Source organism: Actinomadura violacea (assembly GCF_017573465.1).
Classification (GTDB): domain Bacteria; phylum Actinomycetota; class Actinomycetes; order Streptosporangiales; family Streptosporangiaceae; genus Spirillospora; species Spirillospora violacea.
Map to the genome: position 1 here is coordinate 56,839 of NZ_JAGEPF010000038.1, position 51,841 is coordinate 108,679.

Genomic DNA, 51,841 nt, shown 5'->3' on the forward strand with positions numbered 1-51,841 from the left:
CTCGGCAGCGTGCTGACCGGACGCGACGGGAACGGGCTGCTGGACGTCCGGCCCGTCGTGGCGGCGCTGGACGCCGGCCTCTGCGCCGACCCGGACCTCGCCGGGCTCCCCGGGCGGTTCCTGTTCGCGGTCGACGACGGGCGCGGCGACGTCATCGCGCTGCGCGCCGACGTCGGCCTGTACGCGGTGGCGCCGGACGCGTTCGCCCTGGTCCTTGCCGGGAGGGACAGCGGGCTGCGGGCCCGTCCGGAGGACGCCGCCGCGCTCGCGCTGGATGCGGCGCGCGCGTTCCTGCGCGTCCGGACGAGCGAATGGCGGCTCGCCGAACTCGGCCGCGACCTTCCGCTGCCCGGCGGCAGGAGCGAACCCGTCCCGGTTCCGGCGACTCCGCGGCGGCCGCCGCTCGGGGAGATCCCGCAGCGTGACGGGCGGACGGCGTTCTCCGGGCTCGTCCCGCTCGGCCGCCTCGACCCGGCCGGGCTCGGCGCCGCGGGGGAGATCATTGTCACTCCGTGGCGGGGCCTCGTCATTCCCGGCATCACGGACATGCCACACTTCCCTGGCCTGGTCACCGGACCGGACTGGGCGGGGCTGACGTCCTGCGCGGGACGTCCCGGCTGCGCGAAGTCGCTCACCGACGTGCGCGCGGACGCGGCGCTGGCCCGCCGCGCCGGCGGCGGCCTGCCGGTGCACTGGTCGGGCTGCGAGCGGCAGTGCGGGCGCCCCGCCGACCGGCACGTCGCGGTCGTCGCGACGGCCGGCGGCTACGAGGTGCGGCTCGGCGGCGAGGTCCGCGCCCGGTCCCACGACCTGACGGCGACGGCGGCGGCCGCCGCCACGACACGGAGGAGCGAGTGATCGACTACGTCCGCGACGGCGCGGAGATCTACCGGCGGTCGTTCGCGACCATCAGGGCGGAGGCGGACCTCGCGGGGCTGCCCGACGACGTCGCCCGGGTCGCCGTCCGCATGATCCACGCGTGCGGGATGACCGACCTGGTCCGCGACCTGGACCACGCGCCCGGCGTCGTCGCGGCGGCCCGCGCGGCGCTGCTGGCGGGCCGCCCGATCCTGTGCGACGCGCGGATGGTCGCGGCGGGCGTCACCCGGCGCCGGCTGCCTGCGGACAACGACGTGGTCTGCACGCTCGGCGACCCGCGCGTGCCCGCGCTCGCCGCGGAGCTCGGCACCACCCGCAGCGCCGCCGCGCTGGAGCTGTGGCGGGACCGGCTCGAAGGCTCCGTTGTCGCGATCGGCAACGCGCCGACCGCGCTGTTCCGGCTGCTGGAGATGGTCGCGGACGGCGCGCCCCGGCCCGCCGCCGTGCTCGGCGTCCCGGTCGGGTTCATCGGCGCGGCCGAGTCCAAGGACGCGCTCGCCGCGTCCGATCTGCCGCATCTGGTGGTGCGCGGGCGGCGTGGCGGCAGCGCCATGACCGCCGCCGCGATCAACGCCATCGCCAGCGAGGAAGAGTGATGACCGGACACCTGTACGGGGTCGGGCTCGGCCCCGGCGACCCCGAGCTGATCACGGTGAAGGCGGCCCGGCTCGTCGAGAGCGCGGACGTGGTCGTGCACCACGCGGCGCGCCACGGCCGCAGCATCGCCCGCCGCATCGCGGCCCCCCACCTGCGCGAAGGGCAGATCGAGGAAGCGCTGATCTACCCGGTCACGACGGAGAAGACCGACGACTACAGGGCCGTTCTGGAGGAGTTCTACGAGCGGTGCGCGGCGCGGCTCGCCGAGCACCTGGACGCCGGCCGCGACGTCGTGGTGCTGTGCGAGGGCGACCCGTTCTTCTACGGCTCCTACATGCACCTGCACAAGCGGCTGTCCGGCCGCTATCCGACGACGGTCGTGCCGGGTGTGACGTCGGTGAGCGCGGCGTCCGCCGAGCTCGGCCGTCCGCTGGTCGAGCGCGACGAGGTGCTGACCGTTCTGCCGGGCACGCTGCCGCCCGACGACCTGGCCCGGCGCCTCGAAGCGACCGACTCCGCCGCCGTGCTGAAGCTCGGCCGGACGTTCGGCGGCGTCCGCGCGGCCCTGGACGAGGCGGGCCGGCTGGACGACGCCTGGTACGTCGAGCGCGCCACCACCGACCAGCAGCGGGCGCTGCCGCTGGCCGAGGTCGATCCGGAGAGCGTCCCGTACTTCTCGGTCGCGGTCCTGCCGAGCCGGGTGCACGAGCAGACGCGCCGCGACCTGCCGGAACCCGCAGCGGCGGGGGAGGGACGGGGCGAGGTCGTGATCGTCGGGCTCGGGCCGGCGGGCCGCGAATGGCTCACCCCCGAGGCGCAGGACGCCCTCGCCACCGCCGACGACCTCGTCGGATACGCCCCCTACCTGGCGCGGGTGCCCGCGAACCCCCGGCAGCAGCGGCACGCGTCCGACAACCGGGTCGAGTCGGAGCGGGCCGAGTTCGCGCTCGCGCTGGCCGAGCGGGGGCGCCGCGTGGCGGTGGTGTCGTCCGGCGATCCGGGCGTCTTCGCGATGGCCGCGGCCGTGCTGGAGGTCGCCGCCGAGGACCGCTGGAAGGACGTCCCGGTGCGGGTCCTGCCGGGCCTGACCGCCGCGAACGCCGTCGCGTCGCGGATCGGCGCGCCGCTCGGGCACGACTACTGCGTGCTGTCGCTGTCCGACCGGCTCAAGCCGTGGGACGTCATCGCGTCCCGGCTCGCCGCCGCCGCAGCCGCCGACCTGGTCATCGCGATCTACAACCCGGCGTCGAAGACCCGGAAGGAGCAGGTCGCCAGGGCCCGCGACGTGCTGCTGGAGCACCGGTCGCCGGACACGCCGGTCGTCATCGGACGCGATGTCGGCGGCCCGGACGAGAGCGTCCGCGTGGTCCGGCTCGCCGACCTCGACGCGGACGGCGTCGACATGCGCACGCTGCTGCTGGTCGGGTCGTCGCAGACCACGGCCGCCGAGCGCGGCGACGGCCGCACGACCGTGTTCACGCCGCGCCGCTACCCCTCATGAGCGAGCCAGTCCGCGGCGTCCTCGACGGTCGCGGCGATCGGGACGCCGTCCGGCGCGGGCGGCCGGTCGACCATGACGACCGGGATCCGCAGCGTGCGGGCGGCGGTGAGCTTGGCCGCGGTCATCGCGCTGCCGCTGTCCTTGGTGACGAGGGTGTCGACCGCGTGCCCGCGCATCAGCGCCAGCTCCTCGTCGACGGTGAAGGGGCCGCGCGCGAGGACCGTCTCGGTGCGGGGCGGCAGCGGCGGCTCCGGCGGGTCGACGGACCGGACGAGGAACCAGCGGCGCGCGTCGCCCGCGAACGCCGCGAGGTTCTTGCGGCCGGTCGTCAGGAAGACCCGCTCGCCGGGCAGTGCCGCGGCGGCGGCCTCCAGCGTCGGGACGCGCCGCCAGTCGTCGCCCGGGCCCTCCGTCCAGCCGGGGCGGCGCAGCACCAGCAGCGGGACCCCGGTCCGCTCCGCCGCGACGACGGCGGACTCGGTCATCAGCGCGGCGAACGGATGCGTCGCGTCGACGACCGCGCCGATCCGCTCGTCGCGCAGCCAGGCGGCGAGCCCGTCGGGGCCGCCGAACCCGCCGATGCGGGTGCGGCCAGGCGGCAGGCCGGGGTCGGCGGTCCGGCCCGCCAGCGAGCTGATCACGTCGTAGCGGGGGTCGCCGGCGAGGGCTTCGGCGAGCCGCCGCGCCTCACCGGTCCCGCCGAGCAGGAGCACGCGCAGGGTCACGCAGGCATGGTATTGCCGTGAGCGATCTCCGTTACGGCTGGACGACCGGCGCGTGCGCGACCGCCGCGACCAAGGCCGCGCACGCGGCGCTTCTGACGGGCGAGTTCCCCGACCCCGTCGAGATCACGCTGCCGAAGGGGCAGACGCCCGCGTTCGCGCTGGCCGTGGAGGAGCTCGGCGACGGGTACGCGACGGCCGGGATCGTCAAGGACGCCGGCGACGACCCCGACGTCACCCACGGCGCGCTCGTCCGCTCGACCGTCCGGCCGGGTCCGCCCGGAAGCGGCGTGGTGTTCCGCGCGGGCTCGGGCGTCGGCACGGTCACCCGCCCCGGCCTGCCGCTGGAGGTCGGCGAACCGGCGATCAACCCGGTGCCGCGGCGGATGATGCGCGAGGTCCTCGGCGACGCCGACGTCATCGTGGAGATCTCCGTCGACGACGGCGAGGAGCTGGCGCGCCGGACGTGGAACCCGCGCCTGGGCATCCTCGGCGGGCTGTCGATCCTCGGCACGACCGGCGTCGTCGTCCCGTACTCGTGCTCGGCGTGGATCGACAGCATCCGGCGCGGCGTGGACGTCGCGCGCGCGATGGGCCGCGAGCACGTCGCGGGCGCGACCGGCAGCACGTCCGAGAAGGTCGCCGCCGACCTGCACGGGCTTCCCGAGGACGCGCTGCTCGACATGGGCGACTTCGCCGGCGCGGTGCTGAAGTACCTGCGCCGCCACCCGGTGCCGAGGCTGACGATCGCGGGCGGCATCGGCAAGCTCGCCAAGCTCGCCGCCGGGCACCTCGACCTGCACTCCAAGCGCTCGCAGGTCGACTTCGGCGTCCTCGCGTCCATGGTCGGCGACCCGGAGACCGCGGAGCGCGTGCGCAACGCCAACACCGCCCTCGACGCCCTCCAGATCTGCCGGCGGGCGGGCGTTCCGCTGGGCGACCTGGTGGCGGTCCGCGCGCGCGAGACCGCCCTGGCCACCCTGCGCGGTGCCCCCGTCGCGGTGGACGTCGTCGTCATCGACCGCGCCGGCACGATCGTCGGCCGCGCCGGCCCCTGACACCCCCGTTGAGTTGCGGCGTGTCGGCCTTATGGAGCGCTCCATAAGGCCGACACGCCGCAAGTGAACGTGTTCAGGTGCGGCAGCGGGCCGCCGAGTACAGGTGGCTGTCGGTGAAGTTCGCGGCGGTGAGGACGCGGCCGACGATGATCACTGTGGTTCGTTCGATGCCCGCGTCGCGGACCTTCGCGGCGATGTCCGCCAGCGTCCCCCGGACGATCACCTCGTCCTCGCGGGACGCGTAGGCGACCACGGCGACCGGGCAGTCCGCGCCGTAGTTCGGGACGAGCTCGTCCACCACCGGCCCGATTCGCTGGACCGCCAGGTGCAGCACCATCGTCGCGCCGCTCCGGCCGAGCGTCGCGAGGTCCTCGCCCGGCGGCATCGGCGTCGCCCGCGCCGACGTGCGGGTCAGCACGACCGTCTGCGCCACCTCCGGGACGGTCAGCTCCCGGCCCAGCGAGGCCGCCGCCGCCGCGAACGCGGGCACGCCCGGCGTCACGTCGTAGGGGACGCCCGCCGCGTCCAGCCGCCGCATCTGCTCGGCCATCGCGCTGAACACCGACGGGTCGCCCGAGTGCAGCCGCGCCACGTCCTGCCCGCGCTCATGGGCGGCGACGAGCTCGGCGACGATGTCGTCCAGCACCATGCTCGCCGTGTTCACCAGGCGCGCGCCCTCCGGGCACCACCCCAGCACCTCCGGCGGGACGAGGCTCCCCGCGTACAGGCACACCGGCGACGCCGCGACCAGGTCGCGCCCGCGCACGGTCATCAGGTCGGCGGCGCCCGGCCCGGCGCCGATGAAGTGCACGGTCACCGGTCGTCCCCCCGCGTCGCGGCCCACTGCGTCACCGGCATCATCGGCCGCCAGCCGGTGAACCCGCCGACCGCCCCGGCCCGCCCGATCTCGATCCTGGTCAGGTCGCCGCCGAGCCGCTCGCGCGCCTGTGTCACCACCCGCTCCGACTCGATCGTGACGGCGTTGACGACCAGCCGCCCGCCCGGCCGCAGCGCCTCCCAGCACGCGTCCACCATCCCCGGCGCGGTGACGCCGCCGCCGATGAACACCGCGTCCGGCGCGCCGAGGCCCGCCAGCGCGGCGGGCGCCTCCCCGACGACGACCCGGATCCCCGGCACGCCCAGGGCCCGCGCGTTCGCCTCGATCCGTGCCGCGCGCCGCTCCCGCTCCTCGATCGCGATCGCCCGGCACGACCGGTGCGCCCGCATCCACTCGATCCCGATGCTGCCGGCGCCGGCCCCGACGTCCCACAGCAGCTCGCCCGGCACCGGCCCGAGCCGCGCCAGGGTGATCGCCCGGACCTCCCGCTTGGTGATCTGCCCATCGTGCTCGTAGGAATCGTCCGCCAGGCCCGGCACGACCGGCGTCCCGGGCCCCTCGCAGCGGATCGCGACGACGTTCAGCGCGGCCGGATCGTCCGGGACGGGGCCGACCCGCTCGTCCTCGGCGCCGAGCCGCTCCAGCACGGTCACCTCGCTGCCGCCGTAGCCGCGCTCGTCCAGCAGCGCCCTGACCTCGGCGGGCGTGTCCGCGCCCGCGCTCAGCACCAGCACCCGGCGGCCCGGCGCCAGCACCGCGGCCAGCACCGACAGCGGGCGCCCGACCGCGCTCACGACCTCGGTGTCCTCGACCGGCCAGGCGAGCCGCGCGCACGCCAGCGACAACGACGAGGCGTGCGGCACCACCCGGACGCGGCCCGCGCCGAGCAGCCGGACCAGCGTCGTCCCGACCCCGTAGAACATCGGGTCGCCGCTCGCCGCGACCGCGATCCGGCGGCCCCGGTGCGCCTCGAACAGCGACGGCAGCCCCGGCAGCATCGGCGACGGCCACAGCGCCCGCTCCGCGTCCAGCGACGGCAGCAGCCCGAGCTGCCGCGGCCCGCCCATGATCACGTCCGCCTTGCGGAAGGCGTCCCGGGCGGGCTCGGTCAGCCCCTCCCAGCCGTCCGCGCCCATCCCGACGACCCAGACGTCCGGCGCCGCCGGCGCCCCCTCCGGCGCGTCCACCCGCAGGTCGGGCCGGGTGATCCCGTCAGACATTGCCGAGCACCCGCTCGACTGCGATCTCGATGACGACGCGCTGGGGGTTGGCGCGCGGCGGCTTGTACCGCTCGGCGTAGCGGCGCTCGCCGTCGGCGACGGCCGCGGCGTCGGTGCGCAGGACGGCCCGGCCCTCGACCGTCACCCAGTGCCGGCCGTCGACCTGGCTCACCGCGGCGGGCAGCCCGGCCTCGCCCGCCGCCCGCACGTGCCGCGCCTTCGCCGACCCCGCGGAGGTGATCACGCGCACCAGCCCGGCGGCGGCGTCCAGCGTCGCGCCGACCGGCACCGCGTGCGGCGTGCCGTCCGGCCGGACCGTGACCAGCGTGCAGACCCGCCGCTCCCGCCAGAACGCCAGGACCCGCTCGTCGTCCAGGCCAAGCCGGTGTCGTGTCCCCTGCATCTCGTCCTCTCGTCCGGGTGATCAGCAGGATCCCAGAAACCGGTGGCGGTCCGCGCATCCGCCCGGGTTCAGGCGGCCGCCAGCCGCGCGCACAGCGCCGGGACGGCCTCGCCGATCGGGTCGCGGACGACCTCGTCGGCGAGGTCGTCGTAGGGCGTCGGGTCCCGGTTCACGATGATCAGCTTCGCGCCGCACTCGGCGGCGATGGCGCACAGCCGGGCCGCCGGGTCCACGGTCAGCGAGCTGCCGATCGCGACGAACACCTCCGAGACGCGGGCGATGTTCCCGGCCAGGGACAGCACGTCCGAGTCCAGGTACTGGCCGAACAGCACGATCGACGGCTGGAGCACGCCGCCGCAGGACGGGCAGGACGGGTCGTCCTCGCCGCGCGCCAGCACGTCGGCGGTCGGGAACCCGGTGTGGCAGCGCAGGCACGACGTGGTGGCCATGCTGCCGTGCAGTTCCAGCACCTTGCGGGGCGTCGAGCCGGCCTTCTGGTGCAGGCCGTCGACGTTCTGGGTGAGGATCCGCACCGCCGCGGACCTCTCCAGTTCGGCCAGCGCGCGGTGCGCCGCGTTGGGGCGGGCGTCGGCGTGCAGGTCGAGCGTCCGCCAGAAGCGGCGCCTGGCCGCGGCGTCGTTGACGAAATGTTTACGTGTGAAGAGCCGGGCCAGCTCGGGGTCCCTGGTCCACACTCCGGACGGCCCCCGGTAGTCCGGAATGCCCGAGTCTGTGGAGATTCCCGCGCCGGTCAGCACGGCGATTCGTCCCGTCATGGGGGAGAACGTACGGGCGAGGAGGTGACAGGGGCGACCCGTTTTCCGTGCTGGCGGATATGTCCCGTCATATGATTAGTTAGCGCAAGAAACTATCTCTGGGGAGGGGAGAGCGTGCCGACCAAGCACTATCCGTGGATCGCGCTGAGCAACACGACGCTGGGCGTGCTGCTGGCGACGGTCAACTCCTCGATCGTGATCATCTCGCTGCCGGCGATCTTCCGTGGCATCCACCTGAACCCGCTCGAACCGGGCAACGTCAGCTACCTGCTGTGGATCCTGATGGGCTACATGCTCGTCTCCGCGGTCCTGGTGGTGACGCTGGGCCGGCTCGGCGACATGTTCGGGCGCGTCCGGATGTACAACGCCGGCTTCGCGGTCTTCACGGTCGGGACGATCGTGCTCGGGCTGGACCCGCTGCACGGCAGCGCCGGGGCGATCTGGCTGATCGCCTGGCGGGTGTTCCAGGGCATCGGCGGCGCCATGCTGATGGCCAACTCCGCCGCGATCCTCACCGACGCGTTCCCCGCCGACCGGCGCGGCATGGCCATGGGCATCAACCAGGTCGCCGGCATCGCCGGCAGCTTCCTCGGCCTGGTCGCCGGCGGCCTGCTCAGCGAGGTCAACTGGCGGCTGGTGTTCTTCGCCTCCGCCCCGATCGGCGTGATCGGGACGGTCTGGGCGTACCGCAGCCTGGTCGAGACCGCCACCCGGGCGGTCCGCGCGAAGATCGACTGGATCGGCAACGCGACCTTCGCGATCGGGCTGACCGCGCTGCTGGCCGCGATCACCTACGGGATCCAGCCGTACGGCGGGCACGACATGGGCTGGACGAACCCGTGGGTGCTGGCCGGCGTCATCGGCGGCGTCGTGATCCTCGCGGTCTTCTGCTTCATCGAGACCAAGGTGGACGAGCCGATGTTCCACCTGGACCTGTTCAAGATCCGCGCGTTCGCGGCCGGGAACGCGGCCGGGCTGCTCGCCGCGATCTCCCGCGGCGGCATGCAGTTCATGCTGATCATCTGGCTGCAGGGCATCTGGCTGCCGCTGCACGGCTACGACTTCGAGGACACCCCGCTGTGGGCCGGCATCTACCTGCTGCCGCTGACCCTCGGGTTCCTGGTCGCCGGGCCGGTCTCGGGCTACCTGTCCGACCGCTACGGGGCGCGCGCGTTCGCCTCCGGCGGGCTGGTGCTGTCCGCGCTGGCCTTCCTCGGCCTGCTGATGATCCCGACGGACTTCAATTACGGGCTCTTCGCGCTGCTGATCTTCCTCAACGGGGTCGGCTCCGGGCTGTTCGCCGCGCCCAACACCACCGCGATCATGAACTCGGTGCCGGCCGGGCAGCGCGGCGCCGCGTCCGGGATGCGCGCCACGTTCATGAACGCCGGCATGGTGCTGTCGATCGGCGTGTTCTTCTCGCTGATGATCGCCGGGCTGTCGAACTCGCTGCCGAAGACGCTGACCGGCGGGCTGACCTCGCACGGCGTCCCGTCAGGGGTCGCCGCGCAGGTGGGGCAGACGCCGCCGGTCGGGACGCTGTTCGCCGCGTTCCTCGGCTACAACCCGATCCAGAACCTGCTGGCGCCGTTCGGCGTGCTGTCGAAGCTGAACCCGCACGACGTCGCGACGCTCACCGGCCGGTCCTACTTCCCGCACCTGATCGCCGACCCGTTCCACCACGGCCTGGTGATCGTGTTCAGCATGGCGATCGCGATGTCGCTGGTCGCGGCGCTGGCGTCGCTGCTGCGCGGCCGCCGCTACGTGCACGACGACACGGCCGCGGATGCGCCGGAGCCGGTGAAGGCCGGGAAGGACGCCTCCTGAACCGCTGAGGCCCCGTGCCCCGCCCCGGAACCCCCGGCCGCCTGTCACGGCCGGGGGTTCCGCCGTGCGGGCTACGGCTTCGCCGGTTCGGGGCAGGCGCCGGTGGCAGTGGGGCTCGGCGAGGGCGCCGGGTCCCGCTCGGGGACGCCCGGGCCGGTGCGGCGCAGGTTGTGCCGCTTCATCACCGACTGCAGGTCGGGGTTGCCGCCGCTGCCGTCGGCGTCGGCGAGCGCCGGGCACGCCCAGGCGTCCTGCCGCCCCCACGAGTAGCTGATGTCGAACGCGGGCCGCGGGACGAGCCGGTCCCACCGGGTGAGGATCGCCTTCATCTCGGCGGCCGCCGGCAGCCGCCAGTTCTTCTCCCCGTCGCTGCACGACTGCCCGAACGTCTGGAACACCGGCACGATCATCTTCTTGGTGAACCCGGCGCGGGTCGCCTGGCCGACCATCGTGTCGATCGCGTTCAGGTCGCAGCCGCCGTGGCCGGAGCGGCACGGGTACGGGTCGAGCCCGATCAGGTCGAGATGGGTCTCCGACGGCTTGAGCGGCCCCATCGGCCAGTCCGTCAGCGACGCGAACGCCTTCTGGCCCGGCGCGTACTTGTGCACGATGTCGGCGCGCTGCCGCAGCTTGCCGGCGATCCCCGGGCACTGGTCGGGGTTCGGCTCGTCCGACAGGTACCAGCCGTACACGCGGTCGTTCCCGGCGAACCGCTTCACCGTGTCGGCGAACGCCGACGCGCTGTCCTGCTGGAAGCCGCCGCAGGTGGTGTTGCCGACCCACAGCAGCGCACGGCCGCCCTTGGGCAGCGCCGCGACGTCGCCGGCGTCGGGGTCCACGTCGAACAGGTCGTAGCCGAGCGCCGCGGCCTTCGCGCGGTCGCCGGCCGGCATGTTCAGCGCGGCGTGCAGCGTCCCGGTGACGAGGGACCCGGCGGCGGGACGGGCGGCGGCGTCGCCGGGCGAGGGGGCGAGCAGGTAGCCGGTGGCGGCGCCGCCGAGGGCGGCCGCGGCGGCCACCGCGAGCAGTTGCGTCTTCATGGTTTCTCCCGGCATCGCTGATGCGGCATGAGCATGAGAGGCGCGTCCAGCGTCGCACGGGAACGGCGGAGATCACCGGGAAACGTCCGCGGCCCACGGCGGGGCCCCGGAAACGGACGGGACCGGCCGCCATTTCGGTCGGCCGGTCCCGGTACGGGCGGTGCGGAGGGGTCAGACGCGCCAGGACCGCACGAGCTCGTCGAGCGCCGCCTGGTCGTAGACGATGCCCTGCTCGCCCAGCTCCTTGGCGACCAGCTCGCCGTCGCCGTGGTGCTTGGCCAGCAGCCGGTACACCGCGTACGGGAACCAGTGGTTGTCGCTGATCCGCCGGATCTCCGCCTCGTCGCAGGTGTAGCCCTCGGCGCGCACCTCGTTCAGCGTCGCGGCGATGTCGCCGTGCCGGCGCTCCAGGACGTCGATGACGATGGTGCGCAGGTTCTCCGGGTCGGGCGCCGCCGGGGCGGGCTCCTCGACCGGGGCGCCGACCGCGCTGCGGCCGTTGAGGCTCCCGCGCGCGGCGGCACTGACCACGGCCAGCCCCGCGTCGGGCTCGTGGGACGCGGCCGGAGCGGGCGCGGGGGCCGCGGCGGGCGCCGCCGGCGCGGCGGCGGGCCCGGTCGCGGCCGCCTCGCGGGTCCGCCCGGCGGCCCCATTCGCGGAACCGTTCGCCGCGCCGTTCGCGGTGCCCGACTCGATCGCCTTGCCGGAATGGCCGGGCACCTGGATCTGCGGGAACGGCCCGGTGTTGCGCAGCGGCATCAGCGTGATCTGCTGCAGGGTCACCGGGCCGGCGATGGCGCGCGGCGCCGGCTCGGGCGCCTTCTCCTCGGCCTCCTCGCCCTTCTGCGCGACGTATCTGTGCAGTGTTCGCAGCAGGACGAACAGGCCCAGCATCGACACGATCGGCGGGACCGCGGCCGTCGCCTGGTAGGAGAACGACCGGTGCCCGACGTGGCCCACGTTGAAGATGAGGCTGGCCGTCCAGCCCGCGAGGGCGATGGCGAGCGGCAGGAAGAAGTCGAGCCAGCTCATCATGTCCCGGCGGCGCAGCACGAAGGCGTCGACGGCGAGCAGGAAGAGGCCGAGCTCGCCCACGATGATGAACAGGTCGACCAGCAGCGGGAACGAGTCGGCCTTCCATCCGCGCAGGCCGTGCTCCAGCGCCCAGTGGTAGAGCCCGGCGTAGGACTGGGCGAAGCCGCCCGCGGTCGCGGTCATGACCGCGATCGCCATGAAGGCGATGGCCCCCCACCGTGTGATGACCTGTACCCGGTTGGCAGCGCTCATGCGGCAGGTGCTCCAGATTGTCTTACCTAACCAAATGTGATCGGTGGGAGACTATCCATTCCTTCCGCGTTTCGTGGGGGATTCCAGTTACGTCTGCGTACCGTTCGGTCCGTCACCAGACCTGCAGGACGAAGTCGAACCGCGCGGTACGCCCGTCCGGACCGTCCTGGACGTCCATGAGCAGTTCGGGGTCGAACAGCATGTCGGTCTGGTTGCGGGGTTCGCCGGGGAAGTACAGCTGGGTCGTGAGGATGTCCTGGTAGGGCGCCTGCGCCTTGACGTGGACGTGCCGGGTGCGGCCCGGGTAGAGGCCGGGGACGATCGTCGTCAGGGTGAACCGGCCGGACGCGTCGGTGTACTGGTGGCCGCGCAGCGTGTAGCCCGTGTTGTCGTAGTTCCCGTAGTCGTCGGCCTGCCAGAAGTCCAGGAGCGCGTGGGCGACCGGCCGGCACGACATCGAGTAGACCGTCCCGCTCACCGTCAGCGGGGTGCCGGGCATGCCGGGCTCGGTGAGCGTGGTGCGCTCCGGCGACCCCGGCTTGAAGTAGGGGCCCTCGATCTGCGAGTGGGTCGGCTCGTCGTCGCCGTCGTCGCACTTGGGAGTGGGCTTGAGCACGCGCGGGCGGACGCGGGCCTGCGCGGGCGAGGCGGCGGCGGACGCGGCGGCCGGCAGCGCGAGCGCGCTGAGCCCGGCGGCCACGAGGAAGGTCTTGCGGCTCATCCCGGACGGCGTCTCGGGAGAGGGCTCGGGGGAGGGCCGCCCGGCGGGCGGCTGCTCGTTGACGGACATGGCGGGGGTCCTTTCGGGGGAGGCGGGAGCGAGGCCTCCCGGTCGCCCCGGGCGGCTCGGGAGGCATCGAGACCTGTATAGGCGCGGCGGTGCCGCCCGGTCTTGCCGCCCGCTGCCGGGCCGTTGGCGCCGACTGCCAAAGACCGCCGCGGATGTCGTGCTGACTCGCTCATTGACCTTCCTGACCGGCCGTAGAAGCCTTGCGGGTGCGTCCGGGACCCCGCACCCAGCGAGAAGGAGCGTCATGTCCACGCTCGTCAGCACCTCGGACCACCCTGCCCGCGACCAGGCCGACTACTGGCGGCACGCGATCCGCGAGGCGTTCGGCCCGTTCCACGTCCGGCCCGCCCGCGCGGGCGGGTTCGCCGCCCGGTTCCTCGGCCGCACGCTCGGCCCGGTGGAGGCCGGGGAGGTGCGGGCGCCGGCGCACGCCGTCCGGCGCGGCGCCCGGCAGATCGCCCGCGACACCCGCGAGTGCTACAAGCTCGGGCTCGTCCTGCACGGGGCGTGCGTGCTGAGCCAGAACGGGCGCCGGGTCGGCGCCGGCCCCGGCGACCTGGTCTTCTACGACCTGACCCGGCCGGTGGAGATCGCCTTCGGCGCGCACCGGATCTTCACCGTGGTCGTCCCGCATCGGGCCGTCCCGCTGCCGCACGGCCGGATGACGGAGCTCGGCGGCACGCTGCTGGGCGCGGAGGCGGGCGCCGGCCGGCTGGTGACGTCGCTGCTCACCGCGCTGGCCGAGGACGCCGAGGACCCCGAGCCCGCGGACGAGCCCTACGCGCACCACCTCGGCGGCGCGATCGTCGAGCTGCTGGCGGGCGCGGCAGGGGAGCGGCTGGGCGAGGGGGCGGCGCCGCCGCCGTCCCGGGAGCCGGCGGAGGCGGTCCGGACGATCAAGGAGTGGATCGAGGCGCACCTGCAGGACCCGGACCTGACCCCGGCGGCGATCGCCGGCGCGCACCACATCTCCGTCCGGCAGCTGTACCGGGTGTTCGAGCCCGCGGGCACGACGGTGGCCCGGTACGTCCGGCACCGGCGGCTGGAGCGGTGCCGCCGGGAGCTGGCCGACCCGGTCCTGGCGACGCAGCGGATCGGCGCGATCGCGAGCCGCTGGGGGCTGCCGGACGCGGCCGGGTTCAGCCGGGCGTTCCGGGCCGCCTACGGGCTGCCGCCGTCCGCCTACCGGGCGCGCGCGACCGGCCTGCGCCGCCGCGACTGAACCGGCACCGCGATAGGGCGCGCGAATCGGGCGGCGCCGTGCATCGATCCGGGGATCCGGGGAACGGCGGGAAGGTACGACCGATTTAAGAGAAATGTCGATTTCGTCGCAGGAGAACCCCGGGGGGAGGGGGACACGATGAGCGACGCGGACGACGTGCTCGGGGCCGCGCTGCCGCTGGAGTACGCCGAGGACCTGGACCCGCTGCTGGACCGGATCGGGGACGCCTCGTGCGTGCTGCTCGGCGAGGCCAGCCACGGCACCCACGAGTACTACGCGTGGCGGGCGGCGATCACCCGCCGGCTGATCACCGAACGCGGCTTCTCCGTCGTGGCCGTCGAGGGCGACTGGCCGGACTGCCGCCGCGTCGGGCGGTCGGTCACGCTCGCGCCCGGCGGCGCGCAGGACCCGCGCACCGCGCTGGACTCCTTCGAGCGCTGGCCCACCTGGATGTGGGCGAACGAGGAGACCGTCCGGTTCTGCCGGTGGCTGCGCGAGCACAACGCCGGCCTGCCGCCCGACGAACGGGCCGGCTTCTACGGGCTCGACGTCTACAGCCTGTGGGAGTCGCTGCGGGCCGTCGTCGACCACCTGGCCGAGCACCGCCCCGAGTACCTGGGGACGGCGCTGGAGGCGTACCGCTGCTTCGAGCCGCACGGCGAGGACCCGCGGTCCTACGGCTGGAACACCGCGCTCGTCCCGGACGGGTGCGCCGAGGAGGTCATGGCGCTGCTGACCCGGCTGCGCCGCCCGGTCTCGCACGGCGACTCCCGCGACCCCGACGAGGAGCTGGACGTCCGGCAGAACGCCGAGGTGGCGGCGGGCGCCGAGCGCTACTACCGCACCATGATCGGCGGCGGGCCGGAGTCGTGGAACGTCCGGGACGTGCACATGGCCGACACCCTCGACCGGCTGATGGACTTCCACACCCACGGGGCCCAGACCGGCAGGGCGGTCGTGTGGGCGCACAACACCCACGTCGGCGACGCCCGCGCCACCAGCATGGCGGACGCCGGCATGGTGAACCTCGGCCAGCTGGCCCGCGAGCGGCACGGCCGCGACCGGGTCGTCATCGTCGGGTTCGCGGGCGGTCCCGGCGAGGTGGTCGCGGCGCCGAGCTGGGGCGACCCGATGGAGGTCATGACCGTCCCGCCGCCGGCGCACGGGTCGCTGGAGGAGGTCCTCGCGCGGTCGGAGCTGCACCGCGGCATGTTCGTGGTGCCGCCCGAGCGCGACATGCCGGGCTTCTTCACCGACGCGCTCGGGCAGCGCGCGATCGGCGTCGTCTACGATCCCGACCGGGATCCGCGCCAGTACGTCCCGACGCGGCTCGCCGACCGCTACGACGCGCTGTGCTGGTTCCGGATCACCTCGGCGCTCGATCCGCTGCACATGGAGGCGGCGCGGCGCGGCGAGCTGGAGACCATGCCGTCGGGCGTGTGACCAGGGCCGACGCAGGGAGACGAGCATGACGCTGACCAGGGCCCCCGGGCCGCTCGCCGGATCGCCCGGCGACGACGTCAACTTCCGCATCGAGGGGCCGAAGCACCGGCTGCTGATGCACGACTTCCCGCGCCGGGTGCACGCCCGGCTCGGTGGGGAGGTCGTCTTCGACACCGAGCGCGGGAAGCTGCTGCACGAGACGGGGCTCCTGCCCGTCCTGTACGTGCCGGAGGAGGACGTCCATACGGAACTGCTGGAGAGGACCGACCACTCCACGCACTGCCCGTTCAAGGGCGACGCCGCGTACTGGACGATCCGGGCCGGCGACCGCGTCGCGGAGAACGCGGTGTGGGGGTATCCGGAGCCGCGGTCCGAGGCGCCGTGGCTGCGCGGCTACATGGCCTTCTACTGGGAGCCCATGGACGCCTGGTACGACGAGGACGAGGAGGTGCACGGGCATCTGCGCGACCCGTTCCACCGGGTCGACGCACGCGACACGTCCCGGTACGTCCGGGTGCTGCTCAACGGTGAGGTCGTCGTCGAGACGGAGCGTCCGAAGCTGCTGTCGGAGACGGGTCTGCGGAACCGGTTCTACATCCCGGTCGAGGACGTGCGCCGCGAGCTGCTGACCCGCAGCGACAAGCGCACAGTGTGCCCCTACAAGGGCGAGGCGACGTACTGGTCGCTGGACGGTGCCGAGAACGCGGCGTGGTCCTACGAGGAGCCGCTCGCGGACGCGGCGAAGATCGGCGGCTACCTGAGCTTCGACCACGAGGCGCTGACCGTCGAGACCGAGCCGCCGCCCGGCACGTGAACGCGCCGCCGGACGTCGCGGTCGCCGGGCAGGTCGCGCGCGACCTGGTGCTCGTCGTCGGCGAGGTGCCGGGCCCGGCGGCTCGGCGGACGTCCGGCGCCGCCGGGAGATGCTCGGCGGCAAGGGCGCCAACCAGGCGGTCGGGCTCGCGCAGCTCGGGATGCGTCCCGCGCTGGTCGGCGTCGTCGGCGACGACGACGTGGGCTGGGACGTGCTCGGCCAGGCCCGCCGCGACGGCATCGACGTGTCCTGTGTGGTGCGCCGCGAGGGCGCGGAGACCGGGCTGATCGTGGACATCGTCGACGGCGACGGCCGCTGGCGCTACCTGGAGGACACCCCGCCGCCGGTCCTGCTCACCGGGGACGACGTCGCGGCGGCCGGGCCGCTGCTGCGGGACGCGCCCTGGGCGGCCGTGCAGTTGCAGCAGCCGCCGGAGGCGGTGCGGGCGGCCGTCGACCTCGCGAGGGGCAACCGGATCGTGCTGGACGGCGCGCCGTCCGAGGACGACCGCGACGACCTGCTCGCCGCCGCGTTCCTCGTCCGCGCCGACGCCCGCGAGGCCGGGATGCTGGCCGGTGCTCCGCTCGGCTCGGCGGACGAGGCGGTCCGGCTCGGCGCCGACCTCATGCGGCGCGGTCCGTCGCTGGTCGCGCTGGCCGTGGAGGACGCGAACGTCTTCGTCTGGGAGGGCGGCCACACGGTCGTGCCGCTGGACGACACGCCCGTCGCCGACACCACCGGCGCCGGCGACGCGCTCACCGCCGGGCTGATCGCCGCGCTCGCCCGCGGGGAGCCGCCGGAACGCGCCGCCCGGTTCGCGGTCGCCGCGGCCGGCGCCACCGTCGGCCACCCGGGCGGCCGTCCGGCGCTGGACCGCGACCGCGTCGCGGCGCGCGCCGGGCTCTGACGAACTCGCGCCGGGGCGGTTTACCGGGCTGGTGACCGCGGGCATGTCAAGGTACCCGGCGACTGGTAAGGAGGACGACCTTTGCCCCCCTCCTCCCCGTCCGTCCCCCGGCCCGGCTTCTGGGCCGCGCTCGACACCGCGCAGCGGACCGCGCTGCGCGCCGCCGCGCGGCCCCGCCAGTTCCCCGTCAAGGCGCCGCTGGTCTACCAGGGCGACGAGTCCGACCACGTGATCATCATCGAGCGGGGCTGGGCCAAGGTCACCTCGACCACCGAGGACGGCCATGACGTGGTGCTGGCCGTGCGCGGGCCCGGCGACCTGCTCGCCGAGAGCGCGGTGCTCGGCGGCCGCACCCGCTCGGCGACGGTGACGGCGCTGTCGCCGGTGCGCGCGCTGGTCGTCCCGGCCGGCCGGTTCACCGGCTTCCTCGACGAGCACCCGGACGTGTGGATGCTCGTCACCGGCACGTTCGTGCAGCGCATCGACGACTCCGACCGGCGGCTGCGCGCGCACGTCACCAGCCGGGGCACCCAGCGGCTCGCGCGGCTGCTGGCCGACCTCGCCGAGCGCTCGGCGCAGCACGTCCCGCCCGCCGCGGACGGGTCGATCGCGATCGGGCCGCCGCTGTCGCAGGAGGAGCTCGGCAGCTGGATGGACGCCTCCCGCGAGACGGTCGCGCGGGCGATGACCGGGCTGCGCGCCGCCGGGCTGATCCGTACCGGGTGGCGCCGGATCACCGTCGTCGACCTGCCCGGCCTGCGCGCGTTCGCCGCGGACGCCGAGCCGCCCGGCTAGCCGCACCCCGTCAGCCCGCCGCGATGCGGCGCCGCGCCTCCTGCCAGGTGATGGGCAGGTCAGCGGCCTTGACCTGCCAGAACACGAACGTGGAGTCGCGCATCACGGCGCGCTTGGCGCGCATCGACGAGCGGTGCGGCTCGGCGGCGGCGTAGGCGCGGATCGCCTTCTCGTCGCGCCAGGCCGACAGCGTCCAGAACGTCCGCCCGAGCAGCTGGGCCTTCAGGGTGACGCCGTGCGCGCCGTCGGAGCGGCGGGCCTGGCGCAGCAGGGTCATCGAGGCGAGGAGGAAGCCGGGCACGTGGCGCAGCGAGCGCACCTCGAGCCGGGACGCCATGACCGTCACCTCGGCGTCGGGGTCGGCGGGCTGCACGGGGATCCAGGGCAGGGTCGGCATGTCACGGGTCCTTCGCTCGAACGCAATCTTGTCATTGGCAAGATTGCCTCGGCGGCCGCGAACTTGTCAATGACAAGATAGGATCGGCGGCATGAGCGACGACGCCTACCACCACGGCGATCTGCGGCGGGCCGTCATGGCGGCCGCCGTCGCGGCGATCGCCGAGTCGGGCCCCGCCGGCTGGAGCCTGCGCGAGCTGGCCCGCCGCGCGGGCGTCTCGCACGCCGCGCCCGCCCACCACTTCGGCGACAAGACCGGGCTGCTCACCGCCGTCGCCGCCGAGGGGTTCGCGCTGTTCGCCGCCGCGCTGGAGGCCGCCGGCGACGACTTCTACGACGTCGGCCTGGCCTACGTCCGCTTCGCCGTCGACCACCGCGCGCACTTCGAGGTCGTCTTCCGGCCCGAGCTGTACCGCGCCGACGACCCCGAGGTCGCCGCCGGCCGCGAGCGCGCCTACGCCGTCCTGACCGAGGGCGCCCGGAGCGTCGCGCCCGGCGACCCGGCCGCCCCGGTCGCCGCCTGGTCGATCGTGCACGGCTTCGCCGAACTCTGGCTGCGCGGCGCCCTGCCCGCCGAGCTCGGCGACGACCCCGAGGCCGCCGCCGAACCCGTCATCCGCCAGCTGTTCCGCAAGCCCGGCTGAACGGCCAGACGCCCCGGCGCGCGTCCTCGATCAGCGGCACGGCGCCGAGCGCCGCGTCGCCGAGGCCCTCGAACAGCAGGCTCCCGGGGGCCCGGTCCGGCGGCGGTCCGAAGTCCCGGCCCGAGTACGCGGCCTGCCAGGTGTAGACGGGCACGTGCCCGGGGACGTCCGGCGCGCCCGGATCGAAGCCGGCCACGATGACCACGCGGTCGTGCCCGCGGTAGGCGGCCGGGACGGCCTCCACGCCCGCGAAGCCGTCGTGCGGCAGGTCGAGGCACTGCCAGCGCAGGTACCCGTGCAGCGGCGACTCGCCCGCGACGACCCCGAACGGCGTGCCCTCGAAGGTCACGACGTCCGCGGACGCGCACCACTGCGCCAGCGTGAGCCCGAAGACCACGGTGTCCGCCCGCATGTGATCCAGGACGAGGAGCGTGCGCCCGGGGATCACCGGCAGATCGCCGAGCCCGTACGTCGCGGCCCGCTCCAGGACGGGCCGCCAGCGCGGGTGCGGGACGGCGTCGCGTGCGGCGGCCAGGCGCACCGGGAGCAGCCCGGACGCCCGCATCTCGGCGGGGTCGGAGAGCCGCCCCGCGACCCGCATCGCGGTCTCGAACCCGATCCCCGCCTCGTCGAGGCGGCGCAGCCGTCCGACCAGGTCCGGCAGTGCCATCGACGGGACGAGCCGCTCCCAGTCGTCCCGGTCGAGCCTGCGCCGCAGCGTCGCGGCCTCGCGCCGCCACGAGGCGTCGGGCGGCGGGCGCCGTTCCGCCCGGCCGCGGCGGCGCTCGATGACATGCCGGAACAACTCCGCCTGCCGCTCGTCCCGCGGCCGCGGCCGGACCAGCTCGACGACGTCCCCGAACCGCAGGGGACGCGCCTCCCGGACGCCGCCGTCCAAGGTCAGCGCCGACTGCAGGAACCCCGGCACGCGGAGATGCCTGCCACCGGTGTCGTAGACCAGCGACCGGTCGTCGTACAGGCGGGTGACGGCGTCGGCGACGCCGCGCTTGACCGGTTTCGGGACCGGCCGCCCGTACACGGCGAGCCAGTGCCCGAGGAACTGCCCCGGATCGTCCGCCCGCCGCAGCACCGACGCGACCACCTGCCGGGACAGCCCGTGCCGGCCGGCGTCCAGCCGCTCGCGGACGAACGCGGCGGCGCCCGCCAGCGCCGGGTACCGCATCGGCGTCGACGCCCGCAGCCAGGCCAGGAACGCCGCCGTCCATTCCGGGTCGGCGCGGGTCGCCTCGCGCAGCAGCGCGTCGAAGCGGTCGCGCTCCGGCTCCGGCCACAGGAACAGCGCGTCCTCGAACCCGATGTGCGTCAGCGCGGTGACGAACAGCTCCTCGATGCGCCTCTCCCTCCGGTCGCGCGACCGCGGGACGCGCCCGAGAACCGGCCGGCGGCGGGCTGGTGACTGAGCGGACGCGAGCGCCCGCACGCGGACGTGCGGGCGCTCCACGCTTCCTGATCGCGAACCGTCGCCTTCACACCGGGCGCGTGTCCCGCGGTGCGGTCGAAACCCTAGGGCGGGCGTGCGACAGAACGGCGTCGACCCAGGTCGGAGGGCTAATGGGAGGTTGGGGCGTTCTCGGTGGACGCCTCCTCAAGGGCGGGGGCGTCCGGCACGGTGTCCGGGACGGTGGCGAGGTCGGCGCGGAAACGCCGGTTCAGGGCGGCGCGCATCCGGGCCGTCCGGCTCCGGGCGCGCGGGCTCTCGACCCCGCCGGACGGGGGCGGGACGTCCAGCGGGACCGCCGGGGCCGGGCGCGGGTCGGTGATCGCGGCCGTCCGCTCGGCGGGCAGGCGCCGCTCGACCTCGCTGTACGCGCCGTCCGGCGACCGGCGGACGATGCCGGTCTCCAGGCCGTGCTCGATGAGCGCGAGGTCGCGGCGCTGCAGGCCGACGCAGATCCGGTAGGCCACGATGTAGGCGAGCACGGGCCCGAGGACGACCGCGCAGCGGAAGAACCACGTCGTCCAGTACAGCGGGATGTCGAACCGGTCGGCGATGACGTCGTTGCCGCCCGCCGCCCACAGCGCCCCGTAGAAGACGACGCCGCCCATCCCGACGCCGGTGCGGGCCGGGACGTCGCGCGGCCGGTCGAGCAGGTGGTGGATCTGCTTGTCCCCGGTCACCCAGCGTTCCAGGAACGGGTAGGCGGCCAGGCCGGTGAACAGCAGGCCCGGCACCACCAGCGCCGGGACCACCACGCTCAGCGCGACGGAGTGCCCCCAGACGTCGATCTCCCAGGCCGGCATGATCCGCAGCGCGCCCTCCAGCCAGCCCATGTACCAGTCGGGCTGCGAGCCGGAGCTGATCGCGCCCGGGTCGTACGGTCCGAACAGCCAGATCGGGTTGATCTGCACGAACGCGGCGAGCAGCACGGTCACGCCGAGCACCCACAGGAACAGCGACGTGGTCTTGGCGACGAACACCGGGAAGAACGGGTAGCCGCGCACCGTCCGGTTGCTGCTCCCCTTGCCCGGGAACTGGGTGTGCGTCTGCCGCCATGTCAGCACGATGGCGTGCAGCGGGATCAGCGCCGCCAGGACGCCGGGGATCAGCAGCACGTGGACGACGTAGAGCCGCGGGATGATGTCGGCGCCGGGGAACTCCCCGCCGAACAGGAACATCACCAGGTACGACCCGACCAGCGGGACCGACTCGGTCACGCCCTCCAGGATGCGGATGCCGGTGCCCGACAGCAGGTCGTCCGGCAGCGAGTAGCCGAACAGCCCGTTCAGCATGACCAGGAGGAACATGGCGATCCCGATCAGCCAGTTCAGCTCCCGGGGCTTGCGGAACGCGCCGCTGAAGAAGTTGCGCAGCAGGTGGACGAGGATCGCGCCCATGAAGATCAGCGTCGCCCAGTGGTGGATCTGCCGGACCAGCAGCCCGCCGCGCACATCGAAGCTGATCTTCAGGGCGGAGGCGTACGCCTCGCTCATCCGGACGCCCTTGAGATGGGTGTAGGAGCCGTTGTAGACGACCTCGTTCATGCTCGGCTTGAAGAACAGGGTGAGGTACACCCCGGTCAGCAGCAGGATCACGAACGAGTACATCGCGATCTCCCCGACCAGGAAGCTCCAGTGGTCGGGGAACGCCTTGCGCAGTGCCTTGCGGCTGAACCCGGTGGTGCCGAGCCGCTCGTCGAGGGCGTTCGCGGCGGCGTCCACGCGCCGCGCCGACCCCGTGCTCGGCATCGTGTCCGCCATCGACGCCGTCCTTTCGTCGGTCTGGACCGGTCCTGCGCATAAGACCGATCAAGTCCGGCGAAACGTGACATCGGGCGATGTGCGCCCCGTCACACGGCGGCTCGTCACACGGCGGCTCGTCACACGGCGGCTCGTCGCGCGGCGCGTCAGACGGCGGGCGCGGCCCACCTCTCGGCGCGCTGGTAGCGCGGCAGCCAGCGCACCCGGTACAGCATCCGGAACGGCGGCGGCAGCAGCCGCATCACCGCGCGGACCGTCGCGTCGGGCGCGCCGTCCAGCAGCCACGGCAGGAACGAGGCGAGCCCGCGCATGCCCAGCTCCCGGCGCATCTCCACGTCGAACGTGCCCCACTCGAACGGCGTCAGCACCCGGTGGATCAGCGGCAGCATCTCCGCCTCCTTGTAGTCCAGGAGGTCGTTCACCGCCGCGGGCAGCGTCCGCGTGTACTGGCGGAGGGCGCGCCGGTCGCCGTGCTCCAGCGCCGCGTCCACCCCGTCCAGCAGCGGGACGACCCGGAACCCGCGCAGCTCCAGCTCGTCGAACAGCGCGGACCGCCCTCTGCCGCGCATCACCGTCCACAACGCGCGCTGTTCGGCGGCCTGCTGCGCCAGCCAGTGCCGGCGGAACATCGCCCAGCCGCGCGCGACCCGGCCCGGGTCCGGCGCGGTGCCCTCGCCGGCCGCCGCCGGCATCCGGGCCATGTCACGCCGGAACGCGTCATAGGCGGCGTTCAGCATGGTCAGGTTGAACCGCCGCGGCGTGCTGCTCTCCGGGATGGCGCCCATGCCCCCTCCAAACCCTCCGTGCGACCCGTCACAGAGAAGATGGATCAGTACCGCCGGACGTGACGCGATCGAGGCCGATCAGGCCGTGACCTGCCTCACACCTCGACCGTCCGGGCGGTGTCATAAGTCCATGTAATCACCCTTCCCCGCCGCGCCCCGCTGATGCGGCACCGTCCCGCCGGAGTGCGCCCGCCGGCCGCCTCCCCGGCCGTCACCGGCACGCACCGCGATGATCCGGTCGAACCTCTGCCATGACCACGATCTTCGCGTAGCCTGCCGCCTGATGATTGATGAGCAGACATCGGTGGCTTCCCGGCATGTCCTGTGTGTTCTTGGCGCCGGCCTGGACCTCGGCGCGGTCGAGGCGATCGCCGGCAAGGAGGGCTTCGAGCTCGACTGGGAGTACTCCGGGCACGGGGCGGACCCGCGGATGCCGGCGGCGTTCGAGGCGTGCGGCGCGGGCGCGTCGTTCACCGGCCCCGACTGGGAGGCGGTACGCGCGCACGACACCGTCGCCTACCTGCTGTCGCCCGCCGCGCGTCCCGGCGTCGCCTTCACCGTCGCGCGCCGCACGCTCGCGCTGACCGCCGAGCTGCTGCGCTCGGGCGCCACCGCGGTGAAGAACGAGAGCAACGGGCTCGCGTACGGCCGCGACCGGTGGCTCGACCTCGCCTACAAGGCGTACGCGGGGCAGGAGGCCGCCGTCCCGCTGTACCAGGCATGCGTCAAGCGGCCGATCACGACCGGTGCGCTGTACTTCAGCTGCGGGATGCACCTGCTCGGCGTGCCCGACGTCGAGCTGGACCATCCGGGCGACCCGCACCCCGACGACGTCCTCGACCTGATCGACGGCCTGGCGCTCTACCTGCTGATGGAGCGGCGGACGCGGGAGCTCCGCGACGGCGAGACGTTCGCCCTGGAGGAGGACGCGGACCGCTGGGTGCTGCGGCACGGGCCGTGCGAGCGGTTCGCGGAGGACGACTACTTCCACAACCCGCACGGCTACTGGCGCCTGACGCCCTCCTAGCCGCCCGCTCCTGACCGCACTGCCGGGAGACGGCGCCGGGGCCTGCCGGACGGCGGGGCGCCATCGCCGTCCGGCAGGCCGGCCGGGGCTCGGTCAGGTCACCGGGTTGTCGACCAGGTAGACGGTGGGGGAGGGGGCACCGCAGGTCGCGGACGCGGTGGACCCGCCGTCGAAGGACAGGTCGGCGGCGGCGGTGCCGAGCGAGACCGCGGTGCTCTGCGCCGACGACGCCGGCGTGAACGGCCCCGCGGTGAGCGTGCCGTCGCCCGGCAGCGGCACGGTGATCGGCCGGTCGCGCACCAGCGGCGTCTTCGGGATCGCGATGCCGCCCGCCGGGATGACGTTCTGCGTCGCGGGCGTGCCGCCCTCGACCGTCAGGTTCAGTGCCGTGACCTCGCCGGACGCGGACGTGTAGCCCTTGTCGATCAGCTTGTTCACCGTGCCGGCCGGGATCACCAGCGCGCCACTGGCCTCGGTGAAGGAGAACGAGCTCCCGCGCCTGGCGACGAGCGGGATGTGCGCGCCGACCGCGATGCCGACGTCGAGGGTGTCGCCGCCGACCTTGCACGCGTACGGCGCGTTGATGATGCCGACCAGCTCGTTGGACGCGGGTTCGGGGAAGTCCAGCGGTGCGCCGGTGATCTTCGCCGGAGGCTGCCCGGACGCGCCGCCGACCGCGATCGTCAGCAGCGCGTTGCCCGCCGACGGCTTGCAGTCGGCGGTGATCGGCAGGCTGAACCCGGCCGACGACTTCAGGTTCACCTCGGCGTAGGCGTGCTCGAACGCGAGCGTGACCTTGCCGCTGTCCGGCGCGGTGTACGGCCCGACGTCGAACGTCCCGGTCAGCGGCAGCCCCACCTTGAGCGGCTGCCCGGCCTTGATCGCGATGCCGTCGATCTCGAACGGCTTGCCGGCCGCGATGTTGATGCTGGACGGCGTGGAGTCGCTCGCCCCGATGCTCAGATCGGTGATCTTCGCGTCGGCCTCGCCGATCCCGAGGATCGGCGCGAGCGAGGTCAGCCAGGACGGGAACGTGATGCTCCCCGACCCCTGCGACAGGTAGAACCGCTGGCCCGGGCCCAGCTGGACGGGTGCGGCGCCCTGCACGTCGACGTCCGTCGGCAGGTAGAACACCGGCAGCCCGCCGAGGCTGATCGTGCAGCCGATCGGCAGCTTGAACCGGCCGGTGTCCACGCCGACGGGCGGCACGTCGCCGGGCGGGAGCGCGTGCGCGGGCGGCGCCTGGACGAACGCGAGCACCGCGAGGGCGGCGCCCGCGCAGGCGGCGAGGGAACGCCGCAGCCGGCCGCGCCCGGCCGTCGCGGCGCCCGCCTGTCCGACTCTCATGGGGACTCCTCTCAGAAGTACGCTTGCGTACCTGTGGGTCCCGGACATGGTGGCCCGGCGTCGCGGCGCGGGATACGGACGGTGATGCGCAAACGCCTCGGCGCGATTGGCAACCGGCAACGGAAAGCCCACGGCCGGCCCCACGGCCACCGGGCGTCCGCCCACTACAATGCGCTGCATCGAACGACAGCGGCCCCCCGACGACGGCGCCTCCACCGGCGGCCCGCGGTCCGGCGATCGGCGACCCGGCGGCCTCCGGCTGGCCGAGATCTACGACCCGGAGCGTCCCGGCCTGCCCCGGGGGCGCAGCAGCCTGCCCGCACCGGTCGTCCGCAAGGCGCAGCGGGAACGGCTGCTCGGCGCGGTGATCTCCGCGGTCGCCGAGCAGGGCTACCCGCACACCACCGTCGCCATGGTCGTCGCCCGCGCGCGCGTGTCCCGCAAGGCGTTCTACGACCACTTCACCGACCTTGAGGACTGCTTCCTCACCGCGCTCGCCGACGCGCAGAAGGTGATCCTCCGGGAACTGATGAACGCGCCGAAGGGCCTCGGCGCGAAGCCGCCGCCGCTCGCCGTGCTGCGGGCGGGCCTGCGCTCGTACCTGACCCTGTGTGCGCGCGAGCCCGAGTACGCGCGCTGCATCCTCGTCGAGTTGCCCGCCGTCGGCCCGCGCGCGCTCAAGGGCCGCAACAAGGCGTACGGTGCGGTCGCCGACGTTCTGCGGCTGTGGCGCGAGCACGCCGCGAAACGCCACCCCGAATGGCCGCCCGTCGAGGAGCCCGCCTACCGCGCCGCCGTCGGCGCCATCGCCGAGCTGATCACCGCGCACGTCTGCGCGGGCGACGCCGCGGCCCTGCCCGCCCTGCACGGCCCGCTCACCGACATCCTGCTGCGGATCCTCGCCGCGCCGCTGCCCCGCGACACCTGAACCGGCACCGCAGGCCGTACCGTGCTGCCATGGGCATGGTGCACACGGTGGGGCTCGTCCTGCACCCCGAACGCGACTCCGAAGCGGCCGTCGAGACGATCGTCGGATGGGCGGAACGGCGCGGCGGGACGGTGCTCGGGCTGCCCGAGGAGATCGGCCGGATCCACTGCAGCGCCGTCCCGGTCGAGGCCGCCGCGCTCGCCGGGCGCGCCGACCTGCTCGTCAGCCTCGGCGGCGACGGGACGATGCTGCGCAGCATGCGGCTGGCGGCGGGCGCCGCCACGCCGGTCCTCGGCGTCAACCTCGGCCGCCTCGGGTTCCTCGCCGAGATCGACGTGGACGGCCTCGCGGACGCGCTGACCAGCATCGACGAGCACCGCTACCAGGTCGAGCCGCGGATGGCGGTGTGCATGCGGCTGCCCGGCGGGCAGGTCGTGTCCGCGTTCAACGACATCGCGCTGGTGCGGATGCCGGGCGACGGCCTCGCCGCGGTCGAGGTGGCGGTGCAGGGCCGCTCGTTCGTCCGGTACGCGGGCGACGCGGTGATCGTCGCGACCTCGACCGGCTCGACCGCCTACAGCTACTCCGCCGGCGGGCCGATCGTCTCGCCCGCCGTCGAGGGCTTCCTGGTGGTGCCGGCCGCCGCGCACTCGACGTTCAACCGCGCCGTCGTGCTGTCGGCGGACGAGGACGTCGAGCTGGCGCTGCTGCCGACGTCGGGGACGCTGGTCGTCGAGGTGGACGGCCGGGTCGCGGGGCGGCTCGCCGCGGGGGACCGGCTGCAGGTCACCGCGGCCCGCGGCGCCGCCCGCGTGGTCCGGCTCGGCAGGACGACCTTCTACGAGCGCGCCCGCCGCAAGCTGCGCGTCAGCGGCAGCGCCGAGGCGGACTAGCGGGGCGGCCGGAAGCGACGGCGGGGCCGCCCGGTCAGAGCCAGCCGCGCTCGTCGGCGGCGCGCAGCGCCTCCATCCGGTTGTGGGTCCCGGTCTTGGCGATCGCCGCGGACAGGTAGTTGCGGACGGTCCCCTCCGACAGGTACAGGTTCCCGGCGATCTCCGCCACCGTCGCGCCCGAGCGCGCCGCGTTGAGCACGTCGACCTCGCGCGGGGTGAGCGGCGACTCGCCGGCCGCCAGCGTCGCCGCCGCGAGCGCCGGGTCGACGACCCGCTCGCCGCCCATCACCCGGCGGACCGCGTCCGCGAGCGCCTCGGCCCGCGCGTCCTTCACCACGAACCCGACGGCGCCCGCCGCCATCGCCCGGCGCAGGTACCCGGCGCGGCCGAACGTCGTGAGGATCACCACCCGGCAGTCCGGCGCCTTCTCGGCGAGCACCGCCGCCGCGGCCAGCCCGTCGACCCCGGGCATCTCGATGTCGAGCAGCGCCACGTCCGGCCGGTGCTCCAGGACCGCGTCGACGACCTCGTCGCCGCGGCCGACCGCCGCGACGACCTCGAAGTCGTCCTCCAGGTCGAGCAGCGCCGACAGCGCCGTGCGGATGAGCTCCTGATCGTCGGCGAGCAGCAGCCGGATCGTCATGGGCGCTCGTCCTCCGCGGTCCCGACCGTCACCTTCAGCCGCCAGCCGCGCGGGCGCACCGGGCCGGCCTCCACGCCGCCGCCGGCCGCCGCGACCCGCTCCCGCAGCCCGGTCAGCCCGTTGCCGCCGGGGGCGGGCGCGCCCACCCCGTCGTCCACGATCTCCACGCCGGTCGGCGTCAGCGACACCGTGCAGCGGGTGGCGTGCGCGTGCCGCACCACGTTCGTCAGCCCCTCGCGCACCACCCAGCCGAACAGCTCCTGGTGGGCGGGGTCGACCATCTCCGTCGCCGTCGGCAGGTCCGCGACGACGCCCGCGGCCCGCAGCACCTCCCGGCCCCGGGCCAGCTCGCTCGCGAGCGACACCTCCCGGTACCCCGACACCGCCGCGCGCACGTCCGTCAGCGCCTGCCGGGACAGCTCCTCCACCTCGCTGATCTCCACCGCCGAGCGGGGGGAGCCGCTCTCGGCGAGCCGCCGGGCGAGCCCGCTCTTGACCGTGATGACGGTCAGCGAGTGGCCGAGCAGGTCGTGCAGGTCGCGGGCGATCCGGGCGCGCTCGGCCTCCGACGCCAGCCGCGCCACCTCGGCGCGCGCCTCCACCAGCGCCTCGTTGGCGCCGGCCATCTCGGCGTAGGCGTAGACCGTCACGGTGGTGAACACGACCATCAGCGCGAGGAGCGCGTCGGGGCCGGTGTGCCACGGCCGCACCGCCCACGGGACGAGCAGCGTGGGCAGCGCCCCCGCCAGCACGATCAGCAGGATCCGGCGGCGCAGCATCAGCGCGGTCAGGGCGGTGATCACCGCCCACAGGAAGAACGCGAAGTTCCGCGCGAACGGCAGCTCGGCGACGAACAGCACGATCATCACCGCGTAGCAGATCCAGAGCCGGTTCTGGTCCCGGCGCACGACGCACACGCCCGCCAGGACGTAGGTGACGACGAACGCGCCGGCGATCGCGAACCCGGCGGCCGCGGCGGCCCCCGAGGAGTACTGCGCCACCCCGATGGCCGTCACCGACGGGTACACCAGCATCCCGGCCGACAGCGCCGCCCGGCGCCAGCCGCGCGCCCACCGCTGCGGATCGGCTGCGCGCCCGCCGCCCGGCGGCGCCTGCACGGCGTCCTGCATGCCCGGCACGTTACCGGCCTCCCGCCGCCTCGTCCGCACCCGTGGTCACTTGGCGGCGAACAGCGTCCGCATGCGGCCGCCGGCGGCGATGATCACGACGCGGAGCAGCAGCAGCCCGCAGACGGCCTGCTCGATCCGCATCCACGCCGGCAGGAAGCCGGGCAGCGAGACGATCACGACGACGGCGACGACCATCACCGTGGAGAGGATCCGCAGCCGCCGGTACGCGCCCCGGGACCCCTGGGCGGCGCGGCGGGCGAGCGCGAACGACACCACGGACGCGATCGCGACGATGCCGCCGCGCACCCAGACGTTCGAGGTCACCATCGAGTGGTGGTGGCGGAGCAGGAAGGCGGCTCCCATCGTGAGCCAGCTGAGCGCGAGGTAGCCGCCGGTGAGCAGCCGCATCTCGCGGAAGGCCCGCACGGTCTGCGGGTGGCGGAGGTCCTGGCCGGTGCCGTTCTCGTTGTTCGTCATACCGGAAATGGTCCGCTCGGGGACCCGGTCACCGGCAGTGAGACGGCCCATCAGCCGCCGATGACATTTGTCATGGCCCGGCCGTTGGCGCTGCGGACGCCGAGCGCCCGGAACAGGAACGCGGTGAGCTGCGCGGCGGCCGCCGACGCGCTCTCCCGAGCCGTCCCGGCCAGCTGGTGCTCGAACGCGCGGCCGAGCGCGGCCCGGATCGAGCGCGCGTCCGGCTCCGGGTCCGCCCACGGCAGCGACCCGTCCGCGACGCCCGCCGCGAGGATCTCGGTGATCAGCGCCTCCTGCTCGGCCACCGCGCGGGCGCGCTCCTCGGTGCAGCCGCGGGCCCGCACCGCCTCCCCGGAGGCGAGCGCGAGCGCGCGGCGGCGGCGCCGGTCGTCGGCGGTGATCCGCAGCATCCCGTCGACCACCGCGCGCAGCGCCTCGGGCGGCCCGGCGGCGGACGCCGCCCACGACCGCATCTCCGCCGTCAGGAGCGCGCCGTCGCGCCGGAACATCGCCAGCAGCAGCGCGTCCTTGGACGCGAAATGCCGGCCGAACGCCTCGTCCGCGAGCCCCGCCGCCGCCGCCACGTCGCCGGCCGTCACCGGCACGCCGTTCGCCGCCGCCAGGCAGCGGTACGCGGCATCGATGATGCGGACCCTCTCGGCGGCCTCACCCGGTGCCGTCACGGCCCCTCCCCGCACGCCATCGTCCGGTCGCCCCGGACGCCCCACCGAACCCCGGGAGCCTCCAGCCTAACCCGGCGCACGGCGGCCCGGCCGTCCCCACGAAGGCCACGCTGAGGTGGCGGTGCGGCCCGGTTCACCTCGCTCACCTGCGCGGACGCGCGGACACCGGCGCCCGCGCGCCCGGGCCGGGAGAGGCGTCGGATAACGTCTCGACCGTGCGACCCACCATCTCCGAGCAACCCGAACCGCGCCTGGAAGAGCGGCACTCCGTCCTGGAACTCCTGGACCTGGAGGAGCTCGACCGGGACCTGTACCGCGGCGCCCTCGTGTTCGACGACCCGTACCCGCTCTACGGCGGGCAGGTCGCCGCGCAGGCGCTGCGCGCGGCGGGCGGCACCGTCCCGGAGGGCCGGCTGCCGCACTCGCTGCACGGCTACTTCCTGCGCGGCGGCGACGCCGCCCGGCCCACGATCTTCCGCGTCGACCGGGACCGCGACGGCCGCTCGTTCTCGGCGCGGCGCGTGGTCGCCCTGCAGGGCGGCGAGGTCATCTTCAACATGTCGGTGTCGTTCCAGCGGCCCGCCGAGGACGAGGACCGGCAGGTGCACCCCGCCCCGGACGCGCCCGGACCCGAGACGCTGCCCGACGCGGAGATGCCGCGGCTGTTCTCGATGGACAGCCGCGTCCCGCCGCAGCCGTACCCGGCGTCGGACTTCCCGACCCGGATCTGGTCGCGCTGCGTCGAGCCGCTGCCGGACGACGACCTGCTGCACGCGTGCGTGCTGACGTACCTGTCCGACATCTCGACGGGACTGACGGCGCTGCACGACGGGAAGGCCCGGTCCGGGTCCAGCCTCGACCACGCGGTGTGGTTCCACCGGCCGGTCCGGATGGACGACTGGGTGCTGATGGACCTCGTCCCGCTGACCGTCGCGTCGGGGCGCGGCCTGTACTCGGGAACGATCCATTCCCGCGACGGCGTCCTCGTCGCGAGCCTCACCCAGGAGTGCCTGTTCCGTACCCCGCGCGAACGCCCCGCCCCCTGAGCGGCCTACGCTGAGTGCCCCCTGCCGCCGGGTGGGGGCGCGGCAGCCGCAGGAGGAGCGTTGAGCGAGATCGTCGTGACCCGGCCGCGTCCGGGCGTCACCCGTGTCGAGATGAACCGGCCCGAGCGGCTGAACGCGATGACCTCCGGCATGGTCGAGGGGTTGCACGCGGCGCTGGCCGAGGCGGGCGCGGACCCGGAGTGCCGGGTGGTCGTGCTGACCGGTGCGGGCCGCGGTTTCTGCGCGGGCCTGGACCTGGGCGGATACGGCGAGCCCGAGGGGCTGGACGGTGCGGGCGCGGTGCAGCGGGGGCTGGCGAGGCAGCGGCACATCGCGGGGCTGGTGCAGCGGATCCGGCGGCTGCCGCAGCCGGTGGTCGCGGAGGTGAACGGCGCGGCCGCGGGCGGCGGGCTGGCGCTGGTGCTGGCGTCGGACCTGCGGATCGCCTCGACGTCGGCGGTGTTCGCGGTGTCGTTCATGCGCGTCGGGTTCTCGGCCTGCGACATCGGCACGTCGTGGATGCTGCCGCGGCTGGTCGGCGCGGGGCGCGCGCACGAGCTGATGATGACCGCGCGGCGGTTCGACGCCGACGAGGCGCTGCGGATCGGCATGCTCGCCGACGCCGTCGCGCCCGGCGAGCTGTCCGGCCGCGTGGACAAGGCGGTCGACGACCTGCTGTCGATGCCGCCGCTGTCGCTGTCGCTGACCAAGCAGGCGATGTGGCTGTCGCTGGAGATCCCCTCGTTCGACGCGGCCGTCGAGCTGGAGAACCGCCAGCAGGTCCTGACGATGATGACCGCCGACCAGACCGAGGCCATGACCGCGTACGTGGAGAAGCGCGCCCCCGACTACGGCGGCCGCTGACGCGCGGCGCGCCGCCGCCGATGAGAAGGGCGGCGGCGGTGATCTCAGCCGTTGCCGGTCTTCGCCGTGTCCCGGGCGTCCGCGCGTTCGCGCTGCGGCACCACGGTGTACTTGGGGTCCTTCGCCGACTGCATCCCGGCGTGGAAGACGCCGAACCGCGTGCACGCCGAGCCCGCCAGCAGCGCCGCGCCGCTGAGCGCCGCCGCGATCCGGCTGCGGCCGCCGAGCAGCGCGCCGCCCGCCGCGCCCGCGACCGACAGGACCTCCGCCACCCGGATGAGCCTGCCGCCCGTGCCTTCCCGGTAGGGCTCGGCGACCATCCCGAGCCGGCGTTCCATCAGCTTCGCCGCGGCGAGTTCCAGGCCCGCGCCGAACACCGCGGCACTGCGCATCGGCGCCGTCTCGCGGACGGGCGCGGCCAGCAGCGCCATCCCGGACGCGGCGGCCGCGGCCGACCCGACGAACACCAGCGGCAGCTCCCGGTAGCCGTCGTGCCAGGCCGGCACGGCGGTGTCGGAGGCGAGGACGGCGGTGTACGAGGCGACCGCCGGGCCGAGCGCCGCGGCGCCCAGCGTCGCGGCCCTACCCAGCGGCTTGAACAGCCCGGTCACGTCCAGCACGGCGGCGGCGCCCGCGGCGGGGCCGTAGGCCGCGAGCAGCCACGAGCCCATGCTCATCGGCGACGTCGGCTTCATCACCCGCATCATGTTGTAGAAGCGCGCCGGACGTCCGAGGTCGTGGATCAGCGCGGCCGCCGACCCGGCGATGGCGACCAGGGACGAGACCTTCAGCGCCCGGGCCGCCTTGCGCCGCCCCGTCAGGTCCGCGCCCGCCGCCAGCACCGACCCCGCGCCCGCCAGCCCGCCGAGGAAGAAGTACCCCGCGATGTCCGCCGCCTGCCACACCGGTGGGTTCAGCACCGGCTTGCCGTAGTAGGAGGTGAACTCGGCCTTCGGCACCATCGCCCGCTCGCCGCGGCGCCGCCTCCGCTCGCCCTTGCCGGTGCCCTGGCCGATCAGGGCGTCCCGGCCGGGCCGCTTCCCCTCGATCCCGTCCTTGGTGACGTCGGACGTGCTCATCGCCTGCCTCCCAGCCGGCCGTGGACGGTGAACAGCGCGGCGATCCCGCCCGCGAGCGCCGCGGCGGCCACGCCCGCGTGCTTCCACATGGCGGGCAGGTCCCGGGTGGTGACGACCGGGTCCGGCGGCAGCCCGTACACCTCCGGTTCGTCCAGCAGCAGGAAGAACGCTCCGTCGCCGCCCACGCCGTCCTCCGGGTCGTGCCCGTAGAGGCGGGCGTCCTCGACGCCCATCTCGTGCAGCTGGTCGACGCGGACGGCGGCGCGCTCGCGCAGCTCGTCGAGCGGGCCGAACTGGATGGAGTCGGTGGGGCACGCCTTGGCGCAGGCGGGTTCGAGGCCGTCGCCGATCCGGTCGTAGCACAGCGTGCACTTCCAGACGCGGCCGTCCTCCTTGCGCTGGTCGATGACCCCGTACGGGCAGGCGGGCACGCAGTAGCCGCAGCCGTTGCAGATGTCCTCCTGGACGACGACGGTCCCGAACTCGGTGCGGAACAGCGACCCGGTCGGGCAGACGTCGAGGCACGCGGCATGCGTGCAGTGCTTGCAGACGTCCGAGGCCATCAGCCACCGGACGCCGGAGTCGGCGTTGCCGACCGGCTTGTCCTGCTCGATGAACGCGACGTGCCGCCAGGTGTCCGCGCCGAGCCCCTGGGTGTTGTCGTAGGACATCCCGGTGAACTCCAGGCCGTCCTCGGGGACCGCGTTCCACTCCTTGCAGGCGACCTCGCAGGCCTTGCAGCCGATGCACACGGAGGTGTCGGTGAAGAAGCCCATGCGCGGCGGGGCGTCGGCGTACCCGGCGTCCTCGGCGACGTGGGGCTCGGGGCCCGCCAGCAGGTTCCGTCCGACCAGCCCGCTCAATGTGGTCACCTCCAGCAGGTGGACAAGGCGCTGCGTCCCTTCCCGCAGGGACGCCTCCTACACCTGCGCCATGCCCGGCGGAACGGGGCGAGCCGGTGCATTGACGGCCTTTCCGGCGGCTGGATAGCGTCGGGAGATCATCGAGGAGGCCGCGATGGCGCTGGAACCGTCCGGAGCCCGGTCAGCCGGCGTTCATGGCCTTCCAGCGCCGGTCGGCGACCGGCCGCCACGCGCCGTGCCGCTCGTGGAACAGCGCGAACGCCTGCGAGCCGCTCCAGTCGTCCGGCAGCAGCTCGGCCGGCAGCGCCGGGTCGAGGAACGGGAACCGCCGCCATTCCTGGACGAGCCGGGCGTGCGCCGCGAACGTCCCCGGCTCGTCGGCGGGACGCAGCGCGCGGACCGCGTCGAGGAAGTCCTCGTAGGCCAGCTCGATCTCGTCCAGGTTCCAGGCCTGCCGGGCCACGCGGCGCGCCTCGCCGAGGTCGCCGAGGGACCCGACGAACAGCGTCGAGGTGTCGGCGACGCCGATCTCCGCGAGCACCTCGCGCACCTCGGGCTCGCGCTCGGGGTGCGGGCTGACCCACACGCCGGGGGACAGGTTGCCGAGGCCGTTCCAGGACAGCCGGGTCCGCAGCAGGTGCCGCAGCTTGCGGTTGGTCTCCGGGACGGTGGCGAGGACCAGCAGCCACCGGCCGTCCCAGTCGCCGCCGGGCAGGCCGAAGCCGTAGATGCGCTCGGTGCCGTCGGTGAGCAGCCGCTCCCCGGCGGAGGTGAGGCGCCAGGCGGTCCGCCGGCCGTGCCGTTCGCCGGCCAGCCAGCCCTCGGTCGCGCTGCGGGCGAGCGCCTGCCGGACGGCCTTCTCCTCCACGCCGAGCAGCCCGAGCGCCTCCAGGAACGCGGCCGTCCACACCGGCTCGCCCGCGGGCAGGACGAACTCGCCGAGGACGGTCAGCAGGAGCGAGCGTGCGCTCGCCGCACCGAGCTCGCGCCGGCGCCGGAACCTCGGGGCCGCCGCCGGAGCGCCGGTACCCGCGTCCGCGTCCGCGCCGCCGGTCCGGTCCATCGGCTCTCCCTCCGCGTGTGACTGCATCCGGTCGGTCATCATTCCACATAACTATTGACTAGCGTTTTGAGAGTGTAGAACATATTTGCCACGGTTCACGGCGAAGGGGAGTCCCCGATGACCGCTGACGCGGCGACCGGCCAGGCGCGGCCGGACACGTTCAACGCCTCCGATTATCTGCTGCGGGCCGCCCGGGACCCCGACACCGCCGCACGGACCGCGCTCACCGGACCCGGTGGCGACCTGAGCTACGCCGACCTCGACGCCTTTGCCGGGAACATCGCCGCCGGGCTGGAGGCATGGGGGCTGCGGGCCGAGGAGCGCGTCGTGCTCTTCATGGCGGACGGGCCGTCGATGGCGGGCGCGGTCCTCGGCGCGATGCGGCTCGGCGCCGTGCCCGTCCCGGTGTCCACGATGCTGACGGGCGCCGAGCTGGCCGCCCTGCTGAACGACGCGCGCGCCCGCGTCCTGATCGTCAGCGACCGGTTCGCCGGGCCCGCCGAGGAGGCCCTGGCGCTGGCCCCGGGCGTCCGGCGCGTCGCCGTCGAAGGCGACGCGGTGCCGCGGGTGCCGGAGGGCGCCCGGCTGAACCCCTTCGCCGACCTCGTCGCCGAGGGCGCGGCGCGGGGCGGCGAGATCGGCGAACCGTACGCGACGTCCGACGACTCCAGCGCGCTGTGGCTCTACACGTCCGGGACGACCGGCAAGCCCAAGGGCGCGATGCACCGGCACGCCAACATCCGGCACGTCGTGGAGACCTACGGCCGGCAGGTCCTCGGCATCACTCCGGACGACCGCTGCTACTCCGTCGCCAAGCTGTTCTTCGCCTACGGCATCGGCAACTCGATGTTCTTCCCGCTCGCGGTCGGCGCCACGACGATCCTCGATCCGGACCGCCCGACGCCCGTGTCCGTGGCCGAGCGGCTGCGCGAGTACCGGCCCACGCTGTTCTTCGCCGTCCCCACCTTCTACGCGGCGCTGCTCAACGCGGACGTGCCGGCGGAGGCGTTCGCGTCGGTCCGGCTCGCGGTGTCGGCGGGCGAGCCGCTGCCCGCCGAGCTGTGCCGCCGCTTCACCGAGCGGTACGGCGTGGAGATCATCGACGGGATCGGGTCCACCGAGTGCCTGCACATCTTCCTGTCGAACCGCCCCGGCGAGGTGCGGCCCGGCACCACCGGCGTCGCCGTTCCCGGCTACGAGCTGCGGGTCGTCGACTCCGCGGGGGCCGACGTGGCGCCCGGCACGCCGGGTTCGCTGCTGGTGAAGGGCGAGTCGATCGCGACCGGCTACTGGTGCCGGACGGAGACGACCCGGCAGGTGTTCCAGGGCGCCTGGCTGCGCACCGGCGACACCTACGTCGTGGACGAGGACGGCTACTACACCTGCCTCGGCCGCACCGGCGACATGCTCAAGGCCAGCGGCATCTGGGTGTCGCCCGCCGAGGTCGAGGCGCGGCTCCTGGAGCACCCGGCGGTCGCGATGGTCGCGGTCGTCGGCCTGCCGGACGGCGACGGGCTGGACAAGCCGATCGCCTGCGTCGTCCTCGCCGACGGGGTGAAGGCCGAGCCGGAGGAGCTGATCGACTTCTGCCGGGCGGGGCTCGCGGCGTTCAAGCGCCCCCGCGAGGTGCTGATCATGGACGTGCTGCCGACCACGGCCAGCGGCAAGCTGCGCCGCTTCGCCGTCCGCGACCTGGCCGCCGCGCTCCTCGGCCGCGACTGATCCGGGCGTCCCCCGAACCCGGCGGGCCGCGCGGCGCATCGAACGCTGCGGGGCCAGGCGAGGGAGTCGACGTCGGGGCCCGCCGGACCACACGGGGCTCGGCGGATCGGCGCGCTCCACCACGACGTTCACCTACTACCCCGTGCTGGAGTTCCGCACGGCCGACGGACGCGAGATCCGCACGCGGACGGACGTGGGCGGGTGGTTCCCGCGCCGCGAGGGCCGCGAGGTGCCCGTGCTCTACGATCCCGAGGATCCGGAGCAGGTGCGCATCGACGACTTCCGGGGCCGCGGCAACTTCGACGACCTCTTCTTCGCTGTCGGCGGCGCGGCCTTCGCCGTGATCGGGCTGTCGGCGCTCGGGTGGCTCTGACCGCCCGCGCCCCGGCGGTGATGTGCTACAAACTCTTGACGTGATGACCGTGTTCTGTGGAGCATGGGGTCACGGACAGAGCGGAGGAGCACCCCATGCACGTCGAGTTCCGGACCGACCCGGGCCGCTACCGGCACTGGAGGGTCGCGGTCGACGGTCCGGTCGCCACGCTGGCGATGGACGTCGACGAGCAGGGCGGCCTCGTCCCCGGCTACGAGCTGAAGCTCAACTCCTACGACCTCGGCGTGGACATCGAGCTGTACGACGCCGTCCAGCGGCTGCGGTTCGAGCACCCCGCAGTCCGGACGGTCGTGGTGACCAGCGGCAAGGACAAGATCTTCTGCGCCGGGGCGAACATCCGGATGCTGGCCGCGTCCGAGCACGCCTGGAAGGTGAACTTCTGCAAGTTCACCAACGAGACCCGCAACGGCATCGAGGACGCGACCGCGAACTCGGGGCAGACCTACCTCGCCGCGTGCAACGGCACCGCGTCCGGCGGCGGCTACGAGCTGGCGCTCGCCTGCGACCACATCATGCTCGTCGACGACCGGTCGTCCACCGTCTCGCTCCCCGAACTGCCGCTGCTCGGCGTGCTGCCCGGCACCGGCGGGCTGACCCGCGTCACCGACAAGCGGCACGTCCGCCGCGACCGCGCCGACTACTTCGCCACCAAGGCCGAGGGGCTCGGCGGCAAGAAGGCCGTCGCGTGGCGGCTGGTCGACGAGGCCGTCTCCCGCACAGCCTGGGACACGGCCGTCGCGGAACGCGCCGCCGAGCTGGCCGCCCGCTCGAACCGTCCGTCCGGCGCCGCGGGCGTCGCGCTCACCCCGCTCGACAAGACCCGCACCGGCACCGAGATCGCCTACCGGCACGTGACGGCGAAGCTGGACCGCGACACCGCCGCCGTCGAGATCACCGTCAGCGGCCCCGCCGCCGATGCCCCCGAGGACATCGCCGGCGTGCACGCCCAGGGCGCGGACTTCTGGACGCTCGCGATGACCCGCGAGCTGGACGACCTGATCCTCGACCTGCGCACCAACGAGCCGTCCCTCGGCACCTGGATCCTGCGCACCGCCGGCGACCCGCTGAAGGTCCTCGACCACGACCGGCTGCTGCTCGACAACGCCTCCGACTGGCTCGCGAACGAGATCGTCCTCTACCTCAAGCGGACCCTGAAGCGCCTCGACGTCACCAGCCGCAGCCTCATCGCGCTGATCGAGCCCGGCAGCTGCTTCGCCGGCTCCCTCCTGGAGCTCGCGCTCGCCGCCGACCGCTCCTACCAGCTGGAAGGCGTCTTCGAGGACGTCGACCCGGGCGCCGACCCCGCCACCATCGCCGTCGACGCGATGAACCTCGGCCCGCTCCCGATGAGCAACGCCCTCACCCGCCTGCGGACCCGCTTCCTCGGCGACGACGAGGGCCTGGCCGCCGTCCGCGACGCCGCCGCCAAGCCCCTCGACGCCGGCGACGCCGAACGCCTCGGCCTGGTCACCTTCGCGCCCGACGACATCGACTGGGACGAGGAGGTCCGCATCGCCGTCGAGGAGCGCGCCGGATTCTCCCCCGACGCCCTCACCGGCCTGGAGGCCAACTACCGCTTCCCCGGCCCCGAGACCCTGGAGACCAAGATCTTCGGTCGGCTCACCGCCTGGCAGAACTGGATCTTCAACCGGCCGAACGCGTCCGGCCCGGACGGCGCGCTGCGCCGCTACGGCACCGGACGGCGCGCCGACTTCGACCGAAAGCGAGTCTGAGCATGCCCGTCTCCGCGGACTACTCCGAGAAGATCCCGAACAACGTCGACCTGCACGAGGACCGGCGGCTGCAGCGGGCCCTGGAGTCGTGGCAGCCGAACTTCCTGTCCTGGTGGGAGTCGATGGGCCCGACCCTGCCCACCCAGGACGTCTACCTGCGCACAGCCGTCAACGTCGGCCGCGAGGGCTGGGCGCACTTCGGGCACGTCGCCATGAAGGACTACCGCTGGGGCATCTTCCTCGCCGAACGCGACGGCGACCGCCGCATCGGCTTCGGCGCCCACAAGGGCGAGCCCGCCTGGCAGAAGGTCCCCGGCGAGTACCGCGCCGAACTCCAGCGCCTCATCGTCATCCAGGGCGACACCGAACCCGCGTCCGTCGAGCAGCAGCGCAACCTCGGCGCCACCGCCCCCAGCCTCTACGACCTGCGGAACCTGTTCCAGGTGAACGTCGAAGAGGGCCGCCACCTGTGGGCGATGGTCTACCTCCTGCACGCCTTCTTCGGCCGCGAAGGACGCGAGGAGGCCGAGGAGCTGCTGCACCGCAACTCCGGCAGCGAGGAGTCGCCGCGCATCCTCGGCGCCTTCAACGAGGAGACCCCCGACTGGCTCTCCTTCTTCATGTTCACCTACTTCACCGACCGCGACGGCAAGTACCAGCTCGGCACCCTCAAGGAGTCCGGCTTCGACCCGCTGTCGCGGACCTGCGAGTTCATGCTCAAGGAAGAGGCCCACCACATGATGGTGGGCACCACCGGCATCGACCGCGTCGTCGAGCGGACCGTCCAGCTCATGCTCGAACACGACACCGACGACGTCGCCCCCTACGGCGCGATCCCGCTGGACATGGTGCAGAAGTACCTCAACTTCCACTACTCGGTGTCGCTCGACCTGTTCGGCTCCGAGACGTCCAGCAACGTCGCCAACTACTACACCGCCGGGCTCAAGGGCCGCTGGATGGAGGGTCGCCGCAAGGACGACCACCTCCTCACCGACGACGCCATCCTCGTGGACGCCCTCGTCGACGGCGAGATCGGCCAGTCCGAGGTCGCCGCCCTCGTCGGCCTCAACACCGACCTGCGCCGCGAGTACGTCTCCGACTGCCAGAGCGGCGTCAACCGCTGGAACCGCATCCTCGCCGACGCCGGCCTCCCGCAGCGCCTCTACCTCCCCAGCGTCGCGTTCAACCGCAAGGTCGGCGCCTTCTCCGGCATCGAGGCCACCCCGCAGGGCGAGCGCCTCACCGCCGAGGAATGGGACGCCCGCAAGGGCGCCTGGCTGCCGACCGAGGTCGACAAGACCCACGTCCGCTCCCTCATGCGCCCCGTCCACGAGCCCGGCAAGATCGCCTCCTGGATCGCCCCGCCCCGCAACGGCATCAACGGCAAGCCCTTCGACTACGAGTACGTCCGGCTGTGCTGACCCAGGGGGGCGATCCCCTCGATCCCCCGTCACGACGGACGAGCCGTTTCACGCTCCGCTGGCGCTCCGCGTGAAACGGCTCGTCCGTCGTCGGGCAGGCCCGCTGCGCTCGCTGCACTCGCTCCGCGGGCCTGCCCGTGGTGGTGGCTGGGGTCTGATCTTCCGTTTGCGTGCTCAGCCGGGTCTTCGTTAGGCGGGGTGGAGGCGGATCGGGAGGGACTTCCAGGCGCGGAGGGTGTTGTTGTGGTGGCGGACGGGTGTTGCGGCCAGTTCGATGCGGTCTACGCGGCGGGCCAGCGCGGTGAGGAGGGCCTCGGATTCGAGGCGCGCCACGTGCTGGCCGACGCACTGGTGCAGGCCCATGCCGAAGCCGACGTGGCCGGACGGGTCGCGCGACAGATCGAACGCGTCCGGGTCGGTCCAGCGGCGCGGGTCGCGGTTGGCGGCGGCGAGGAACATGAGGATCTTGCGGCCGTCCGGGACGACCGTCCCGCCGATCTCCTGGTCGCCCACGGCCGTCCGGAAGAACGTCTGGACGGGCGACTGCCAGCGGACGGCCTCGTCGAACGCGGTGCGGGCCAGGTGCGGCTCGTCGCGGAGGCGCCGCCACTGCCCGGGGTTGGCCGCGAACGCGTAGAGGACGGCGGCGAGGCCGTGGACGGTCGTGTCGACGCCCGCAGACAGCAGCGACCGGACGATCAGCGGCGCTTGCTCGTGGGTGATGTCGCCGCGGTCGGCGGCGGCCCAGATCTGTGCGCCGAACCCGTCGGACGTGAGCCGGTCCCGTGCGCATTGGGCGTTGACCCAGCCGGACACCTCGGGCATGCGGGGCTGTCCGTTCCGCACGAGGTCGTTCTCGGGGCCGAACGTGTTGAACAGGTGGTCGCCGTAGGGGAGGAGGTTCTCGCGTCCGTCGCGTCCGAGGCCGACCGCGTCGGGGAAGACGCGCAGCGGGAACGCCTCGGCCAGGCGCGGGACGGCGTCGAACTCGGTGTCGGAGAGGACGTCGTCGACGAGCCGTTCGGCGTCGGCGAGCCAGCCGTCGCGTAGGCGGCGCAGCGCGCGTGGGCCGAGCACCTTGGCGAGGACGGCGCGCGGCGCGTCGTGCCGGGGCGGGTCGGCCTCCAGCAGCAGGCTCGGCGGACGCCACGGCTTCTCGTGCCGGAAGTTGCTGAGCCCGACGCCGGCGGCGGACTGGAAGCCCTGCCAGTCCGTCAGTGCGGCGTGCACCTGCTCGTAGCGAGCGAGCGCGAACACGTCGTACCTGGTCAGGTAGGTGACGGGACCGGCCTCCCGCAGCCGCTCGTGCAGCGGGAGCGGGTCTTCGAGGTGCTCGTGCCCGAACGGGTCGGCGTCGATCGCGGGCGGGGCCTGCACGGTGGTCATGGCGTTTCCTTTCACAGGTCCAGGACGAGGCGGTCGCTGCGGGACCGGGACACGCACACGAACATGCAGTCGCCCGCCTCCCGCTCGTCGTCGTCGAGGATCGAGTCGCGATGGTCGGGGACGCCGTCGAGGACGGCGGTCTCGCACGTCCCGCACAGCCCCTGCCGACAGGACGACAGCACGTTCGCCCCGGCGGCACCGGCGGCGTCCAGCACCGACCGGCCCGGCGGGACCGCGACCGTCATCCCGCTGCGCCGCAGCTCCATCTCGAACGGCTCGTCGCGGACGGCACCGTTCTCGCGGGCGACGAACCGCTCGGTGCGCAGCAGCCCGCGCCGCCAGCCGGCGCAGCGCCCCTCGACGGCTTCCAGGAGCGGCGCCGGGCCGCAGCAGTAGACCTTGGTGTCCGGGGCTTCACCGGGCAGCCACGCGGGCAGGTCGAGGAGGCCCTGCTGGTCCTGCGGGACGACGGTGACCTTGGCGCCGTAGGGCTCCAGCTCGTCCAGGAACGCCATCGACGTCCGCGACCGGCCGCCGTAGAGCAGCCGCCAGTCCGCGCCGAGCATCTCCGCCTGCCGCACCATCGGCAGCAGCGGCGTGATCCCGATGCCGCCCGCGATGAACAGGTACCGCTCCGACGGGACGAGCCGGAAGTTGTTGCGCGGCCCGCCGATCCCGACCGCGTCGCCGACCGACAGCTCGTCGTGGACGAACGCCGACCCGCCGCGGCCGGCGGGCTCGTGCAGCACGCCGACCCGGTACATCCGGGCGTCCCAGCGGTCGCCGCAGAGCGAGTACTGCCTGGTCAGGCCGTTCGGGAGGACGAGGTCGACGTGCGCGCCGGGCGCCCAGTCCGGCAGCCGCCCGCCGTCCGGGCGGGCGAGCGCCAGCGTCACGACGCCGTCGGCCGCCCGGTCCTTGGCCACGACGCGGAGTTCGATGGCCGTGCCCGCCATGGGGTCTCCTCAAGGTCTGGGTCCGGCCTCGAGAATCGCCTCCGGCGCACCGCCGCGGCCACGGCCTTCTCATCTGATGAGAGACGAATGTGCGTCCGCTCACAGCATGTCGGCGCCCACGGCCCGCGAGATGCCCCGTGCGGCGGCCTTCAGTGCGGGGATCTGCGCGCGGGCGTTGGCGTCGTTCGGGACGACGACCGACAGGGACGCGATCACCCTGCCGTCCGGTCCCCGGATCGGCACGGCGATGCCGGTCGCGCGCTCGTCGATGTAGCCGGGGCAGAGCGCGGCGCCGCCGCGGCGGACCTCGGCGAGCAGCGCCCGCAGCCGGCGCGGATCCACCACGGTGCTCGGTGTGAACGCGGCGAGGTCCCCGGCGAGCACGTCCTCCTGCAGGCCGGCGGGGGCGTGCGCGAGCAGCACCAGCCCGCTGGACGAGGCGTGCAGCGGCAGCCGACCCGCGATCCGCGTGACGTTGATGACCGCGCTCGGCATCGACAGCCGCTCCACGAAGAGCACCTCGCGGCCGTCGAGCACGCCGAGCTGGGTGTGGTGGCCGATCACCGCGTGCAGGTCCTCCATGAACGGCATCGCGGCCTCGCGCAGCCCGAGCGTCGGCGCCGCCCGGGACGCCAGCTCCCACATCCGCATGCCGACCCGCACGCGGCGCCGCTCGTCGCGCGCCAGCAGCCCGTGCCGCACCAGCTCCTCGACCAGCCGCGACGCCGTCGCGACGTGCAGGCCCGTGCGCCGCGCGATCTCCGACACCGACAGCGACGGATGGTCGGGATCGAACGCGTCGAAGATCCGGACCGCCCTGGTCAGGACGGAATCACGTGCCACATCGCCATTCTGCCCCGGACGCGGAGAACGGGCGCCGCCGGTGGGGCGGCGCCCGTCCTGTGAACGCTGGGGGCGAGGAGAGCGAGAGGGCTGGTTCGGAAAATGAGAAGGAAGCCCCCTCATGGCCTCGCCGCGTTCACGCTAGCAGTCAGGCGGGGATCAGGTCGCGCAGGTTTTCCGGCGTGACGATCCGCGACTCTTCGTGCAGGCCCTCGGGACGCTCGAAGCCAACGAACGTCACCGGTCCGTCCGGGACCCGCCCGCCGTCCCACGGCAGGACCGTCGCACCCCCGGATGTCCACAGCCCGGTCAGGTACCGGACGGTCAGGTACCGGCGGTCGACGACCGCGCGGACGAGTGCGGTCGTGGTGATGCGGTTGCCCTCGACCTGGTTGAACTCGGGGTGCCCCCGCAGGAACAGGTGCAGCCACTTGGCGCGCCACCGGCCGTCCTCGCCGCGCAGGAACGCCAGCGGCAGCGCGACGCCGCCCGTCCCGCGCAGGTCGGACTTCATCCGGACGGTGCGCGGCTCGAACGGCCGTCCCTGCTGCTCGGCGTCGCGGAGCATGAACCCGAAGAACGACTCGGCGACCTGCTCGAACCCCTCGCCGGAGTACACGTTGACCTGCGGGATAACGACCCGCTTGCCGATCCGGCCGAGCCGCAGGTCGATGAACTCGGAGGCGCCGTCCGGCGCTTCGGTGATGTCGCCGGAGTGCCGGCCGCCGGCCTGCGTCAGCGACGTGTAGGACAGCCAGGTCGGGTTCAGGTAGTCGCCGTCCAGCATCAGCGCCGACAGGTCGAAGTCGGTGGTGTAGCGGGCCTGCTTCCAGTAGATGAAGAACCGCAGCAGCTCGCCTTCGACCGGTGTCACCGACCCGCGGGGGAGCACGCCCATCCCCGCCGCCATGGCCTTCCCGCTGATCGGCAGCGCCACGTCGAGGACGTCCGGATCCACGAGCAGGCGCCCGGCCGGCGGCAGGCGGCGCGCGGTCTCGGCGTCCAGCAACGCGACGAGCCGATCCCGCACGTCGGCGTCGAGGGGCGGGCGCTCGTCGGGGACGACGGCGCCGCGGCCGGCCCGGTTGGCGAAGACGCGGGCGCGGCCCTGCTCGTCCGGCCGGTTCAGCAGGTGCTCGCGCAGCGACAGCACGACGCGTCCGGAGACGCCGCCCGTCGCCGCCTCGATCGCGTCCAGGACGGCGTCGCGGTCCGCGGCGGACGCGGTGCGCAGCAGCCGGTCCGCCGACCGGAACAGCATCCCGGGCGCGCCGGACAGCAGGCGGGCCGCGCCGGTGACGTCGTCCCCGGCGAGCAGCGCCTCGAAGCGGCCCATGAGCGTCCGCGCCGTCCTGTCGCCGCGCGCGACGGCGAACACGTCGGCGGCGTGCGGGTAGGCCGGGTGCTCGTGCGGGTGCAGGCGCTCGCCGAGCCGCTTCCAGGGCTCCCGGTACTGGCCGACGTCGCCGAGCTTGGCCGGAGAGTCGCGCACGACCTCGTCCAGGCCGGCGAGCAGCGCGCGCCGCACCGGGCGGCGCGGCGACCGGAACCGGGTCGGCTCGGCCAGCGTGACGTCGCCGTCCGACAGCGCGCACGCCAGCCGCAGCACGTCGGTGACGGTGTCGAGCAGCAGCGGAAGCCCGGCGTCCAGGCGGGCCTTGTTGACGACGGCCCGGTTCTCGCGGACCGGGATCGCGTCCGGCTGCCGGCCGTGGGCGCAGTGCCCGGCGAGGACCTGCAGCGCCTCCAGATCGGCGGCGTTGAGCGGGGTGGTGCTCCCGGCGAGCGCCAGGTACAGGTCCTCGACCTCGCGGTCGAGGGACTCGCCCAGGTGCAGGACGGTGACGCGGTCCTTCGCGCTCGCGATCAGGTCGTCGTGCGCGGCGAGCATCTCCTCGTAGGTGTGCAGGTACCGCCCGTAGGACGGGAAGTCGAGGAGATTCAGCGTGCCCTGCGCCGCGGCGCGCCGGACGTCGTCGGGCGACACCGGGTCGAGCAGCCACTTCTGCATGCACTCGGCCCAGAACTCCACCGTGTCGGGGACCTTGCGCGGGAAGCGGCGGAAGTACACGTTGTGCCGGACGTGGTCGCCGACCATGGTCCGCACGGTGTCCAGGACCCTGATGGCGGTGTCGTGGACCGCTCCCCGGTCCATCCCCGACAGCCACTCCATGAGGTTCCGCGACAGCTTGAACCCGACGGACATCAGCGCGGCGTCGAGCTGCCGCGCGGCGCCGCCGCCCGCGCCCGGCCCGCCCGCCGGGGCCGGGACGCGGAGCGTGCGCGAGATGACGAGGCTTTCGAAGGTGCCGTCCACGCCGTCATGCTCGCAGGGCGTTTCGCGGCGCCGCACCCCATTTCTTCCCGCCGTTCCCGGACGCGTCAGGTCCCCATCGCCGGGGCCGGATAGAGCCGCAGCCACGCGGTGCCGGGCCCCGCGTCCTTCGGCTCCGGGACGTCGACGGGCTCGAAGCCCGGGACGTCGGGTGCGGCCAGCTGGTGCACGAGCGGCGAGACGATCAGCCCGAGGACGGCGGCGCCGGAGCCCAGCCGCCGCCGCAGGACGTCGGCGTCCAGCAGCCGGCCCGCGCGGGCCAGGACCGCGCCGGTGACCCCGCCGGGGGCGGCGAGCACGGGGCCCGTGTCGACCGCGACCCGCACCTGGAAGCGCCGCCCTTCGGCCGCCGCCCCGTAGTGCCGGGCGAGGCGTTCGGCGAGCGCTCCGGCCAGCGGGCCCGCCGGCGCGCTCACCGGGATGCCGGGCGGGACGACCAGCAGCACCCCGTCGCCGCGGTCCTCGTGATGGCAGGCGGCCCACGGCACCCCGGCGGCGGCGAACGACTCCTCCAGCGACCGGTACAGCACCTTCCGGATCGCGGCCCGGTCGGAGTCGGACCGGGCGGGGGAGTCGAAGCCCACCACGTCGGTGACGACGACCGCGCAGTTCTGGCCGGTGAGGAAGGGCGCGCCGGGCCGGGCGTCCGGGGGCGGCGCGGCGTCGGTGAGCAGCTCCAGCCGGGCCGGGTTCAGCACGTCGATCGTGCCGGACCGGGAGCGGACGAGCCCCTCGTCGCGCCACTGGGTGAGGACGCTGTCCACGGTCGCCGGCGACGACGACGTCCACCCGGCGAGCTGCCCGCCGGTCACCGGGAGCGTGCGGCCCCGCGCCCGCGACAGCGTGGTGAACAGCGCGGCGAGCCGCCGCTCGGTGTCGGCCAGCTCGGTGCCGGCCACGCGGGCCGCCTCGTCGACGGCGCGGTCGTGCGCCTGCTTCTCCAGGACGGACTGCACGCCCGGATGGTCCTCGACGATGCGCCGGAAGTCCGCCGCCGCGACGACGAGGGCCTTCACGGTGCCGAGCGCGATGACGGTGGCCGACCAGGCGTCGCCGTCGAGCAGCGCCCGCTCGCCGATGAGGTCGCCGGGGCCGCGGACGGCGACGATCAGCTCCTCGCCGGCCCGGTCGACGCGCACCTTCGTCCAGCCGGACCGGATGACGACGACGTAGTCGGCGGGATGCCCCTGCCGCAGGATCGGCGTGCGCGGCCCGAAGGAGCGCAGCCGGGCGGCGTCCCGGAGGGCGCGCCGCTCGGCGGAGTCGAGGGCGTGCCAGAAGCTCTCCCTGTCCTCGGCCTCCGGCTGGGCGAGCGGCGCGCTCCGCCGCTGCGCCCGGGCCGGGGCGGTCCGGGCGCGCGCGAACTCCAGCAGCGGCGCGGCGAACAGCGCCAGCACGGCGAAGGTGAGCGCGGCGACCACCGCCGCGGCGCGCGTCCCGGTCTCGGCGGCCGCCCATGCCGTGCACGCCGCGCCGAGGGCGGCGAACACCACGAGGCCCCACGCGAGGGAGCGGCCGAGGACGGGGGCCCCGCCCGCGGGACCGGGCCACGGCCCGGCCTGGGCGAACGCGGGCGAGGCGTCGGAGAACGCCTCCAGCAGCCGCCGGGCCCTGCCGTCGTCGGCGGGCGCCGTGGTGCCGGGGGCCGCGGTGCCGGTACCGGGGCGGGGGTGGGCGGACGCGTCGGAGAACGCCTCGAGCAGCCGGCGCCACGCGCGATCAGGACTCGGCATTTCTTCCCCCACTCGATCCGGCCCGGTGGGGCTCGCCGCCCGCACGGTGCCCGTCGTCCTCGTCCTCATCCTCGTCCTTGGCGTCCGGACCGGGCGGCAGGGACAGCAGCGCGTGCCGGCCGAGCTTCGCCAGGACGGCCGGGGCGCCCACGCCGAGCGCGAACGCCATCCACGGCTCGGTGATCATGTCGCTCGCCGCCGCCGCGGACGTGACCATCCCGGCGAGCATGGCGTGCAGGGCGCAGGCGAGCAGGAAGTACCCGCCGCCCGGCCCGCCGGGGAACCGCAGCGGCGGCCCCTTGACGCGCCGGTTCGCCTCAAGGAAGACCAGCGTGCGGTTCGCCACCGCTCCCATGAGTCCCCACAGGACGAACTGCCACATGCTCCGACGCTAGGCGCCCGCGCGCGGACGGACTGTGACGCGTCGTACAGAACGGCGCGCGAATCCGGGAATCCGCGGGCGGGCGCAGGAGCGGGCGCGGACTGAGGGCAGCGGGCGGGCGCGGGCCGGGGGTCAGCGGGCGAGGTGGCGGGAGATGACCAGGCGCTGGATCTGGTTGGTGCCCTCGAAGATCTGCATGACCTTGGCCTCGCGCATGAAGCGCTCCACCGGGAAGTCGCGGGTGTAGCCGGCGCCGCCGAGGACCTGGACGGCGTCGGTCGTCACCTTCATCGCGTTGTCGGTGGCGACCAGCTTGGCGATCGACGCCTCCCGGCCGTAGGGGCGGCCGGCGTCCTTCAGCCGGGCCGCCGCCAGGTAGGTGGCGCGGGCCGACTCGATCGCGGCGGCCATGTCGGCGAGGACGAACGCCAGCCCCTGGTGGTCGATGATCGCCTTGCCGAACGCCTCGCGCTCCTTGGCGTAGGCGACGGCGTGGTCGAGGGCGCCCTGGGCGAGGCCGGTGGCGACGGCGGCGATGCCGAGGCGGCCCGCGTCCAGGCCGGCGAGCGCGATCGCCAGGCCCTGGCCCTCGGCGCCGATCAGGTTGCCGGCCGGGATCCGCGCGTCCACGAGCCGGACGGTCGCGGTGGTGGAGCCCATCAGGCCCATCTTGTCCTCGGGCTGGTCGAACTCCAGACCGGGGGTGTCCGCCGGGACGTGGAAGCAGGAGATGCCGCGCGATCCCTCGTCGGAGGTGCGGGCCATGACGGTGTAGAAGTCGGCCTTGCCGCCGTGGGTCGTCCACGCCTTGGCGCCGTTGAGGACGTAGGAGTCGCCGTCCCTGACGGCCTTGGCGCGCATCGCGGCGGGGTCGGAACCGGCGTGCGCCTCCGACAGGCAGTACGCGCCGAGCCGCTCGCCCGACAGCATGTCCGGCAGCCAGCGAGCGCGCTGCTCGTCGGAGCCGAAGGCGAACAGCGGGAAGCAGGACAGCGCGTGCACGCTGACACCGACGCCGACGCTGGCCCACACCGCGCCGATCTCCTCCAGCACCTGCAGGTAGATCTCGTAGGGCTGGCCGCCGCCGCCGAACTCCTCGGGGTAGGGGAGCGTGAGCAGGCCCGCGCGGCCGAGTGTGGCGAACACCTCGCGGGGGAACGCCCCGGCGCGCTCGGCGTCCGCGACGCGGGGCGCCAGCTCCTTGGCCGCGATCTCGCGGGTGAGCGCGAGCAGGTCCTCGGACTCGGACGTGGGCAGGTGCCGGGTGGCGGGCATGCGCGACTCCTTTCGCCACCTGCACGGTACCAGAATGAGTACCCGGGAACCCTTTTTGGTACTGTCGCGGGATGACGGAGACCCGGGCCGCGCGGCGGCGCGCGGACCTGGTCGAGCGGCTCATCGCGGTGTTCCTCGACCGGGGGTTCGCCGAGCTGAGCGTCGCCGAGCTGGCGGCCGTCCTGCGCTGCTCCAAGAGCACCCTGTACGCCGTCGCCGCCAGCCGCGAGCAGATCATCGTCACCGTGGTGCGCGCGTTCTTCCGCCGCGCCACCGAGCGCGTCGAGGCGGTCGTGGACGCGAGCGCCGGGCCGCGCGAGCGCGTCGGCGCCTACCTGCGCGCCATCTCCGCCGAGCTCGCCCCCGCCTCGCCCGCCTTCTTCGCCGACCTCGACGCGTTCCCGCCCGCCCGCGAGATCTACAAGCGCAACACGCTGATCGCGGCGCGACGCGTGCAGGAGTTCGTCCGCGAGGCCGCCCCCGGCGCGGACGCCGCGTTCGTCGGCGCCGTCGCCGGCCAGGTGATGGAGTCGATCCACCGCGGCGAGATCAAGGCGCAGACCGGCCTGGACGACTCCGCCGCCTACGCCGCGCTCGCCTCCCTCATCGTCGCCGGGACGACCTCGCCCTGACCCGCCGGGAGCCGTCCCGGGCCGTCAGGCCGTCGCCGACTGCAGCGCGTGCTCGACCAGCCGGATCAGGACGTTCTTGGCCGAGTCGTAGTGCCGCACGTCGCACAGCACGACCGGGACGTCCGGGTCCAGGTCCAGGGCGTCGGCGATCTCCTCCGGGGTGTAGCGGCGCGCGCCGTCGAAGACGTTCGCGGCGACGACGAACGGGATCCCCCGGTTCTCGAAGAAGTCGATGGAGGCGAAGCTCGTCGGCAGCCGCCGGGTGTCCACCAGCACGATCGCGCCGACGGAGCCGTAGGCGATCTGGTCCCACATGAACCAGAACCGCTCCTGCCCGGGCGTGCCGAACAGGTACAGCCGGACGCCGCCGGTGAAGGTGAGCCGGCCGAAGTCCATCGCCACGGTCGTGGTCGTCTTGCGCTCGACGCCGCCGAGGTCGTCCACCCCGACGGACGCGTCGGTGAGGACCTCCTCGGTGCGCAGCGGGCGGATCTCGCTGACCGCGCCGACCAGGGTCGTCTTGCCGACGCCGAATCCCCCGGCCACCAGGATCTTCAGCGTGTGCGCGGGGAGGTCCTCGGCGGGCGCGGTCGGGTCATAGGCGGCGGAGTTCATCGAGCACTCTCATCAGGATCTTCGGGTCGGGACGCCCGGTGCTGCTCGGCCCGGACGGCCCGGCCTGCGGAAGTTCTTCGACAAGGCCGTAGTGGTGCAGGTCCTCCAGCAGGATCTGCACGACCCGCAGCGGCAGGTCGGTGTCGGAGGCCAGGTCGGCGGGGGTGGACGGGCGGCGGCACAGCTCCAGCAGCCGCCGCTGCTCGCGCGACAGCCACACCCGCTCGCCGGGGGTGCGGCCCGTCGCGACGAGCAGGGTGACCAGGTCGACGGCCAGGCCGCGGGGACGGGTGCGGCCGCGGGTCACCGCGTACGGCCGCACGATCGGGCCGGCGTCCGCGCCGACCCAGCGCTCTCTCGGGGTCTCCACGGCCGGCTCAGCCCGGGGCGCCGGCCTGCGAGGGGTCGGCCGCGTCCTGCGCCCGCGGCGCCGTGCCGAGCTGGCGCCGCACCCGTTTGATCAGCATGGTCGTCTCGTAGGCGACCAGCCCGGCGTTGCCGCCCGCGTCGCTCAGCACCGCCAGGCAGCTGCCGCTGCCGGCCGGCATCACGAAGAACAGCAGCCCGTCCAGCTCGACGACCGTCTGCCGGACCTGCTTGGCCTGGAAGTGCTCGCGGGCGCCGTTGGCCAGGCTGTGGAAGCCCGACGACAGCGCCGCGAGGAACTCGGCGTCCTTGCGGGTGACCCCGCCGGAGGCGCCCATCACCAGGCCGTCCCGCGACAGCAGCACGGCCTGGTGCACCTCCCCGACCCGCTCGACGAGATCGTCCAGCAGCCAGTCCAGCTCTCCGGTGGCGTGGCCCTGCTGCGTCATCCCTGCCCCCATTCATCGCGTGGATCGCGATCGTCCGGATCGTCGTCCCTGCCCCGAAGCCATCCCGACTGTAGCGATGACATCAGGTCCCGGCTGACCTCCGGGCTCGGCTCGTCGTACTCCTCGGCCGGCCCGTCGCCCCACGTCGCCCCGGGGTCGCCGGGGTCGGCGGGACCGGGTGCGGGCCGCGCGCGCAGCTGCGGCGCCATGTTGCGCTGCCGCACCCGGCGGGGGAGCCGGCCCGTCACCTCGCTCGACTCGGCGGGCGCCGCGCCCGCCCCTTCACCGGACGGCCCCGCCGGACCGGCGGGCGGCATCGGCGGCAGCGGCGCGTCCTGCCCGGGCGTTCCCGCGAACGGCTCGGCGGACGGCCCGCCCGGCGCCGCGTACGCC

At 74.2% G+C, this 51,841-nt stretch carries 50 protein-coding genes and 2 pseudogenes (1 of these 52 cut by a window edge); 21 read left to right on the forward strand and 31 right to left on the reverse strand.

Features of this window, described 5'->3' with window-relative positions:
• The 3 genes in view from J4709_RS45120 to cobJ are tightly spaced (each overlapping or abutting the next) and all read left to right on the forward strand, a layout consistent with a single transcriptional unit that may run on beyond the window.
• Nucleotides 1-858, forward strand: the 3' portion of a protein-coding gene (locus J4709_RS45120) for a ferredoxin-like domain-containing protein (RefSeq protein WP_208251593.1). The gene continues 291 nt to the left of window position 1, outside the view; the window shows 858 of its 1,149 coding nt (coding positions 292-1,149); its start codon lies beyond the left edge, outside the window; it ends in the stop codon at nucleotides 856-858.
• Complete coding sequence (locus tag J4709_RS45125) at nucleotides 855-1,475, forward strand: precorrin-8X methylmutase (protein ID WP_208251594.1); 621 nt, start codon at nucleotides 855-857, stop codon at nucleotides 1,473-1,475. The genes J4709_RS45120 and J4709_RS45125 overlap by 4 nt, the downstream gene beginning before the upstream one ends.
• Entirely contained in the window at nucleotides 1,475-2,977 is a 1,503-nt protein-coding gene (gene cobJ / locus J4709_RS45130) for a precorrin-3B C(17)-methyltransferase (protein WP_208251595.1), read from the forward strand. Before J4709_RS45125 ends, cobJ begins: the two co-directional genes overlap by 1 nt.
• Here cobJ and J4709_RS45135 read toward each other — a convergent pair.
• On the reverse strand, nucleotides 2,965-3,696 hold the full coding sequence (locus tag J4709_RS45135) for a cobalt-precorrin-6A reductase (protein WP_208251691.1): 732 nt from the start codon (nucleotides 3,694-3,696) through the stop codon (nucleotides 2,965-2,967). The two genes, cobJ and J4709_RS45135, sit on opposite strands and share 13 nt — an antisense overlap.
• A 23-nt stretch (nucleotides 3,697-3,719) precedes the next feature.
• Between J4709_RS45135 and J4709_RS45140 the strand changes: the two genes are divergently transcribed.
• Nucleotides 3,720-4,757 carry a cobalt-precorrin-5B (C(1))-methyltransferase gene (locus J4709_RS45140; protein ID WP_208251596.1) on the forward strand — a complete coding sequence of 346 codons (1,038 nt, stop codon included), beginning with the start codon at nucleotides 3,720-3,722 and terminating at the stop codon, nucleotides 4,755-4,757.
• 73 nt (nucleotides 4,758-4,830) lie between these two features.
• Here the strand turns inward: J4709_RS45140 and cobM are convergent, their stop codons facing one another.
• The 4 genes from cobM to J4709_RS45160 all read right to left on the reverse strand — a co-directional run bounded on the left by cobM (nucleotide 4,831) and on the right by J4709_RS45160 (nucleotide 7,994).
• On the reverse strand, nucleotides 4,831-5,574 hold the full coding sequence (gene cobM, locus J4709_RS45145; RefSeq protein ID WP_208251597.1) for a precorrin-4 C(11)-methyltransferase: 744 nt from the start codon (nucleotides 5,572-5,574) through the stop codon (nucleotides 4,831-4,833).
• Nucleotides 5,571-6,815, reverse strand: coding sequence for a precorrin-6y C5,15-methyltransferase (decarboxylating) subunit CbiE (gene cbiE, locus J4709_RS45150; protein ID WP_208251599.1), 1,245 nt, complete (start codon nucleotides 6,813-6,815; stop codon nucleotides 5,571-5,573). Before cbiE ends, cobM begins: the two co-directional genes overlap by 4 nt.
• Nucleotides 6,808-7,218, reverse strand: coding sequence for a pyridoxamine 5'-phosphate oxidase family protein (locus J4709_RS45155; RefSeq protein ID WP_208251604.1), 411 nt, complete (start codon nucleotides 7,216-7,218; stop codon nucleotides 6,808-6,810). The genes cbiE and J4709_RS45155 overlap by 8 nt, the downstream gene beginning before the upstream one ends.
• Before the next feature lie 68 nt (nucleotides 7,219-7,286).
• Entirely contained in the window at nucleotides 7,287-7,994 is a 708-nt protein-coding gene (locus tag J4709_RS45160) for an SIR2 family NAD-dependent protein deacylase (RefSeq protein WP_208251606.1), read from the reverse strand.
• A gap of 114 nt (nucleotides 7,995-8,108) precedes the next feature.
• Between J4709_RS45160 and J4709_RS45165 the strand changes: the two genes are divergently transcribed.
• Nucleotides 8,109-9,821 (forward strand): MFS transporter, encoded by a 1,713-nt coding sequence (locus J4709_RS45165; protein ID WP_208251608.1) that lies wholly within the window; start codon nucleotides 8,109-8,111, stop codon nucleotides 9,819-9,821.
• Nucleotides 9,822-9,892: 71 nt separating this feature from the next.
• Here J4709_RS45165 and J4709_RS45170 read toward each other — a convergent pair whose 3' ends face one another.
• The 3 genes from J4709_RS45170 to J4709_RS45180 form a co-directional block, all read right to left on the reverse strand.
• Nucleotides 9,893-10,861, reverse strand: a complete 969-nt coding sequence (locus J4709_RS45170; RefSeq protein WP_208251611.1) for a hypothetical protein — start codon at nucleotides 10,859-10,861, stop codon at nucleotides 9,893-9,895.
• A 171-nt stretch (nucleotides 10,862-11,032) separates the two neighbouring features.
• On the reverse strand, nucleotides 11,033-12,148 hold the full coding sequence (locus J4709_RS45175) for a DUF2637 domain-containing protein (protein ID WP_208251613.1): 1,116 nt from the start codon (nucleotides 12,146-12,148) through the stop codon (nucleotides 11,033-11,035).
• A 112-nt stretch (nucleotides 12,149-12,260) separates the two neighbouring features.
• Nucleotides 12,261-12,938, reverse strand: coding sequence for a dioxygenase family protein (locus J4709_RS45180; RefSeq protein WP_208251615.1), 678 nt, complete (start codon nucleotides 12,936-12,938; stop codon nucleotides 12,261-12,263).
• A gap of 244 nt (nucleotides 12,939-13,182) precedes the next feature.
• On the opposite strand from J4709_RS45180, the gene J4709_RS45185 reads away from it, so the two are divergent.
• From J4709_RS45185 to J4709_RS45205, 5 genes and pseudogenes are all read left to right on the forward strand, one after another.
• Nucleotides 13,183-14,160 (forward strand): AraC-like ligand-binding domain-containing protein, encoded by a 978-nt coding sequence (locus J4709_RS45185; RefSeq protein ID WP_208251617.1) that lies wholly within the window; start codon nucleotides 13,183-13,185, stop codon nucleotides 14,158-14,160.
• Between the two features lie 138 nt (nucleotides 14,161-14,298).
• Nucleotides 14,299-15,603 (forward strand): erythromycin esterase family protein, encoded by a 1,305-nt coding sequence (locus J4709_RS45190; RefSeq protein ID WP_208251619.1) that lies wholly within the window; start codon nucleotides 14,299-14,301, stop codon nucleotides 15,601-15,603.
• A 25-nt stretch (nucleotides 15,604-15,628) separates the two neighbouring features.
• Nucleotides 15,629-16,417 (forward strand): DUF427 domain-containing protein, encoded by a 789-nt coding sequence (locus J4709_RS45195; protein WP_208251621.1) that lies wholly within the window; start codon nucleotides 15,629-15,631, stop codon nucleotides 16,415-16,417.
• Nucleotides 16,418-16,517: 100 nt separating this feature from the next.
• Nucleotides 16,518-17,324: pseudogene (locus tag J4709_RS45200) on the forward strand (PfkB family carbohydrate kinase); the annotation flags it as partial.
• 81 nt (nucleotides 17,325-17,405) lie between these two features.
• Complete coding sequence (locus J4709_RS45205; protein ID WP_208251626.1) at nucleotides 17,406-18,119, forward strand: Crp/Fnr family transcriptional regulator; 714 nt, start codon at nucleotides 17,406-17,408, stop codon at nucleotides 18,117-18,119.
• Between the two features lie 10 nt (nucleotides 18,120-18,129).
• On the opposite strand, the gene J4709_RS45210 is transcribed toward J4709_RS45205, so the two are convergent.
• Nucleotides 18,130-18,516: a DUF3291 domain-containing protein gene (locus J4709_RS45210; protein WP_208251628.1), complete on the reverse strand. Its 387-nt coding sequence runs from the start codon at nucleotides 18,514-18,516 to the stop codon at nucleotides 18,130-18,132.
• Between the two features lie 91 nt (nucleotides 18,517-18,607).
• Between J4709_RS45210 and J4709_RS45215 the strand changes: the two genes are divergently transcribed.
• Nucleotides 18,608-19,159: a TetR/AcrR family transcriptional regulator gene (locus J4709_RS45215; RefSeq protein ID WP_208251630.1), complete on the forward strand. Its 552-nt coding sequence runs from the start codon at nucleotides 18,608-18,610 to the stop codon at nucleotides 19,157-19,159.
• Here the strand turns inward: J4709_RS45215 and J4709_RS45220 are convergent.
• The 3 genes from J4709_RS45220 to J4709_RS45230 all read right to left on the reverse strand — a co-directional run bounded on the left by J4709_RS45220 (nucleotide 19,128) and on the right by J4709_RS45230 (nucleotide 23,163).
• Complete coding sequence (locus J4709_RS45220) at nucleotides 19,128-20,621, reverse strand: hypothetical protein (protein WP_208251632.1); 1,494 nt, start codon at nucleotides 20,619-20,621, stop codon at nucleotides 19,128-19,130. The genes J4709_RS45215 and J4709_RS45220 overlap by 32 nt on opposite strands.
• Nucleotides 20,622-20,728: 107 nt before the next feature.
• Nucleotides 20,729-22,378 (reverse strand): cytochrome bc1 complex cytochrome b subunit, encoded by a 1,650-nt coding sequence (qcrB, locus tag J4709_RS45225; protein ID WP_208251635.1) that lies wholly within the window; start codon nucleotides 22,376-22,378, stop codon nucleotides 20,729-20,731.
• A 146-nt stretch (nucleotides 22,379-22,524) separates the two neighbouring features.
• On the reverse strand, nucleotides 22,525-23,163 hold the full coding sequence (locus tag J4709_RS45230) for a hypothetical protein (RefSeq protein ID WP_208251638.1): 639 nt from the start codon (nucleotides 23,161-23,163) through the stop codon (nucleotides 22,525-22,527).
• A 304-nt stretch (nucleotides 23,164-23,467) separates the two neighbouring features.
• Between J4709_RS45230 and J4709_RS55985 the strand changes: the two genes are divergently transcribed.
• The gene (locus J4709_RS55985; RefSeq protein WP_208251640.1) at nucleotides 23,468-24,190 is read left to right on the forward strand and encodes a DUF4261 domain-containing protein; all 723 of its coding nucleotides are present in this window, start codon (nucleotides 23,468-23,470) and stop codon (nucleotides 24,188-24,190) included.
• Between the two features lie 93 nt (nucleotides 24,191-24,283).
• Here the strand turns inward: J4709_RS55985 and J4709_RS45240 are convergent, their stop codons facing one another.
• Nucleotides 24,284-25,537 carry a hypothetical protein gene (locus J4709_RS45240; RefSeq protein ID WP_208251642.1) on the reverse strand — a complete coding sequence of 418 codons (1,254 nt, stop codon included), beginning with the start codon at nucleotides 25,535-25,537 and terminating at the stop codon, nucleotides 24,284-24,286.
• A gap of 169 nt (nucleotides 25,538-25,706) precedes the next feature.
• Between J4709_RS45240 and J4709_RS45245 the strand changes: the two genes are divergently transcribed.
• A complete protein-coding gene (locus tag J4709_RS45245; protein WP_208251644.1) occupies nucleotides 25,707-26,465 on the forward strand; it encodes a TetR/AcrR family transcriptional regulator in 759 nt (252 codons plus the stop codon).
• Nucleotides 26,466-26,494: 29 nt separating this feature from the next.
• Nucleotides 26,495-27,358 carry an NAD(+)/NADH kinase gene (locus tag J4709_RS45250; RefSeq protein WP_208251646.1) on the forward strand — a complete coding sequence of 288 codons (864 nt, stop codon included), beginning with the start codon at nucleotides 26,495-26,497 and terminating at the stop codon, nucleotides 27,356-27,358.
• A 34-nt stretch (nucleotides 27,359-27,392) separates the two neighbouring features.
• On the opposite strand, the gene J4709_RS45255 is transcribed toward J4709_RS45250, so the two are convergent.
• Genes J4709_RS45255 through J4709_RS45270 form a run of 4 tightly spaced genes read right to left on the reverse strand, consistent with a single transcriptional unit; the run spans nucleotide 27,393 to nucleotide 30,291 of the window.
• Nucleotides 27,393-28,001: a response regulator transcription factor gene (locus J4709_RS45255; protein WP_208251648.1), complete on the reverse strand. Its 609-nt coding sequence runs from the start codon at nucleotides 27,999-28,001 to the stop codon at nucleotides 27,393-27,395.
• Entirely contained in the window at nucleotides 27,998-29,131 is a 1,134-nt protein-coding gene (locus tag J4709_RS45260; protein ID WP_208251649.1) for a sensor histidine kinase, read from the reverse strand. Before J4709_RS45260 ends, J4709_RS45255 begins: the two co-directional genes overlap by 4 nt.
• A 45-nt stretch (nucleotides 29,132-29,176) precedes the next feature.
• Nucleotides 29,177-29,608 carry a hypothetical protein gene (locus tag J4709_RS45265; RefSeq protein ID WP_232385039.1) on the reverse strand — a complete coding sequence of 144 codons (432 nt, stop codon included), beginning with the start codon at nucleotides 29,606-29,608 and terminating at the stop codon, nucleotides 29,177-29,179.
• 50 nt (nucleotides 29,609-29,658) lie between these two features.
• Entirely contained in the window at nucleotides 29,659-30,291 is a 633-nt protein-coding gene (locus tag J4709_RS45270) for a TetR/AcrR family transcriptional regulator (RefSeq protein ID WP_208251650.1), read from the reverse strand.
• 215 nt (nucleotides 30,292-30,506) lie between these two features.
• Here J4709_RS45270 and J4709_RS45275 point away from each other — a divergent pair, with 215 nt between their 5' ends.
• Nucleotides 30,507-31,337 (forward strand): acyl-CoA thioesterase, encoded by an 831-nt coding sequence (locus tag J4709_RS45275; protein ID WP_208251651.1) that lies wholly within the window; start codon nucleotides 30,507-30,509, stop codon nucleotides 31,335-31,337.
• 60 nt (nucleotides 31,338-31,397) lie between these two features.
• Nucleotides 31,398-32,201 (forward strand): enoyl-CoA hydratase/isomerase family protein, encoded by an 804-nt coding sequence (locus tag J4709_RS45280; RefSeq protein WP_208251652.1) that lies wholly within the window; start codon nucleotides 31,398-31,400, stop codon nucleotides 32,199-32,201.
• A 44-nt stretch (nucleotides 32,202-32,245) separates the two neighbouring features.
• On the opposite strand, the gene nrfD is transcribed toward J4709_RS45280, so the two are convergent.
• The 3 genes from nrfD to J4709_RS45295 form a co-directional block, all read right to left on the reverse strand.
• The gene (nrfD, locus tag J4709_RS45285; protein WP_208251653.1) at nucleotides 32,246-33,280 is read right to left on the reverse strand and encodes an NrfD/PsrC family molybdoenzyme membrane anchor subunit; all 1,035 of its coding nucleotides are present in this window, start codon (nucleotides 33,278-33,280) and stop codon (nucleotides 32,246-32,248) included.
• Nucleotides 33,277-34,056 carry a 4Fe-4S dicluster domain-containing protein gene (locus J4709_RS45290; RefSeq protein ID WP_208251693.1) on the reverse strand — a complete coding sequence of 260 codons (780 nt, stop codon included), beginning with the start codon at nucleotides 34,054-34,056 and terminating at the stop codon, nucleotides 33,277-33,279. Before J4709_RS45290 ends, nrfD begins: the two co-directional genes overlap by 4 nt.
• 268 nt (nucleotides 34,057-34,324) lie before the next feature.
• Nucleotides 34,325-35,206, reverse strand: coding sequence for a PaaX family transcriptional regulator (locus J4709_RS45295; protein ID WP_208251657.1), 882 nt, complete (start codon nucleotides 35,204-35,206; stop codon nucleotides 34,325-34,327).
• Between the two features lie 117 nt (nucleotides 35,207-35,323).
• Here J4709_RS45295 and J4709_RS45300 point away from each other — a divergent pair, with 117 nt between their 5' ends.
• The 4 genes from J4709_RS45300 (at nucleotide 35,324) to boxB (ending at nucleotide 40,476) form a co-directional block, all read left to right on the forward strand.
• Nucleotides 35,324-36,928: a benzoate-CoA ligase family protein gene (locus J4709_RS45300; protein WP_208251659.1), complete on the forward strand. Its 1,605-nt coding sequence runs from the start codon at nucleotides 35,324-35,326 to the stop codon at nucleotides 36,926-36,928.
• A 37-nt stretch (nucleotides 36,929-36,965) separates the two neighbouring features.
• Entirely contained in the window at nucleotides 36,966-37,301 is a 336-nt protein-coding gene (locus tag J4709_RS45305; RefSeq protein WP_307802086.1) for a DUF3592 domain-containing protein, read from the forward strand.
• Between the two features lie 95 nt (nucleotides 37,302-37,396).
• Nucleotides 37,397-39,055 (forward strand): 2,3-epoxybenzoyl-CoA dihydrolase, encoded by a 1,659-nt coding sequence (gene boxC / locus J4709_RS45310; protein WP_208251663.1) that lies wholly within the window; start codon nucleotides 37,397-37,399, stop codon nucleotides 39,053-39,055.
• 2 nt (nucleotides 39,056-39,057) lie between these two features.
• Nucleotides 39,058-40,476, forward strand: coding sequence for a benzoyl-CoA 2,3-epoxidase subunit BoxB (gene boxB / locus J4709_RS45315; protein ID WP_208251664.1), 1,419 nt, complete (start codon nucleotides 39,058-39,060; stop codon nucleotides 40,474-40,476).
• A gap of 189 nt (nucleotides 40,477-40,665) precedes the next feature.
• Here boxB and J4709_RS45320 read toward each other — a convergent pair whose 3' ends face one another.
• The 7 genes from J4709_RS45320 to J4709_RS45350 all read right to left on the reverse strand — a co-directional run bounded on the left by J4709_RS45320 (nucleotide 40,666) and on the right by J4709_RS45350 (nucleotide 49,386).
• Entirely contained in the window at nucleotides 40,666-41,862 is a 1,197-nt protein-coding gene (locus J4709_RS45320; RefSeq protein ID WP_208251666.1) for a cytochrome P450, read from the reverse strand.
• A gap of 11 nt (nucleotides 41,863-41,873) precedes the next feature.
• On the reverse strand, nucleotides 41,874-42,818 hold the full coding sequence (locus J4709_RS45325; protein WP_208251668.1) for a PDR/VanB family oxidoreductase: 945 nt from the start codon (nucleotides 42,816-42,818) through the stop codon (nucleotides 41,874-41,876).
• 99 nt (nucleotides 42,819-42,917) lie between these two features.
• A complete protein-coding gene (locus J4709_RS45330; RefSeq protein WP_307802084.1) occupies nucleotides 42,918-43,661 on the reverse strand; it encodes an IclR family transcriptional regulator in 744 nt (247 codons plus the stop codon).
• A 148-nt stretch (nucleotides 43,662-43,809) separates the two neighbouring features.
• Entirely contained in the window at nucleotides 43,810-45,978 is a 2,169-nt protein-coding gene (locus tag J4709_RS45335) for a TerD family protein (RefSeq protein WP_208251672.1), read from the reverse strand.
• Nucleotides 45,979-46,043: 65 nt separating this feature from the next.
• On the reverse strand, nucleotides 46,044-47,729 hold the full coding sequence (locus J4709_RS45340; RefSeq protein ID WP_208251674.1) for a cyclic nucleotide-binding domain-containing protein: 1,686 nt from the start codon (nucleotides 47,727-47,729) through the stop codon (nucleotides 46,044-46,046).
• On the reverse strand, nucleotides 47,716-48,111 hold the full coding sequence (locus J4709_RS45345; RefSeq protein WP_208251675.1) for a hypothetical protein: 396 nt from the start codon (nucleotides 48,109-48,111) through the stop codon (nucleotides 47,716-47,718). The genes J4709_RS45340 and J4709_RS45345 overlap by 14 nt, the downstream gene beginning before the upstream one ends.
• A gap of 132 nt (nucleotides 48,112-48,243) precedes the next feature.
• Nucleotides 48,244-49,386 carry an acyl-CoA dehydrogenase family protein gene (locus tag J4709_RS45350; protein ID WP_208251681.1) on the reverse strand — a complete coding sequence of 381 codons (1,143 nt, stop codon included), beginning with the start codon at nucleotides 49,384-49,386 and terminating at the stop codon, nucleotides 48,244-48,246.
• A gap of 71 nt (nucleotides 49,387-49,457) precedes the next feature.
• Here J4709_RS45350 and J4709_RS45355 point away from each other — a divergent pair, with 71 nt between their 5' ends.
• On the forward strand, nucleotides 49,458-50,018 hold the full coding sequence (locus J4709_RS45355) for a TetR/AcrR family transcriptional regulator (RefSeq protein ID WP_208251683.1): 561 nt from the start codon (nucleotides 49,458-49,460) through the stop codon (nucleotides 50,016-50,018).
• 24 nt (nucleotides 50,019-50,042) lie between these two features.
• Here the strand turns inward: J4709_RS45355 and J4709_RS45360 are convergent, their stop codons facing one another.
• The 4 genes and pseudogenes from J4709_RS45360 to J4709_RS45375 all read right to left on the reverse strand — a co-directional run.
• Entirely contained in the window at nucleotides 50,043-50,633 is a 591-nt protein-coding gene (locus tag J4709_RS45360) for a GTP-binding protein (RefSeq protein ID WP_208251684.1), read from the reverse strand.
• Entirely contained in the window at nucleotides 50,614-51,003 is a 390-nt protein-coding gene (locus tag J4709_RS45365; protein WP_173094685.1) for a DUF742 domain-containing protein, read from the reverse strand. The genes J4709_RS45360 and J4709_RS45365 overlap by 20 nt, the downstream gene beginning before the upstream one ends.
• A 7-nt stretch (nucleotides 51,004-51,010) precedes the next feature.
• The gene (locus J4709_RS45370) at nucleotides 51,011-51,448 is read right to left on the reverse strand and encodes a roadblock/LC7 domain-containing protein (protein ID WP_173094684.1); all 438 of its coding nucleotides are present in this window, start codon (nucleotides 51,446-51,448) and stop codon (nucleotides 51,011-51,013) included.
• A pseudogene (locus tag J4709_RS45375) lies at nucleotides 51,445-51,841 on the reverse strand (hypothetical protein); the annotation flags it as partial. The pseudogene J4709_RS45375 and the gene J4709_RS45370, both read right to left, overlap by 4 nt.

What these genes read in the sequence shown, in the direction of transcription:
- cobJ (WP_208251595.1), top strand. Translation starts at nt 1,475, where the DNA reads ATGACCGGACACCTGTACGGGGTCGGGCTCGGCCCCGGCGACCCCGAG.
- cbiE (WP_208251599.1), bottom strand. Translation starts at nt 6,815, where the DNA reads ATGTCTGACGGGATCACCCGGCCCGACCTGCGGGTGGACGCGCCGGAG.
- J4709_RS45155 (WP_208251604.1), bottom strand. Translation starts at nt 7,218, where the DNA reads ATGCAGGGGACACGACACCGGCTTGGCCTGGACGACGAGCGGGTCCTG.
- J4709_RS45160 (WP_208251606.1), bottom strand. Translation starts at nt 7,994, where the DNA reads ATGACGGGACGAATCGCCGTGCTGACCGGCGCGGGAATCTCCACAGAC.
- J4709_RS45170 (WP_208251611.1), bottom strand. Translation starts at nt 10,861, where the DNA reads ATGAAGACGCAACTGCTCGCGGTGGCCGCCGCGGCCGCCCTCGGCGGC.
- J4709_RS45175 (WP_208251613.1), bottom strand. Translation starts at nt 12,148, where the DNA reads ATGAGCGCTGCCAACCGGGTACAGGTCATCACACGGTGGGGGGCCATC.
- J4709_RS45180 (WP_208251615.1), bottom strand. Translation starts at nt 12,938, where the DNA reads ATGTCCGTCAACGAGCAGCCGCCCGCCGGGCGGCCCTCCCCCGAGCCC.
- J4709_RS45185 (WP_208251617.1), top strand. Translation starts at nt 13,183, where the DNA reads ATGTCCACGCTCGTCAGCACCTCGGACCACCCTGCCCGCGACCAGGCC.
- J4709_RS45190 (WP_208251619.1), top strand. Translation starts at nt 14,299, where the DNA reads ATGAGCGACGCGGACGACGTGCTCGGGGCCGCGCTGCCGCTGGAGTAC.
- J4709_RS45195 (WP_208251621.1), top strand. Translation starts at nt 15,629, where the DNA reads ATGACGCTGACCAGGGCCCCCGGGCCGCTCGCCGGATCGCCCGGCGAC.
- J4709_RS45210 (WP_208251628.1), bottom strand. Translation starts at nt 18,516, where the DNA reads ATGCCGACCCTGCCCTGGATCCCCGTGCAGCCCGCCGACCCCGACGCC.
- J4709_RS45215 (WP_208251630.1), top strand. Translation starts at nt 18,608, where the DNA reads ATGAGCGACGACGCCTACCACCACGGCGATCTGCGGCGGGCCGTCATG.
- qcrB (WP_208251635.1), bottom strand. Translation starts at nt 22,378, where the DNA reads ATGGCGGACACGATGCCGAGCACGGGGTCGGCGCGGCGCGTGGACGCC.
- J4709_RS45230 (WP_208251638.1), bottom strand. Translation starts at nt 23,163, where the DNA reads ATGGGCGCCATCCCGGAGAGCAGCACGCCGCGGCGGTTCAACCTGACC.
- J4709_RS45240 (WP_208251642.1), bottom strand. Translation starts at nt 25,537, where the DNA reads ATGAGAGTCGGACAGGCGGGCGCCGCGACGGCCGGGCGCGGCCGGCTG.
- J4709_RS45245 (WP_208251644.1), top strand. Translation starts at nt 25,707, where the DNA reads ATGCGCTGCATCGAACGACAGCGGCCCCCCGACGACGGCGCCTCCACC.
- J4709_RS45250 (WP_208251646.1), top strand. Translation starts at nt 26,495, where the DNA reads ATGGGCATGGTGCACACGGTGGGGCTCGTCCTGCACCCCGAACGCGAC.
- J4709_RS45255 (WP_208251648.1), bottom strand. Translation starts at nt 28,001, where the DNA reads ATGACGATCCGGCTGCTGCTCGCCGACGATCAGGAGCTCATCCGCACG.
- J4709_RS45260 (WP_208251649.1), bottom strand. Translation starts at nt 29,131, where the DNA reads ATGCAGGACGCCGTGCAGGCGCCGCCGGGCGGCGGGCGCGCAGCCGAT.
- J4709_RS45265 (WP_232385039.1), bottom strand. Translation starts at nt 29,608, where the DNA reads ATGACGAACAACGAGAACGGCACCGGCCAGGACCTCCGCCACCCGCAG.
- nrfD (WP_208251653.1), bottom strand. Translation starts at nt 33,280, where the DNA reads ATGAGCACGTCCGACGTCACCAAGGACGGGATCGAGGGGAAGCGGCCC.
- J4709_RS45290 (WP_208251693.1), bottom strand. Translation starts at nt 34,056, where the DNA reads ATGGGCTTCTTCACCGACACCTCCGTGTGCATCGGCTGCAAGGCCTGC.
- J4709_RS45295 (WP_208251657.1), bottom strand. Translation starts at nt 35,206, where the DNA reads ATGGACCGGACCGGCGGCGCGGACGCGGACGCGGGTACCGGCGCTCCG.
- J4709_RS45300 (WP_208251659.1), top strand. Translation starts at nt 35,324, where the DNA reads ATGACCGCTGACGCGGCGACCGGCCAGGCGCGGCCGGACACGTTCAAC.
- boxC (WP_208251663.1), top strand. Translation starts at nt 37,397, where the DNA reads ATGCACGTCGAGTTCCGGACCGACCCGGGCCGCTACCGGCACTGGAGG.
- boxB (WP_208251664.1), top strand. Translation starts at nt 39,058, where the DNA reads ATGCCCGTCTCCGCGGACTACTCCGAGAAGATCCCGAACAACGTCGAC.
- J4709_RS45320 (WP_208251666.1), bottom strand. Translation starts at nt 41,862, where the DNA reads ATGACCACCGTGCAGGCCCCGCCCGCGATCGACGCCGACCCGTTCGGG.
- J4709_RS45325 (WP_208251668.1), bottom strand. Translation starts at nt 42,818, where the DNA reads ATGGCGGGCACGGCCATCGAACTCCGCGTCGTGGCCAAGGACCGGGCG.
- J4709_RS45340 (WP_208251674.1), bottom strand. Translation starts at nt 47,729, where the DNA reads ATGCCGAGTCCTGATCGCGCGTGGCGCCGGCTGCTCGAGGCGTTCTCC.
- J4709_RS45345 (WP_208251675.1), bottom strand. Translation starts at nt 48,111, where the DNA reads ATGTGGCAGTTCGTCCTGTGGGGACTCATGGGAGCGGTGGCGAACCGC.
- J4709_RS45350 (WP_208251681.1), bottom strand. Translation starts at nt 49,386, where the DNA reads ATGCCCGCCACCCGGCACCTGCCCACGTCCGAGTCCGAGGACCTGCTC.
- J4709_RS45355 (WP_208251683.1), top strand. Translation starts at nt 49,458, where the DNA reads ATGACGGAGACCCGGGCCGCGCGGCGGCGCGCGGACCTGGTCGAGCGG.
- J4709_RS45360 (WP_208251684.1), bottom strand. Translation starts at nt 50,633, where the DNA reads ATGAACTCCGCCGCCTATGACCCGACCGCGCCCGCCGAGGACCTCCCC.
- J4709_RS45370 (WP_173094684.1), bottom strand. Translation starts at nt 51,448, where the DNA reads ATGACGCAGCAGGGCCACGCCACCGGAGAGCTGGACTGGCTGCTGGAC.